Origin of the sequence: Vibrio sp. 1731 (assembly GCF_033339955.1) — a bacterium.
Taxonomy (GTDB): domain Bacteria; phylum Pseudomonadota; class Gammaproteobacteria; order Enterobacterales; family Vibrionaceae; genus Vibrio; species Vibrio alginolyticus.
On record NZ_JAWOVO010000001.1, the window covers coordinates 576,714 to 634,384 of the forward strand.

49 protein-coding genes, 2 tRNA genes and 1 pseudogene (2 of these 52 cut by a window edge) are annotated in these 57,671 nt (G+C 44.8%); 15 read left to right on the top strand and 37 right to left on the bottom strand.

Annotation, left to right across the window (positions count from 1 at the left end; genetic code table 11):
• Positions 1–651 carry the 5' portion of a tryptophan--tRNA ligase gene (gene trpS / locus R7035_RS02485; protein WP_025766897.1) on the bottom strand. The gene continues 372 nt to the left of window position 1, outside the view, so 651 of the gene's 1,023 nt are visible here — the first part of the coding sequence; it begins with the start codon at positions 649–651; the stop codon falls past the left edge of the window.
• Between the two features lie 601 nt (positions 652–1,252).
• Between trpS and R7035_RS02490 the strand changes: the two genes are divergently transcribed.
• A complete protein-coding gene (locus tag R7035_RS02490) occupies positions 1,253–2,209 on the top strand; it encodes an AEC family transporter (protein WP_025766898.1) in 957 nt (318 codons plus the stop codon).
• A 44-nt stretch (positions 2,210–2,253) separates the two neighbouring features.
• On the opposite strand, the gene R7035_RS02495 is transcribed toward R7035_RS02490, so the two are convergent.
• From R7035_RS02495 to R7035_RS02510, 4 genes and pseudogenes are all read right to left on the bottom strand, one after another.
• Entirely contained in the window at positions 2,254–2,709 is a 456-nt protein-coding gene (locus tag R7035_RS02495; protein WP_017635039.1) for a MarR family winged helix-turn-helix transcriptional regulator, read from the bottom strand.
• A gap of 187 nt (positions 2,710–2,896) precedes the next feature.
• Complete coding sequence (locus tag R7035_RS02500; protein ID WP_005378264.1) at positions 2,897–6,058, bottom strand: efflux RND transporter permease subunit; 3,162 nt, start codon at positions 6,056–6,058, stop codon at positions 2,897–2,899.
• A 2-nt stretch (positions 6,059–6,060) separates the two neighbouring features.
• Positions 6,061–7,200, bottom strand: coding sequence for an efflux RND transporter periplasmic adaptor subunit (locus tag R7035_RS02505; protein WP_086046620.1), 1,140 nt, complete (start codon positions 7,198–7,200; stop codon positions 6,061–6,063).
• 465 nt (positions 7,201–7,665) lie between these two features.
• Positions 7,666–9,302, bottom strand: a pseudogene (locus R7035_RS02510) (methyl-accepting chemotaxis protein).
• 774 nt (positions 9,303–10,076) lie between these two features.
• Between R7035_RS02510 and R7035_RS02515 the strand changes: the two are divergent.
• Entirely contained in the window at positions 10,077–11,066 is a 990-nt protein-coding gene (locus R7035_RS02515) for a Solitary outer membrane autotransporter beta-barrel domain (RefSeq protein WP_130546637.1), read from the top strand.
• 5 nt (positions 11,067–11,071) lie between these two features.
• Here R7035_RS02515 and R7035_RS02520 read toward each other — a convergent pair whose 3' ends face one another.
• Positions 11,072–11,320 carry a hypothetical protein gene (locus R7035_RS02520; RefSeq protein WP_005378271.1) on the bottom strand — a complete coding sequence of 83 codons (249 nt, stop codon included), beginning with the start codon at positions 11,318–11,320 and terminating at the stop codon, positions 11,072–11,074.
• A gap of 816 nt (positions 11,321–12,136) precedes the next feature.
• Here R7035_RS02520 and R7035_RS02525 point away from each other — a divergent pair.
• From R7035_RS02525 to R7035_RS02535, 3 genes are all read left to right on the top strand, one after another.
• The gene (locus R7035_RS02525) at positions 12,137–13,468 is read left to right on the top strand and encodes a cytochrome ubiquinol oxidase subunit I (RefSeq protein WP_318145946.1); all 1,332 of its coding nucleotides are present in this window, start codon (positions 12,137–12,139) and stop codon (positions 13,466–13,468) included.
• Between the two features lie 2 nt (positions 13,469–13,470).
• On the top strand, positions 13,471–14,463 hold the full coding sequence (locus R7035_RS02530; RefSeq protein ID WP_053307466.1) for a cytochrome d ubiquinol oxidase subunit II: 993 nt from the start codon (positions 13,471–13,473) through the stop codon (positions 14,461–14,463).
• Positions 14,464–14,813: 350 nt separating this feature from the next.
• Positions 14,814–14,942, top strand: coding sequence for a hypothetical protein (locus R7035_RS02535; RefSeq protein ID WP_017635045.1), 129 nt, complete (start codon positions 14,814–14,816; stop codon positions 14,940–14,942).
• A gap of 274 nt (positions 14,943–15,216) precedes the next feature.
• Here R7035_RS02535 and R7035_RS02540 read toward each other — a convergent pair.
• Together R7035_RS02540 and R7035_RS02545 are read right to left on the bottom strand one after the other, a co-directional pair.
• A tRNA-OTHER gene (locus R7035_RS02540) sits at positions 15,217–15,291 on the bottom strand.
• Between the two features lie 488 nt (positions 15,292–15,779).
• Positions 15,780–16,145: a hypothetical protein gene (locus R7035_RS02545; RefSeq protein WP_029848594.1), complete on the bottom strand. Its 366-nt coding sequence runs from the start codon at positions 16,143–16,145 to the stop codon at positions 15,780–15,782.
• 248 nt (positions 16,146–16,393) lie between these two features.
• Here R7035_RS02545 and R7035_RS02550 point away from each other — a divergent pair, with 248 nt between their 5' ends.
• Positions 16,394–16,948, top strand: a complete 555-nt coding sequence (locus R7035_RS02550) for a recombinase family protein (protein WP_031781197.1) — start codon at positions 16,394–16,396, stop codon at positions 16,946–16,948.
• A gap of 189 nt (positions 16,949–17,137) precedes the next feature.
• Positions 17,138–18,076 carry a hypothetical protein gene (locus R7035_RS02555; protein WP_240703677.1) on the top strand — a complete coding sequence of 313 codons (939 nt, stop codon included), beginning with the start codon at positions 17,138–17,140 and terminating at the stop codon, positions 18,074–18,076.
• Positions 18,077–18,203: 127 nt separating this feature from the next.
• Here the strand turns inward: R7035_RS02555 and R7035_RS02560 are convergent, their stop codons facing one another.
• The 4 genes from R7035_RS02560 to R7035_RS02575 all read right to left on the bottom strand — a co-directional run bounded on the left by R7035_RS02560 (position 18,204) and on the right by R7035_RS02575 (position 23,605).
• Positions 18,204–19,907, bottom strand: coding sequence for a site-specific integrase (locus R7035_RS02560; RefSeq protein WP_318145947.1), 1,704 nt, complete (start codon positions 19,905–19,907; stop codon positions 18,204–18,206).
• A gap of 93 nt (positions 19,908–20,000) precedes the next feature.
• Positions 20,001–20,088: transfer RNA gene (locus tag R7035_RS02565), tRNA-Ser, on the bottom strand.
• A gap of 144 nt (positions 20,089–20,232) precedes the next feature.
• Positions 20,233–20,682 (bottom strand): L-alanine exporter AlaE, encoded by a 450-nt coding sequence (locus R7035_RS02570; RefSeq protein ID WP_054575116.1) that lies wholly within the window; start codon positions 20,680–20,682, stop codon positions 20,233–20,235.
• Positions 20,683–21,184: 502 nt separating this feature from the next.
• Complete coding sequence (locus tag R7035_RS02575; RefSeq protein WP_318145950.1) at positions 21,185–23,605, bottom strand: hybrid sensor histidine kinase/response regulator; 2,421 nt, start codon at positions 23,603–23,605, stop codon at positions 21,185–21,187.
• A gap of 51 nt (positions 23,606–23,656) precedes the next feature.
• Here R7035_RS02575 and R7035_RS02580 point away from each other — a divergent pair, with 51 nt between their 5' ends.
• Entirely contained in the window at positions 23,657–24,268 is a 612-nt protein-coding gene (locus R7035_RS02580) for a YecA family protein (RefSeq protein WP_005378278.1), read from the top strand.
• Between the two features lie 73 nt (positions 24,269–24,341).
• Here the strand turns inward: R7035_RS02580 and R7035_RS02585 are convergent, their stop codons facing one another.
• From R7035_RS02585 to aspS, 21 genes are all read right to left on the bottom strand, one after another.
• The gene (locus tag R7035_RS02585) at positions 24,342–25,508 is read right to left on the bottom strand and encodes a glutathionylspermidine synthase family protein (RefSeq protein WP_042522104.1); all 1,167 of its coding nucleotides are present in this window, start codon (positions 25,506–25,508) and stop codon (positions 24,342–24,344) included.
• Positions 25,509–25,516: 8 nt separating this feature from the next.
• Entirely contained in the window at positions 25,517–26,086 is a 570-nt protein-coding gene (locus R7035_RS02590) for a DUF1190 domain-containing protein (RefSeq protein WP_213915689.1), read from the bottom strand.
• An 8-nt stretch (positions 26,087–26,094) separates the two neighbouring features.
• Positions 26,095–26,511: a DUF350 domain-containing protein gene (locus R7035_RS02595; protein ID WP_005378281.1), complete on the bottom strand. Its 417-nt coding sequence runs from the start codon at positions 26,509–26,511 to the stop codon at positions 26,095–26,097.
• Positions 26,511–27,554, bottom strand: a complete 1,044-nt coding sequence (locus R7035_RS02600; RefSeq protein ID WP_017635053.1) for a potassium channel protein — start codon at positions 27,552–27,554, stop codon at positions 26,511–26,513. The genes R7035_RS02595 and R7035_RS02600 overlap by 1 nt, the downstream gene beginning before the upstream one ends.
• Positions 27,555–27,672: 118 nt before the next feature.
• A complete protein-coding gene (nadA, locus tag R7035_RS02605) occupies positions 27,673–28,734 on the bottom strand; it encodes a quinolinate synthase NadA (RefSeq protein ID WP_064367997.1) in 1,062 nt (353 codons plus the stop codon).
• Positions 28,735–28,985: 251 nt separating this feature from the next.
• The gene (gene ybgF / locus R7035_RS02610) at positions 28,986–29,738 is read right to left on the bottom strand and encodes a tol-pal system protein YbgF (protein WP_005378285.1); all 753 of its coding nucleotides are present in this window, start codon (positions 29,736–29,738) and stop codon (positions 28,986–28,988) included.
• A 15-nt stretch (positions 29,739–29,753) separates the two neighbouring features.
• The gene (gene pal / locus R7035_RS02615) at positions 29,754–30,278 is read right to left on the bottom strand and encodes a peptidoglycan-associated lipoprotein Pal (protein WP_005378293.1); all 525 of its coding nucleotides are present in this window, start codon (positions 30,276–30,278) and stop codon (positions 29,754–29,756) included.
• 30 nt (positions 30,279–30,308) lie between these two features.
• On the bottom strand, positions 30,309–31,661 hold the full coding sequence (gene tolB / locus R7035_RS02620) for a Tol-Pal system beta propeller repeat protein TolB (protein WP_318145948.1): 1,353 nt from the start codon (positions 31,659–31,661) through the stop codon (positions 30,309–30,311).
• A gap of 12 nt (positions 31,662–31,673) precedes the next feature.
• A complete protein-coding gene (gene tolA, locus R7035_RS02625; RefSeq protein ID WP_054575111.1) occupies positions 31,674–32,741 on the bottom strand; it encodes a cell envelope integrity protein TolA in 1,068 nt (355 codons plus the stop codon).
• A 13-nt stretch (positions 32,742–32,754) separates the two neighbouring features.
• Positions 32,755–33,198 carry an ExbD/TolR family protein gene (locus tag R7035_RS02630; RefSeq protein ID WP_005378298.1) on the bottom strand — a complete coding sequence of 148 codons (444 nt, stop codon included), beginning with the start codon at positions 33,196–33,198 and terminating at the stop codon, positions 32,755–32,757.
• Between the two features lie 3 nt (positions 33,199–33,201).
• Entirely contained in the window at positions 33,202–33,900 is a 699-nt protein-coding gene (gene tolQ, locus R7035_RS02635; RefSeq protein ID WP_005378301.1) for a protein TolQ, read from the bottom strand.
• Positions 33,890–34,309 carry a tol-pal system-associated acyl-CoA thioesterase gene (gene ybgC, locus R7035_RS02640; protein ID WP_017820044.1) on the bottom strand — a complete coding sequence of 140 codons (420 nt, stop codon included), beginning with the start codon at positions 34,307–34,309 and terminating at the stop codon, positions 33,890–33,892. Before ybgC ends, tolQ begins: the two co-directional genes overlap by 11 nt.
• Positions 34,310–34,481: 172 nt before the next feature.
• On the bottom strand, positions 34,482–34,784 hold the full coding sequence (ybgE, locus tag R7035_RS02645; protein ID WP_213871542.1) for a cyd operon protein YbgE: 303 nt from the start codon (positions 34,782–34,784) through the stop codon (positions 34,482–34,484).
• Positions 34,777–34,884, bottom strand: a complete 108-nt coding sequence (gene cydX, locus R7035_RS02650; RefSeq protein ID WP_000270284.1) for a cytochrome bd-I oxidase subunit CydX — start codon at positions 34,882–34,884, stop codon at positions 34,777–34,779. The genes ybgE and cydX overlap by 8 nt, the downstream gene beginning before the upstream one ends.
• Before the next feature lie 12 nt (positions 34,885–34,896).
• Positions 34,897–36,033 (bottom strand): cytochrome d ubiquinol oxidase subunit II, encoded by a 1,137-nt coding sequence (gene cydB / locus R7035_RS02655; RefSeq protein WP_006742909.1) that lies wholly within the window; start codon positions 36,031–36,033, stop codon positions 34,897–34,899.
• Between the two features lie 17 nt (positions 36,034–36,050).
• Positions 36,051–37,637, bottom strand: coding sequence for a cytochrome ubiquinol oxidase subunit I (cydA, locus tag R7035_RS02660; protein WP_213915686.1), 1,587 nt, complete (start codon positions 37,635–37,637; stop codon positions 36,051–36,053).
• A gap of 461 nt (positions 37,638–38,098) precedes the next feature.
• Positions 38,099–39,103, bottom strand: coding sequence for a Holliday junction branch migration DNA helicase RuvB (ruvB, locus tag R7035_RS02665; protein WP_005378312.1), 1,005 nt, complete (start codon positions 39,101–39,103; stop codon positions 38,099–38,101).
• Positions 39,104–39,389: 286 nt separating this feature from the next.
• Complete coding sequence (ruvA, locus tag R7035_RS02670) at positions 39,390–40,001, bottom strand: Holliday junction branch migration protein RuvA (protein ID WP_005378313.1); 612 nt, start codon at positions 39,999–40,001, stop codon at positions 39,390–39,392.
• A 67-nt stretch (positions 40,002–40,068) separates the two neighbouring features.
• On the bottom strand, positions 40,069–40,590 hold the full coding sequence (ruvC, locus tag R7035_RS02675; RefSeq protein ID WP_005387909.1) for a crossover junction endodeoxyribonuclease RuvC: 522 nt from the start codon (positions 40,588–40,590) through the stop codon (positions 40,069–40,071).
• Positions 40,591–40,682: 92 nt separating this feature from the next.
• Positions 40,683–41,429: a YebC/PmpR family DNA-binding transcriptional regulator gene (locus R7035_RS02680; RefSeq protein WP_005378402.1), complete on the bottom strand. Its 747-nt coding sequence runs from the start codon at positions 41,427–41,429 to the stop codon at positions 40,683–40,685.
• A gap of 144 nt (positions 41,430–41,573) precedes the next feature.
• On the bottom strand, positions 41,574–43,352 hold the full coding sequence (gene aspS, locus R7035_RS02685; RefSeq protein ID WP_005378401.1) for an aspartate--tRNA ligase: 1,779 nt from the start codon (positions 43,350–43,352) through the stop codon (positions 41,574–41,576).
• Between the two features lie 273 nt (positions 43,353–43,625).
• Between aspS and R7035_RS02690 the strand changes: the two genes are divergently transcribed.
• From R7035_RS02690 to R7035_RS02720, 7 genes are all read left to right on the top strand, one after another.
• Positions 43,626–44,492, top strand: a complete 867-nt coding sequence (locus tag R7035_RS02690) for a DUF72 domain-containing protein (RefSeq protein WP_042522110.1) — start codon at positions 43,626–43,628, stop codon at positions 44,490–44,492.
• A gap of 93 nt (positions 44,493–44,585) precedes the next feature.
• The gene (gene cmoA, locus R7035_RS02695; protein WP_318145949.1) at positions 44,586–45,323 is read left to right on the top strand and encodes a carboxy-S-adenosyl-L-methionine synthase CmoA; all 738 of its coding nucleotides are present in this window, start codon (positions 44,586–44,588) and stop codon (positions 45,321–45,323) included.
• An 81-nt stretch (positions 45,324–45,404) separates the two neighbouring features.
• Positions 45,405–46,376, top strand: coding sequence for a tRNA 5-methoxyuridine(34)/uridine 5-oxyacetic acid(34) synthase CmoB (gene cmoB, locus R7035_RS02700; protein ID WP_005387902.1), 972 nt, complete (start codon positions 45,405–45,407; stop codon positions 46,374–46,376).
• A 276-nt stretch (positions 46,377–46,652) separates the two neighbouring features.
• Positions 46,653–47,399, top strand: a complete 747-nt coding sequence (locus R7035_RS02705; protein ID WP_005378391.1) for an ATP-dependent zinc protease — start codon at positions 46,653–46,655, stop codon at positions 47,397–47,399.
• Positions 47,400–47,410: 11 nt separating this feature from the next.
• A complete protein-coding gene (locus R7035_RS02710; protein ID WP_005378389.1) occupies positions 47,411–48,916 on the top strand; it encodes an inactive transglutaminase family protein in 1,506 nt (501 codons plus the stop codon).
• 3 nt (positions 48,917–48,919) lie between these two features.
• The gene (locus R7035_RS02715; RefSeq protein WP_005378387.1) at positions 48,920–49,888 is read left to right on the top strand and encodes an alpha-L-glutamate ligase-like protein; all 969 of its coding nucleotides are present in this window, start codon (positions 48,920–48,922) and stop codon (positions 49,886–49,888) included.
• A gap of 227 nt (positions 49,889–50,115) precedes the next feature.
• Positions 50,116–50,268, top strand: a complete 153-nt coding sequence (locus tag R7035_RS02720) for a hypothetical protein (RefSeq protein ID WP_005378381.1) — start codon at positions 50,116–50,118, stop codon at positions 50,266–50,268.
• 143 nt (positions 50,269–50,411) lie between these two features.
• On the opposite strand, the gene mukB is transcribed toward R7035_RS02720, so the two are convergent.
• The 4 genes in view from mukB to cmoM are tightly spaced (at most 2 nt apart) and all read right to left on the bottom strand, a layout consistent with a single transcriptional unit that may run on beyond the window.
• Complete coding sequence (gene mukB / locus R7035_RS02725; protein WP_262651854.1) at positions 50,412–54,875, bottom strand: chromosome partition protein MukB; 4,464 nt, start codon at positions 54,873–54,875, stop codon at positions 50,412–50,414.
• Between the two features lie 2 nt (positions 54,876–54,877).
• A complete protein-coding gene (gene mukE / locus R7035_RS02730) occupies positions 54,878–55,603 on the bottom strand; it encodes a chromosome partition protein MukE (RefSeq protein ID WP_262651829.1) in 726 nt (241 codons plus the stop codon).
• The gene (mukF, locus tag R7035_RS02735) at positions 55,584–56,921 is read right to left on the bottom strand and encodes a chromosome partition protein MukF (RefSeq protein WP_017634722.1); all 1,338 of its coding nucleotides are present in this window, start codon (positions 56,919–56,921) and stop codon (positions 55,584–55,586) included. The genes mukE and mukF overlap by 20 nt, the downstream gene beginning before the upstream one ends.
• 2 nt (positions 56,922–56,923) lie before the next feature.
• Positions 56,924–57,671 carry the 3' portion of a tRNA uridine 5-oxyacetic acid(34) methyltransferase CmoM gene (cmoM, locus tag R7035_RS02740; RefSeq protein WP_025998624.1) on the bottom strand. Its footprint extends 44 nt past the window's final position, so the window shows 748 of its 792 coding nt (coding positions 45–792); its start codon lies beyond the right edge, outside the window — the gene reads right to left on this strand; the stop codon is at positions 56,924–56,926.

A 57,671-nucleotide genomic window follows, 5' to 3' on the forward strand; every position in this document is an offset into this window, starting at 1 on the left:
GGCGCCTAAGTTGATTGCGTTCCCCATGCTTTTAGACATCTTATTTTTACCGTCAGTACTCGGCAAACGAGGTGCATCGCTAAGTAATGGACGGCATTCCCTAAGAACCTCTTTCCCACCCAGGTGGTTTATTTTTCTCACGATTTCATTAGTTTGCTCTAACATCGGCAGCTGGTCATCACCCACTGGTACTAGCGTCGCATGAAACCCCGTAATATCAGCAGCTTGAGAAATTGGATACGTTAAAAAGCCTGCGGGAATAGAGCGTTCAAAGCCTTTACTTTGAATCTCATTTTTAACCGTGGGGTTTCGCTCTAATCGTGCGATAGAAACAAGATTACTGTAATACATTGTCAACTCGGCTAATGCTGGAATTTGAGACTGCAACGTGATCGTAGTTTGAGCGGGGTTGATACCAACAGCCAAATAATCTGCAACGACATTGAGAATATTAGAGGATACCTTTGATGGGTTATGCGCGTTATCCGTCAGCCCTTGCATGTCCGCAACCAAGATCGTTTGCTCGTGCTCCGTTTGCAATTTGACTCGTTGTTGCAATGAACCAATATAGTGCCCGAGGTGTAATGGACCTGTTGCTCGATCTCCGGTAAGTATAATTTCACGCTGAGATGTATTTTTATGGCTATTCATATTTGTCTCCAAGTATTTAATAGATCGCTACTGGAGATAAAAAGATCAAACACTCTTAGCTACCATCCAGCAGCTTAAGAATGTAAGTATTCCGCGCCGCTCTATTTAGAGCGCCACCAAGAGAAGGTTGTTAATGAAGGGCGAACGTGTATTTTCATGTTTTTTAAACTAACAGCACACACCGCAGAACTCAATCTGTTTTGTACTGAATTAGTGTGAGTGTTCCAACAGCCAATTAAGAGGATTACATTGGTAAAGACATCGCAATGACCAAAACCGCACCAAATACCGAACCAGAGACAAACGCACACAGTACAGTTTTGTTGTGTTTCCTTTTCATTGATGAACTCCTATCCATAACTACGATGACCAGCCCTCACATCTAATACGCATGTGGATGCATCACGACAACGAGTTAACCAACATATCGCACGTAGGACCAGTACCGCTTTGTTAAATTGGGACCTCGTCCATAACTTGGAGTGTAAATGACTCCGGAACCTACAACAGAAGAAAATTTCATCACGTTACTATCCTACCCTCCGGGTTTGTGGCTTAATAGGCAACAGGAACACTTTTTTCTTTTGCTGCGGATACTTACATGGAAGCTGTTTTACATCAGTTGCAATTCTCTTTGTCGATAACCGGACCTATCTGTTTGATGTTGGTACTTGGCGTTCTTTTTAAGCGCTTTGGTCTAATCAACGATAATTTTATCGAAGTAGGCTCTAAACTGGTGTTTCAAGTTACCTTGCCTGCAATGTTATTTGTCAGCATTGTGGCTTCAGAACACGACTTTTCCGCGGCAAGTGGATTTGTCAATTTCGGCGTCATCGCTAGTATTTCGTTTTTCATTTTCACCTACCTTTCCGTCAAACTTCTGTTCAAAGCATCGCCTGACCAAGGCGTTCTTATCCAAGGTGGGTTCCGAGCAAATACAGGTATTATTGGCATCGCTTACGTTGCCAATGCGTATGGTTCTCAAGGTGTGGCGCTAGCAGCGCTCTATGTCGCGGTCACCACATTTATTTATAACGTCCAAGCGGTAATTTGCTTATCTCCCAAGGGGGCAACGTCTGCCTCGCAAGCAGCAAAGATGATGGGCCGAACACTGACTAGGAATCCGCTCATAATCTCCATTGTTCTAGGAATGGCTTTTTATTTACTCGCTATTCCAGTACCGAATGTGGTTATTGACGCAGGAGACTACTTGTCCAAAATGACATTGCCTTTGGCGCTGTTGTGTACGGGCGGCTCACTTGACTTTAGCTTGATGAGAAAAGAGAAAGGTCCATCTTGGTTTGCGAGCAGTTACAAGCTCATCGTAGCGCCAGTCATCATCACCATGGGAGCTTACTTAGTAGGGTTTCGAGGAATTGAGCTAGGTATTCTTTTCTTTATGAACGCCTCTCCAGTCGCTGCTGCCAGCTATGTCATGGCGCGTTCCATGGGAGGCAATGCCACGTTAGCTGCAAATATCATCGCACTCACTACGGTGCTTTCTACCGTGACCTGTACGTTGGGCATCCTATTTCTTAAGTTCTACAGCTTAATATAATTGGTCCGCGATAAAATAAAGACGCTAAACGGCATTGATGTCAGTTACTGGTCGTGATTCGCAAAAGTGAGCTTTCTTACCAGACGAAAAAATTCACTCGCTTCAGATTCCGACAAACAAGAAAAAAACTCTTTCTGTAAATTCGTCATGATTTGATGAACTTGCTTTAAAGCATTTGCTCCCTCTTTTGTCATGCTTAGCATTTTAAGGCGCTGATTCGATTTACTTTTAGAAACTTGAACAAACCCTCTCTTTTCCAGATTGTCCACCATCCGCTTTGCTACACTTCGCTCAGTTCGAACCGCATCAGCCAACGCTTGCTGGCTCATAGGTTGAAATTCTTCTAAAGCGGCCAGTGCACTTGCCATTTCTAGTGTCATCAAATTTTGCCGAGACAGCTCGGCTTGGGCACGATTGCGGTACATGCGCTGCATCACACCGCAGACAAACATAGGGCTTTGATCCAAAACGGAAATTGGGGAAATTTTCTGATCTTTCATCGTCGTTTTTCTTCTTTAGGCTTTCATTCGGCCGAAAAGGCTGTGCTGATACTGCACACAACACGCCGTCTTTCAGGCTCGCGTCATAGACGGTAACCACCAAGTGAAAACATAAAATAAAGAGCGCCGAAGCGCCCTTTAATCGTGTTTATTATCACTAGTATAACTCAGTTAAAACAAGCAAGTCCTACTCGCTTTGCTGAGTGGGTTTAGTGCTGGTCTCAGACAACTCTGCCTCCGACTCTTTTCTCGCACGTCGATCAAACAATCGCTCAACCACTACAAAGAAGATTGGGACGAAGAATATACCCAATATCGTGGCACTGATCATGCCACCAAGTACGCCGGTACCTACTGCGTTTTGACCTGCCGATCCCACACCTGAACTGATAGCAAGTGGTACCACACCCAAACCAAAAGCAAGCGATGTCATGATAATTGGGCGCAGACGAACGCGAACAGCATGTAAGGTTGCTTCGATAAGCCCAGCGCCTTTCTCATAGTAGTCCTTTGCAAACTCAACAATCAGAATGGCGTTTTTGGTTGCCAAGCCGACCGTCGTTAATAAGCTCACCTGGAAGAACACATCGTTGTCCATACTTCGCGTCATTACCGCGAGCACAGCACCAAGCACACCAAGAGGCACAACTAACACCACGGCGAAAGGTACTGACCAACTTTCATACAAAGCGGCGAGAACTAAGAATACGACGAGGATAGATAGCGCATATAGCATCGGCGCTTGGTTTCCGGAAAGGCGCTCTTCATACGAAATACCATTCCAGTTCACCGTGAAACCTTCTGGTAGCTTTTCTACCATTGCTTCAATTTCTTCCATGGCTTCACCAGTACTTACACCAGGAGCTGCACCGCCTTGAATATTCATTGCTGGCAAACCATCAAAGCGCTGCAAAAGAGGAGAACCATAGGTCCACTCGCCACTCGCAAAAGCAGAGAAAGGCACCATCTCTCCTTTAGCGTTGCGTACGTACCATGAATCGAAGTCTTTTGGCTGCATGCGGTATTCCGCATCACTTTGCACCATCACTTTCTTCACACGACCGCGGTCAATATAATCGTTAATGTAAGCCCCGCCCCATGCAGCTGACAGGATTTGGTTTACGTCATTGATACTGACATCCAAAGCACGAAGTTTGACGTGGTCAATGTTCACTTTGTACATTGGCGCATCTGCCTGACCGTTTGGACGAACACCGACAAGTTTCGGGTTTTGTGCTGCCATGCCCAGAAGTTGCCCTTGAGCCGCAACTAATGCATCGTGCCCTTTATTCAACGAGTCTTGGAGATAGAAATCGAAACCTGTCGAGTTACCTAGCTCTTGAATCGCTGGAGGGGCGAACGCAAATACCAAAGCTTCTTTAATGGTAGAGAAGTACCCCATCGCTCGGCCCGTAATGGAAGCCGCATCAGCGCCAGGCGCTTCACGCTCAGACCAATCTTTCAGGCCGATAAATGCCATCCCCATGTTTTGGCCTTGACCTGCGAAACTAAATCCAGCAACGGAGAAGACAGATTTTACATTGTCTTTTTCGTCTACTAGGTAAAAGTCACGCATTTTCTCAAGTGTTTTTTCCGTCTGTTCTTGTGTTGAGTTAGGCGGCAAAATAGCCATTGAGAATACTGTGCCTTGGTCTTCATCTGGCAAAAATGACGTTGGAAGGTTCATAAATAACCAGCCAGCACCTGCACTCATTGCTAAAAATACAACCAACATGCGACCTGTGCGTTTTAGAAGTTTGGCAACGCCGGTTTCATAGCCTGCTGTCATCGCATCAAACTTGCGGTTAAACCAGCCAAAGAAGCCTTTCTTCTCTAGAAGCTCAGCATCGCCTTTTTTCAGCAACGTAGCACACAATGCTGGAGTCAGAATTATCGCAACCAAAACGGAAAGCGTCATAGCCGCCACAATAGTTATTGAAAACTGACGGTAAATAACCCCGGTAGAACCAGACATAAACGCCATAGGGACGAATACCGCTGAAAGCGTCAAACCGACACCAATCAGGGCACCAGTAATCTGTCCCATCGATTTTTTGGTCGCTTCTTTGGGCTCTAAACCATCTTCATGCATCACACGCTCGACGTTTTCCACCACAACGATGGCATCATCCACCAGCAAACCGATAGCCAGAACCATCGCGAACATGGTTAACGTGTTTACGCTAAATCCAGTCGCGTACAAAATAGCGAAGGTTCCGAGCAATACGACAGGCACTGCGATCGTTGGAATGATCGTCGCACGGAAGTTCTGCAAGAACAGGTACATGATTAAGAACACAAGAAGAATGGCTTCTAATAGCGTTTTAACCACTTCTTGAATCGAGGCTTTGACGAATGGCGTTGTTTCAAATGGGTAAGCAATCTGCAACCCTTCTGGGAACGTTGCACTCAGTTGTTCTAAGCGCTCTTTTACCGCATTGGCTGTCTCAAGCGCGTTTGCGCCAGTACCTAATGAAATACCTAACCCCGATGCTGGGAAGCCATTATATTGGCCTCGAATATCATAACTTTCTGCACCACGCTCAACGCGAGCTACATCTTTCAAATAAACATTCGAACCACTGGCGTCGGACTTAAGAATGATGTCTTGGAACTCTTCTACACTGCTCAAACGACTTGCAGAAGAAATCGTAGCATTCAACAACTGACCCTCCTGCGCAGGTGCCGCACCAAGTTGACCTGAAGAAACTTGCGCGTTCTGTTCACTGATTGCATTTGCTACGTCGATCGCGGTCAAGTTGAACTGCGTAAGCTTAAAAGGGTCCAGCCAAACTCGCATTGCATACTGCGCACCAAACGCCTGCACTTGTCCTACGCCAGTTACACGACTTATCGGGTCTTGAATATTCGTTACAACAAAGTCGCCGATATCGTTTTCTGTAAAGTCAGGATCTTCAGAATAAACTGCGACAACCATGAGAAATGCCGTATTGGATTTATTGACGACAATACCTTGGTTTTGTACCTCCATCGGCAATGAAGTCAATGCCAATTGCAGTTTGTTCTGCACCTGTACTTGCGCGATATCAGGATCAGCTTCGCTATCAAACGTCAGGGTAATTGTCGCATTACCAAATGCATCACTGCTCGATGATAGGTAGCGAAGGTAATCTAATCCTGTCATGTTTTGCTCGATAACCTGCGTTACCGAGTCTTCAACGGTTTTTGCTGATGCACCTGGATAGCGAGCACTGATGGTGATCGTCGTCGGTGAAATCGTTGGGTATTGCGAGACGGGTAAATTGAATAATGACATTACCCCCGCCAACATCGTTAGAATCGCGAGAACCCAAGCAAATACCGGACGATCGATAAAAAATCGTGCCATGATTACTCCTGTTCACCGTTTTGGATAGTTACCGAACTGCCTGGCCCTACCTTTTGTAAACCGGCGGTAATGACTTTATCACCCGCGTTCAAACCATCAATAATGCGCCATTGGCTATTGATCGCTTCGGCAGTCTTCACTGGTTTCGCTTCCACTTTGTTCTCGCCATTAACCGTCATCACTGTCGCTTTACCTGTCGCATCACGAGATACCGTATTTTGTGGTATTAGAATCGCATCAGGGTCGACACCAGTAATGACCGTCGCACGAACAAACATTCCAGGTAGCAACAAACCGTCAGGGTTTGGGAATTCGGCACGAAGCGTCACGCTGCCCGTACTTTCGTTCACATTGACCTCAGTAAATTTCATTGTGCCTTTGTGTTCGTAAGTGCTGCCATCTTCAAGCATCAATGTAACTTGCGCAGAGTCATCTTCTTGCATATGGCCTTGGGAGAGTGATGCTTTCAAACGCAGCAGTTGCGCGGATGATTGCACAATATCAACATTGATAGGGTCAAGCTGCTGAATGGTTGCTAATTTGGCAGCTTGGTTAGCCGTAACCAACGCACCCGCTGTCACACTCGATTTACCGATCACCCCGCTAATCGGAGCTTTGACTTGCGTGTAATCTAAATTGATTTTTGCTGTGTTGATCTTGGCTTTTGCGACTAGGACCTGCGCTTTCGCTTCTTTGTATGCCGCTTCTGCTTCATCCAAGTCTTGTTGGCTGATGGATTTTTTGGTGATCAAGGTTCTGTAACGCTTCACCGTGGCATAGGTCGACTCTGCCGCAGCTTGCGCACGGATTAATTCCGCTTCAGCGCTCAGCAAATCCGCCTGAAATGATGAATCATCAATTTGATATAGCGACTGCCCTTGTTCAACAAGGCCACCTTCAACAAAATTTCGCTCCGAAATAATGCCAGTGACTTGCGGACGAACTTCTGCTTCTTTGAATGCTCGGCTACGACCCGGCAACTCTACTGTCAATGCTTGGCGCGTTGGCAGCACTGTTAACACTTCTACTTCGGTTGCGGGCGCAGGACCACCACCTTGGCTCGATCCTTCTTCGCTAGGTTGACATCCAACCACAAAAAGGCTCGACGCAATCAGCAGAGATAGCGTGGTTTTACGTCTCATGAATTTTTCTCTCTTATCTACCGACAAGCCTTCAAGATTCCTTATTAAAAGCTTCTAGAATGACTTAATAATGACTAACGGATGTATATCCAGAACAAATTAATTAGGATGATAAATACCCAGTGTTGTACATACAACAAAATTTACAGTTCTATACGCTTACGAAAAACGTTTATGGTAAAGGTGTTATGAAGTTCTCAAATTTGAAGATTTTGGGTTGGAAATCACATTTTCCTGTGAGCAATTACAATGGTTAAAAAGCAGCAAAAGTGATGATAAAAGCATCATCACGCTGTACAGAGTTTGTTACTGCTGTCTAGGGTTTTTGGCCACTCTGGTATACGAACTAAAGTGAGAAAGGATTGTAAATATAGTCGATATTTCACAAGTCAGGTTCGCCACTTATCTAAAAAATAACCCGCTAAGAAGCGGGTTATTTCATCAGTGAGACTGCTGTTCTCAAGCTTATACTTTGAACTGACTGACCTGATGATCTAAACGTTGAGTTTGCTCTGACAACATGGCTAAAGAAGCTTGCGCTTGGTTTACGATTTCCACAATTGAAGTGCTACTGTCTGCAATGCCTTGTACATTGCTATTTACTTCGTCACTTACTGTACTTTGCTGGCTCGCAGCCGTTGCAATGTGTGTATTCATCTGTTCATACGTGAAATCGCGTTCAAGATTTCAGAAAGGGATTCACTCGCTCGGCCAGCGGACTTGATCGTTTCATCACTGTTATTTTGGCTACCGCGCATCACTTCTACAGCTTGTCCTGCACCAGATTGTAGCTTTTCAATCATGGTTTGGATTTCTCCCGTACTCTGTTGCGTACGACTGGCTAAAGAACGAACCTCGTCCGCTACCACAGCAAAGCCTCGCCCTTGCTCTCCAGCGCGAGCCGCTTCAATGGCTGCGTTAAGCGCTAATAAGTTTGTTTGCTCGGCAATACCACGAATTACATCCAGTACGGACGCAATGTTACTCACATCATGATCCAATGTGTTAATGACGTGGCTTGCGCTTTCGATTTCACTTGCGAGGCTACGAATTGAGCTAACCGTTTGATCCAAAATAACATTGGTATTGGTAAGTTCATCATTCGCTGTTTGGCTCGCAACCGCAGCTTCGTTAGCGCTATCGCTTACATTTCTGCTGGTGACTTGCATTTCATGCACTGCCGCCGCTACCGCCTCGCTATCTTTTTGCTGAGAAACGGTCGAGTTCGCGATGGTCGTAGTCAACGAGCTAAGATTTGCCATTTCGTTACGTAAGGTATTTGAGCTTTCAATTACCTGAGCGACTGTCACTTGAATTTTAGACACAAACTGGTTAAATGCGTCTGCTAAATTGCCAATTTCGTCTTGTGTTTTTACATCGATTCGCTGACTTAGATCTCCTTCACCGGACGCAATTTCTGTCATCGCATTTTTAATATCATTGATAGGCTTCACAACCGTTTGTAACAACAAAAAAGCCATCGCGATAGCGGCAAAAATAACAATCACAATGCTAGCCTCAAGAATGAGTTCTGCTCTTGTTGCAGCCGCTGATATTTCGTCCTTCAATTGGCTTTGCTTTTCTTCTATTGCATCTTTTACAACGTTAAGCTGCGCTCTAACCTCGATAAATTGGTCTTCAAAGGTATGTTTGTGCTCGTTGTAGTAACCACGCCATTGAGATTGAGGTAAACGTAGCATCGCTTCATAACTTGCTAACCATTTTTCACCCAAAGAGACAAGCGTTCGAACTTCATTACCATGTGTAGAAGGCGTCACACCGGCTTGCGATAGCTCAATCATTTGTTCCATACGCGGCAGCGCTTTGTATGCGTTGTCTTTGTATTCACCGATGTGGTGATCAATATCGGTTTGAGTATCAGAAAGAGCAACACCTTGGATTGCAGATGTAGCTTGGTAAAGATCGCGGTAAGCATCCTCAATCGTTAACAAGTTCGGCACGATCTGTTCGTTGAGTGTCTCACTCAATTCAGATTGCTTCCAACTTGTCATAACGTTTAATACAGAGCTCACAATAAACAATCCAATAATCAATGACAGCGGAATCACTATCTTCTGCTTGATCGTTAAGTTCTGGAACATGAATAGACTCTCTTTATTTATGGTATACAAACTGCCGAAAATTATATCAAACAAATAGAGTATACTATTAGGTAAAATAGACTATTCAACATGAAATCTAATGACTTTTTGACAAGGGTTCTAATTTCAACAATTAGTTGATTTTATAGAAAATTTAACAAATAGATCTTTTCAAAATATGCAAATTAAAATGCTCTTTCAAAACGAAAAATATGTAACAGAAAGTGAATTAAAAGGGACCACATTTTGAAGAATAGATCGAATCAATGATTTACTGAGAACACATACAAAACACAGTTCTTGGATTGAGCACCACCGCGGAATATGCAAAGGTCCGAACATTTCTTCTAAAGCTCAAAAAAACCATTGTTTATCTGACGTATTTAAGGGTACTCCTTGATGATGTTAGTCGTGATGTTGGCAGACAGGATGCTTACAAGTTTTCGAAGTTAACCAGTAGCACAGTGAACGATTCAGATTTTCTTGAGCGCCAAGGCAATAAAAAAGTTTGCTATTTTCCTCTCAAGAGACGCATTAAAGAAAATAATGCAACCTAGTCACAAAGTCTTGCTACATCTTCAGAAAAGAATGATGTTGCTAAACAAATCTGGTGCAGCATACACATTGAAGCTAAACTCGTTTAAGGAACTTTTTCATATCAATATGAGAAAACATAGATTTCTCAAAGTTACACCGACCATTCAACGATTAAACTAATGTTAGCGTACCGGTACGTCCAAAAACTCCATGCATGAACCATTTGAAAGAGCCAAAATGTTCCAACCCAACTTCGCCTCAGTGGAGTGGCGAGTCGTTTCGCTCGCTCTCCTACTCTCTCTTCCTAACACAGCTCAATCGGATCCACTAGATAAGGAAATTAGCAACCTTCTCCAACAACGTTTTTCTATCGCGGTTTTGCTGTCCGACACTGACGCAATTGCGTTTGGTATTGGCGACTTTGATCCGAATGCATTATTTGATACCGCCAACCCAGAGTTCGGGACTGACGAGTCAATCAATGAACGTCGAAGCAAATCCGTATATGTTCTCCCTTACACGACTAACTTTGACATAGAGGGCAGCGAGGACTTACATGAGCTGTCGTTTAAGGCATTTACGATACAAACAGAGAATGATCTCAAACTATTCGGCACAAGTAAGGATCTTCTCAAGGAAAGGACATACGGTGCATCGATTGGTTATGGGTATCTATACAAAGCAAGTGAAAACGTCACCCTTAGCACCAGAACGACGACTCACCTTATGCGTTATGAAAACTCATTCTCTACCGATAATAAACTTTCCTCCATCATTGGAAGAATCCTAGACGGCCGTGCCGTTAACGTTTCAGCATGGGCGGCAATAGTTCAACCATCCATTAAAGCCAAATACACGTCTCCCACAAGTTGGGGGAAATGGCATGCCAGTTCGACATTGAATTCATTCATTGGGCACAGCTGGGGAAGCGCAAATAACGGCAATATAGGCAACCCTAAAGGTTGGTACCTATCTAATGAAATCACCGGTTACTACAATATTTATCACGGTGAGCAGGCTTTATTTACCGGGATTAAAAGAGTCGACCTTTCGCATGATTTAAGCGATGAACTGGGAAGCCCGCATTACTACGAAGCTTCTATAGGATGGCTATTTTATGCACCAAAGCCCTTTGATTGGTTGGACAATTTCGGCATAGGCGTTAACTTCAACTACGGCTCGACTCTCAGAGGTGGCAGCATTCAACTTTACTACAACAAACAATAACGCTGTCAGTACAGGAACCAGTTGGTAGCATATATAACAAGAAGAACGAGAAGACACAAAAGGAATGGCAGAGTTAGCGTCTTCGCAAACTTTTTCATGAGACTTGGGTTATCAAACACCACACCTTCCGCTTCTCTTACCCTTCGCTCTTCGTCAAAATGCCATTTAATGGCTAAGTAGGCTCCTATCCCTAATACAATAAGCTTAAAAGCTCCAGCAAAGTAAGGAAAGAAATTAGCCCAACTGTCGTTCATTATCCATCTCCATCAAATTCAATATCAGCTTTGCGGTGGCAGAATCCAAGATTCATGTAGAATGCCCCCCTCAAAGTCAGACTCTCTGGCTAGCGTCAGTCTACTGCTCGAGATAGCTGTCCACAACTCTCTTTACCATATCGGCATTTATTAATTATTTAATAAATAACAAGAAAGACACTAGCACACTTGCTGAAAAGTAAGTGTCAGTTTGGATTGAAACTCATCAGGAATCGAAAATGGTCCGCAGTCGACTTGTTGATTTAGTGAAAGCCGAATTACCTAGTGCTAAATCGTTCGCTAGTATAAAAATGTAGCCTATCGCACTTCTGGTCGAGTGCTAACGAACTTATGATGCATATGTCATTAACGGCGCAATTTTGAGTTTATCAATTAGCTAAAGTTTCCCACCTTAACTGTCAGTAAGCTTGCTGTGTTTGAGATGATCTCGACATGACTAGTGTATAAATAGTATGGAGGTTCAAAGTGAAGGCAAGGCAAATTTCCTTACTAAAAATATTGTTTCTGTAATTTTATTTCAGGATTATCGAAACCATCATAAGGATAATTCGAACTAATCTTAATCCATGCTCCTTCAGTTACATTTGCTTTCTTTTACTCACTTCTCGCGACTATTAGTGGCATTTTGAGACAATTTCCTACACTCCTTTCTTTGTCTTAGTTGATATAAATCATGGTTAGAAGAAAACAGAATCACCTGTATTTCTCGATACATGAATCCAAACTGCCCGACTTTTCGTAACTAAATTACAGATAGACACGATTTTTAGTATGGCACGTTTTTGAGGAACCAAGATGTTAGATACCCTCATGCTGTCGCGGATCCAGTTCGCGGCCAATATCAGCTTTCACATTCTCTTCCCGACCATCACCATTGCGTTGGCATGGATGTTGGTGTTTTTCAAGTGGCGATATAACCGCACACAAGCCCCCGTATGGCTCGATGTTTATTACTTCTGGGTCAAGATATTCGCTCTCACTTTCGCCTTGGGTGTGGTATCCGGCATTACGATGAGTTTCCAGTTTGGTACCAACTGGCCAGGCTTTATGGAACGAGTCGGAAACGTAGCTGGACCATTGCTCGGATACGAAGTGATGACCGCCTTCTTTATGGAAGCCACCTTCCTGGGTGTAATGCTTTTTGGACGAGGACGAGTACCGGAATGGGTTCATACTCTCGCCACCGTTCTGGTTGCTGTTGGGACAAGTATGTCCGCATTTTGGATTCTGGTGCTTAACAGCTGGATACACACACCAAGTGGCTATGAAGTGATTGACGGCATTGTTCATGTGACCAGTTGGAAAGAAGTCATTTTCAATCCTTCTTTACCGTACCGTCTTCTACACACGCTATTAGCATCGGCGCTGACTGCCAGCTTCTTGATTGCGGGTATCTCGGCTTATCAAATAATGAAAAAGCCAGATCATCGCTCAGCCAAACTTGGCCTAAAAGTCGCGTTGTTCGCGGCGGCTGGGTTCATCCCGGTACAAATCTTTGTCGGTGACCTTCACGGGTTAAACACGCTTGAACATCAACCTGCAAAAATTGCAGCGATGGAAGGTGTGTGGGAGACCGAGCAAGGCGCACCTCTTCTACTATTTGCGATGCCAAATGAAGAAACTCGCAGCAATGATTTTGAAGTGGGCATCCCTAAGTTGGCGAGTTTGATTCTTACGCATGACTTAGACGGGGAAATCCAGGGACTTAACGAGTTTGCGCCTGACCACCCGCCAGTGAAGCCCTTGTTCTTTGGTTTCCGCGTGATGGTTGGTGTAGGTGTCCTTATGCTGCTGGTTAGCTGGTATGGCGCGGTGAAGCTAGCACGCAAAAAAGCGCTACCTAAACCTTACCTGTACACAGTATTAGCCATGACGTTCTCTGGTTGGATAGCCACACTGGCGGGTTGGTATGTTACTGAGATTGGTCGACAACCTTGGTTGGTCAGCGGTGTATTGCGAACATCCGAAGCCGTCACCACGGTTACGAGCAGTAGCGTGATGACTTCGCTCATTATGTACTTAGCCATTTATGCTGCATTGCTGGTTGCGTACATCCATACCCTATTCTATTTGGCGCGCAAAGACGTTGCTGCCCATGAAGTCCCACTGACACAACAAGAGGCCTAATCATGCTCGACTATCTACCAGAAATTTATCTTCTGCTGCTTGGATTCTCAGTCTTTATGTATGCAGTGCTCGACGGCTACGACCTTGGTGTCGGTATCCTATTGCCAAGTGATAATGAAGCGCAACGTGATCGAATGATAGCGTCTATCGGCCCTTTCTGGGATGCGAATGAAACGTGGTTGGTGTTGGCCGTCGGTATTTTGTTGATTGCCTTTCCTACTGCTCATAGCTTGATCTTGACGGAGCTTTATATGCCTACTGCCATAATGCTTATCGCACTGATCATGCGTGGCGTAGCGTTCGACTTCCGAGCCAAAGCCAACTCGGATCATAAACCTCATTGGGATTGGTGCTTCCGAATTGGCTCGCTAATCACCGCACTAACTCAGGGTTACATGGTGGGTCGTTACATCATGGGATTTGAACAATCAACCGAAGCATTTGGCTTTGCTTGGTTAAGCGCACTTTGTGTAGCGGCGGCGTACGTTTACATCGGTGGCGCATGGTTAGTACTAAAAACGGAAGGTGATTTGCAAATACGCTCGGCCCGTTGGTCTCGCCGTGCTGGTTGGTTAGCGGCCTTAGGAATTTTGGTGGTTAGCGTTGTAAACCCGATTGTAAATCAACAAGTTGCCTTGCGTTGGTTCAGCTTCCCAGAAATCTTGTTGCTTGCCCCAGTTCCGTTAATTGTATTGGCAACCATCTTCCTAGTTGATCGCTATTTGCGTCAGGTTCCAATGGTGAATGATCTGGGTGTGCGCTGGCCTTTCTTTGGTGTCACTGTCATTTTCGCGTTGAGCTTTCTCGGGCTTGCGTATAGCTTCTTCCCAGAAGTTGTGCCGGGATTAATGACCGCACAAGAAGCCGCCTCCTCGCCTGCGACGTTAATAATCGTGGGCTACGGTGTGATGATTGTTATGCCGGTGATATTGCTTTACACCTTTGTGGTATACCGGATCTTCAAAGGCAAAGCGACAGAACTTAGCTACAAGTAGGAAAGGGAATTCCTCAACAAAGCGCCGCTGCTCATGCGGCGTTTTTTTTGCAGTACTCAACGACTAAAGTATCTACCCAAGGCGACTGAGTGGGAACGCTGAGAGAATGTAGCGGCAGCCAGTAGTTTGTTCCTAACTAGAACGAGATAACCGTTTCTCAACTATAGCGATACAGGCACAAAAACAGAAAGAATATTTGATGTTACAGAAGGTAGACCGCCACTTTAAAACGCTTTGAGTATTTTTTGCGCTCAATGAGGTGCAAGTATACTTATGCTTTTTATGACTTGTGAACACTCAATTGCATGTTATGTTGCTGTTGAAATCGTACATGAAATAAGGACAAGAACATGAAGATAAGATGCAAAACGACGCAAAGCATTGAAAAATTTAACCCTGATGACCTCAATCCAAACACAGATCTCTTTGGTATGATTGCTGTTGTATTCGTGTTCATGGCTGTTTTGCTTAGCATCTAGTAGTGCTACGTTCATTCTTATGGCCGTATTCATACCTCATGTGATATGGGTGCTAAATTCTAGATTAAAGCGGATAGGCTAACCCGCACCAATCAGATTATGGCTGCCTCTGTATAGCATCTTCAATTTTGGCGTTGTATCGAGGTGAGATGTGAATAGTTGGCTTGTAGATAGAATGGCGCTTGCACCTTGAGCACTCTTGTGTACTTTCAATGACGCATTACTTTAGTGTAGATACGAAAAAAGGCCTGATAAATCAGACCTTTTTAGAATGTGGCGGTGAGTGAGAGATTCGAACTCTCGATTGCTAGCTACCAAGTTTAAAACATTTAAAATCAACCACTTAAATATATACAACTTCCATTGTTTGTACCAGTTTTTTGTACCTTTTCCTAGACACTCTCAATCGTGATTCCAAACAGGAATACACTTGGTAAGTCGACTCCTACAGTAAACATGATGTGAGTGGGCAGCTACCAACCAACCACTACAATGATACTCAGACATACGTAACGCTGGTTATTGAATTTACAATTTAGAATTTTTTTTCATAGAGTTACAAAACTACAGAGAAATAAACAGGACAGTAAATTGCTCAGATAAGAAGTGGAATAATAATGCGTACCGGAAAGGCTATTCTGATAGAAGACTTCATCCTCACAGGAGTTTGGCGAAGCGGTATTAAGAACTATAAGAGCACACTCTGCTCTATGGTTGTGAAGTGGTTGAATCAATATGGGACGCGGAGAGAATCACCACGAGGGATTGGTTAAGCTAAGGTTCATTTACAAAAATATTGGGGAGTACTCAACACACTCCCCATGATATCGCAGCTAATTAACTACTCCAGTTCTCACAACCAGATTTAGACTTGTCGATCACTAAGTCTCCCTCAACCTTGTATGAGATGAAACCCACAAGGAATGAAAAGAACTCTGAATCAGCGGTAACGTCTGTTAGACCTACTGCACATGTATCATTTTCAATCGCTTTATCAGCAGCCTCTTTAACGCTAGGAACACCTAAAGGAACAATGATAATAGGCTTTGCATCCTCACCAGTTACACGAGGGCCTTTGACAAATTCACCGCCATTTAGGTCGACATTTTTGGTCGATGCCAGTGTGAAATCCGCAACACGCTGAGCACAACCCGTAGACAGCAGTGAACCGGCGATAGCAATAGACAATAGTACTTTTTTCATTTCCAGCCTCTGTTGTTATTAATTTTTTTTGGGGGGCGGATTATTACATATCATTTGAATTATGTAAGTAACCCACTGAACTGATTGAGTAATATCTAGACGCCTTGTGTGTATATTGCTCAACATACCCATTAGGTATACCCAAACGACTACGGTCAAACCTTGATCAAACAGTACCCAATAGGGTTGAATTTGCATTGTGACCACAATAAAATTTCTAACATCTTAGAGTTAAACGGGTACACCTAATGGCACACATAGCTTATCTGCGTGTTTCGACCACAGACCAAAATACAGACCGTCAACTTACAGATTCTGGTATCACCTTTGATAAGAGCTTTACAGATAAATGCAGTGGTGGCTCAACTAAACGACCAGCATTAGAAGCTCTTAAAGACTACGTTCGAGAAGGAGATACAATCCACGTTCATAGCATCGACCGCCTAGCTCGTAATTTGGTTGATTTGAAGCAACTAATAAACGACTGGACTAGCCAAGGTGTTAGCGTGAGATTCCACAAGGAAAACCTAAGCTTTAATGCTGGTGGAAGTGATCATATGTCTGAGCTCATGCTGAACATGCTAGGAGCTGTAGCTCAATTCGAGTTAGCAATGATTCAGGAAAGACGTCAGGAAGGCATTGAGAAAGCTAAAGCAGCAGGGAAATATAAAGGTAGACCAACTAACACAACTAACCACCAGCGTATCGCTGAGCTACGTTCACAAGGTTTTTCCTTGAGAAAGATTGCCTCCGAAATAGGAGTCTCCTTATCCACAGTCCAAAGAGCCTTAGCAAAGACTTAGTACACCGTAATTACCAAAAAATGAAGTTTTATAAATCCCGTTTTGTGTGTGCGTAACGGTACGCCGCAATCGTATTCGATATGTATTACTCCGAACCCTCCCCCTCCTAGGGTTCCAATCAAACCAAAAAGAGAAATATTAATAATTAATCATATACCTACAGGTACATAACACACTATGAACCAATTCATGGCAGATAGCAGATTTGCGTATTTAGACCCTCGAACTCTCATACTCGATCCCGCGATGCAAGCCCGTGACGTTGAACTCATAAAAGACAAACGAGAACGTTCAGCGCAAGAGATTAAGCAAGAGAGCCAAAGTAAGGAGATTCTTGAAGACCTTCGTAATGGACAGCCTATAAGGCAACCTATCACTGTTTTTGTGATTGATGACAAGTATTACGTAGTGGATGGTTTTCACCGCACTGGAGCTTGTCTGAAGTACCTTGAAGAAAAACCCGATGCTGAATTGATGATTAACTCGTTGATCATAGAAAACCGTACCTACGCTGAGGCATTCTCAGCAGCGCAAGATGTCAACCAAGCACATGGGGTTGGAGTTACTAAAGATGAAGCAACGCAAGCTAAGTTTCGCAAGCTAATTGTTAACCGAGAGTTTGACCTAAGCGTCTCTCAAATAGAGGAGCTTGTTGGGTGTAGCCGTGGTCAGGCTGGACACATCGCTAACGGCTTAAAAGCTTGCAAAGAAGCATTAGGGAATGACATCGAGATGAACGACTTAGAGAGCTTTGTTGAAAACCTCAAGTTTGGCTTGGAGTCACGTTATTACCTACCCCAAAGCTGTTGGGACTCTAAGGGTTTCCCGAAGATTAGACGACTCTCAGATGCTTTTAAGGGTAAGGAGTATGTGCCTGACAAAGATGATGAACAGTGGGAGCAAAAGCAAATTAAAGACGTCTCAAAGAGCATCAGCCGCCTCGTTGAGTTCTTTGGAGAGGACATCTTCAGGGAAGGCTTAAGGAAGTTCACTAGGGGCTCTCAACTAGGTATCTCGATATCTCAACGGAGTAAGTGGCTGGAAAAAGCTGGGACTATCGAAGGAAGTATTCAAGATAAAAATAGTGGAAATAAAGCCCCTAACGTAACAGAAAACTACGAGTTATAGAAATGACATTGTGAGCTCGTAAGCCTTATACCACAAGGCCTACGGGCTAATTCAAACCAAAGTGTACACGTGTGTACAGTGGGGAGACTTTAGGTGTACACAACAGTGTAAAGACATTAACGAAAAACTACCAAAGACGTGGGACAGCCAGCCTAGGCAAACAGTCTATTGCTTTCTTCTTAGCCTTCATATCAACCGTACCGTATGCTGCTCCGATATTAGCCGGAGCGTGACCAGTGATAGCATCACTAACAGAATCAACTACTCCTAGACCACGCAAAGCTGTTCTCAAAGAGTGCCTAAACGAGTGTGATGGCTGCTTGGTTATGCCTAACCTCTTGACCTGTTTACTCCACCACTTACCAATAGCACCAGACCTTTTACCGTGTTTGTTTGGCTTGTGCTCAGGGAATAGAAACTCTCCACAGGACGCCACATAATCCAAAAAACCTAAATCAATGAGATGATCATGAATCGGCACTTGTCGAACTGACTTAACGTTTTTTACGTTCTGCTCTTCACCCTCACGAACATAAATAAAGTGAATACCTTCGTCTGATCGTTGTATATCTGAACTTCTAAGTTGAACCATTTCTTCAATCCGAGAACCCGTATATCTGCATAGAAGAGGCACCCAATAACAAGCCATGCCATAAGGCTTACTAGCAGTAACATCAGTGAATATATCTAGCTTAAATAGCTGATTGATCTCGCTAGGCGTAAACCCTTTAGCTTCAGCTACCGCAGACTTATTCTGTACTTTAGGAAGTGTTACGCCTTTGTATGGGTTGACGTTTATCAAACCAAGCTCAACAGCATAGCCAAATACAGGAGAAGTCTTTCTGAGAATAGTCTTAACGGTTGAAGGAGCGATTGTTTCAAGCCCTTTTGTTTTAACAAGCTCAAGCTGCTCAGGTACTGATTTGTTTCTAATCTCTTTGGCTTTAGACTTAGGCAATTGTAACAGGGTATCTTTGTATTTTGAGATATGACCTCTCGTTACATCAGCAACGTCTAGATCCCCTATTATCTCTATAAGACGCTCTATCTGACACTCAACCTCTGCCAAGGATTGAGAAGCTTTGCCATTAATAGATGCAGACTCAAGGTAACGCTTCAATAGGCTCGAAATGGAGTCCTGAGATGGTTTCAAAACCCTAGACGGTATCTTATCAGGCTTAGACACTGAAAGGGGCTCACTAGCGATTGGAGTGGTCACTGGCTCATACCCAAAGTCTCGCTTGTGACGAGCAAAACAGAGAGACTCAACTCGACGGGCGTAATCGTAAAAAGCGTAAACCAAACGTCTATATGAAGCGCTTGTCTCACATACAACTAAACCTTCTATGTTTAGCTGTTCTTCAATGAAATCTTTCAAGCCTTCCAAAAGCTCTTGATATTCCTCTTCAGTAGCTTTTGACGCATCTAGACCACTAAACTCAAATGTGTCAGATAAGCCGAATACGTGGAGACGCTTATCGCCCTCAACGCCATACCATTCATATCGAAGATAGCAATCATAGTTACCATTACCATCAACCTCATCTTTGACACGCAGATACCAACGCTCGGCAATGATCGCGCAATCACGGACATTAAGCTCAATATCAGATGAATTAGATAGCTTTAAATTAGCGAAGTCGATTTGCTTGAGCGCATCATCAAGATGCTGAGGAAATCGCTGCTTTGCTTCAGAAAGGTTTTTCGTTTGAAGAGATTTCTTGAAGACTGTCTTACCGATTATAGGAACCAGCTTTTTTGGGACAGCCATTCTAAAGTAGTAAACACCAGTCTGAGGATGCTTATAAGGACTTGCCATGATGTTCGACATTGTACCTACTCTTTGTACCAGTAGGCAGCTTACATTAAAACACCAAACCCCTGTATTATAAGAAGTTCTTACACTACAAGGGCTTATAGAATGTGGCGGTGAGTGAGAGATTCGAACTCTCGATACGTTGCCGTATACACACTTTCCAGGCGTGCTCCTTCAGCCACTCGGACAACTCACCGAATCAAATTTTGGTTAGCATCATTGGCTAACGAGGCGCTAATTTAATGATTATGTGCCTGATGGTCAAGGCTAAACATAAAAAAAAGCGCCCTTTTCGAATCGATTGCTCACTAAGTAACTAAATTGAGCAAAACTAGGGCATTTAGATGCTTTGAGAATAACCGGGAACACGGAACCAACGGCGGCACATGTCCAAGAAGTACCCATACAACACACCCATGCCACAAGAAATAACAGCGTTACTTGCCACTGCGGTCACAATTTGATCTGTAGACGCGCCAACTGCGAATAAAATACCCGCATAAACTGGAGATTGAAATAGTACATAAGCGACCAGATCAGAGATGTTCTTCATAAAGGAAGACGGCGACACCTTACTACCTTGATGCAGCACCCAATCACGAAAAACCCCATACGGCCAAGCAATGGCGATATTCACTGGAATCGATAGCGTACGCGATGCTAGAGATTGCTCAAATGTCATCCCTGAAATCAAAATCTCGACAATCATCCCTGTGATAAAGCAAAAAACAACCATAGCAAAGGTATCCGCTGCGGCGTGACGAATACAAAATGGTCCACGAGACTTCATTTACAAAACCCTTAAAATCAAACACTGCAATTAATGAAAATAATAAAACTATTAACCACCCAAAAGACATCAAGCCAGTTAATGATGCAATTAGAACACACAAAAACTAGCTTATGGTTCTGTATTTAAAATTAAGTTGTAAATTTATAACCAACTTTTAAAGTAAAAGTAGTTTTTTTCACCAATGGCGAGTAAAAACGCCTAAAATCACGTAAAAATGGTACAAAAACACGGATTTCACTTACATAAAAAGGGGTTACGATAATTATTTTGACGTAAAGTTAGAACAAAACTCGGACCGAAAACAGTCACTCCTATAGCTTATACTACCAAGCTGCGAAAATTCAGAGTATTACCGATATAATCACAGTAGAAGGTCTTGCTGTTTTACTCGTAAAAGTAAAACTGTAAGCCTGTTCATTGCGGGTTAGAAGAGTTTGTCACGAAGCTGGATGACGTATGAATAGTAAGAACAATTCACAGTTGCGCCATATTGATTAAATTATGGTGAGGCCAGCAAAATCGTTAATGTATCGATATCATCTTGGTCTGGGGATTGCTGACGCTTTAAGTTACTTCTTATCCGTTCGGCGACTGAAGAAACGTCGCCACTGAGTTCAAGGGGAGCCTCCGCAATGATCGCTGAAATAGCCTCAAGTGCTTCATTAAGATGTCCATTATCTAGAGCGACATAGAAGTTGAGTAACCACTTTTCAGCATTAAAGCTATCTGCTGCATTTCCATCAAAGTCCGATTGGTACTGATATAACTGTGTCGCATGAAGATACAGTGCATCATTTAATTCAGACTCCACTATTGGTTTCGCTATTATGTGATCTGCTCCTACATTAATCATACGCTCTTGTGTTTCTTTGAACACATCCGCTGTACAGCCAAAAATCAGTACCGACTTAGCAGGTGAACTCATTGCTCGAATGGCTGATATGGCCCCAACGCCATCTAGAACAGGCATATGATTATCCATCAGTATCAAATCAAATGGTTTGATCGCAACCTCATCGACTGCAAGCTGACCATTTTCGACACTTGTGCACTCAAAGCCCTTGGCTCGGAGGAAAGTTTCCATAATGATCGCATTTGTTCGGTTGTCTTCAACAATGAGTGCTTTCAACCCTTTACAGTTCAATTTATGTGTATTGATTGACTCTACTTTACCTGGCTTGCAAGGTGTAAGGGCAATTTCGAGAGTAAAAGTCGTTCCAGCGTCCTCCTGACTCTCTACAACCACTTGCCCACCCATATGTTCCGCGATTTCTTTGACTATTGCTAAACCAAGCCCTGTACCACCAAACCGCCTAGTCGTTGATGACTCCGCTTGCTCAAAAGGACGAAAAATGCGTTTTTGTGCCTCTTTTGAAATACCAATTCCTGTATCTTTTACCTTTAGTATCAGCTTGGTGCCTGCCTTACTCGATTTCTCGGCTAGCTCTACCTCTACGATGCCACGATCGGTGAACTTAACAGCGTTATTGAGTAGATTGAACAGTACTTGACGCAAACGGGCTTTGTCATTGTTGTACCAACGACCCGTTGGTAAATGCGAGACTACTCTAAAGCGAAGACCTTTTTCTGCACACAGCGTTTGATAAACACTCTTGATACTGCCGATAATCGACTCAATTGGGAAAGGCTTATGTTCAAACTCAACATGCCCTTGTTCAATTTTTGAGTAATCTAAAATCTCATTGAGTAATGTCATCATGTGATCACCTGAATCATAAAGGGTTCTCAGGTGCTTACGCTGCTCATCGGTAAGTGGTGTTTTTAACAGTATCTGGGCAGTTCCAAGTACACCGTTCATTGGTGTGCGAATCTCGTGGGACAATGTGGCTAAGAATGCCGTTTTAGCGTTTGTCGAAGCCTGAGCTTTTATTCTCTCCTGCTCTAAATAGATCGTCTTTTCATTGAACTTCTCGATAAGCTGTCCGATTTCGTCATCGCTATCGTAGTCAATATCTATGATCCCACCAGTTTTCGAGTCATCAATCTTAGCGGCAATGCGAACAATTGGTTCAACAATATAGCGATTCAGTAAGTAGTAACCGACCAAGACACACAAGAGCAAAAATGGAATGATCCTCCCCTCAACGCTCATCACTTGTTCAAACACTTGATCGGCGACTTTAGCTTTTGCGTTGACAACTTCCATGCGCCAGTCGAACTCTCCGAAATCAAGCTCGCTGACATAAATTTCGTCCGTCAGTTGAAAGTTGTGTTCAATAATCACGTTTGAGTCAGCATCGCGAACCACTACCCCCAAAGAATGCTGGTTCGTGTGCTCTCGAATAAACTGAAAAAGTGCATCTAGTGATAGGTCTACCGTTACAACTCCAGCGAATCGACCGTTTTGGTAGTACGGAGAAGACGCGGTAATCATCTGGACCTGAGTAAAGGTATCGATGTAAACCGTAGACCAACTAACAGAACCTACCGGAGCATCGGCGGCAGCGACATACCAGGGTTCATTATCATAACCGCCAGATTCGGGGTTATTGTAGGAGTGAATTTGGTCAATACCACTATCACTGTTTTTATTGAAGAATAGACTTTTATATCTCCATTGTTCTGCTTTGAGTTCGGGTTTAGGCCATACACCACCACTAACAAGCATCTTGTCACTCAATTGAAGAATATGTGGAATTATTGTGTTGAGAGATTGAATATTTTCAGTCCCTTGGGCTAGCCCTACTAAGCTGCTCAATACACCTGTAGAACTGAGGAGGGGCTCTTTTATCTCAAGAGCCAGGAGTTGGGTACGTAACTCTAGGTTTTGCTCTAGCTTTTGTCTAACCGGTGGCTCAACAACCAAATAGGCGACAGAACCGATAGTGGCGATAAAGAAGCACAGGTAAAGTGTTAGGGCGAGAATGCTTTTTTTTCTAAGTGATGAGCGAATTTCCATAGATGTGTGAATCATTCCCTAATATCGATTTATCACTAATTGATTGGTAAGATGAGCGCAATCAACCAGCCCATTAACAAATGGTATTCTATTTTGAAACTACAAGACATCCTTTCTCTCCCAGAACTTGACGGTAAACTACTAAACCTGGCAAAAACTCAAGGCTTTGTAACAGCGATGGCTGCAGCGCCAAACGTATTAATGCCTCAAGAGTGGTTGCCATTCTTATGGGGTGGAGAAGAAACAGCGCCATTTACTGACGGTGAACAACTAGAGCAGTACATTGACGAGATTGTACAAATGTGGAACCAAACTCGTCCCGCTCTCCTAGAAGGCACTTGGCAGTGGCCTGCAGGGTGCGCGCTAGATGAGCAAGACATTGTAACAAGTCAGGCTCGCGATTTCTGTGAAGGTGTATTACAAGGCTGGCAACTTGCGCGTGATGACTGGGAAACGTTGATGCCTGAGGATAGCGAAGATAATGCCCTACTCGGTGGTGTTTTACTTTCTCTTACTATGCTTTACGACCCAGAAACGACCATTGAAACATTGGCCGAACAAGGTATGGAAGGCTTAGAGCAGTTTGAGGAAATCTTCAATGCAATGCCAGTGATGTTATGTGGTCTTACCCAGCGCGGTGTTGCATTAGCTGAAGAACAATAGACGCAACGCTGTCGACCATCAAGATTGAACGGCTGAATAGACAAAAAGCTCTCCAAATGGAGAGCTTTTTTGATCATGTTAAAATTACATGTGGAATATACCGCGCCATATCTTGAGTCACTAAGCTACTGTCTTCCCTAATCGAAATACCGGCAGCTCTATCATTGACCAACCAACTGCCAATTAACGTATGGTTGTGCCCAAACTTAGGTAGTGGATGGTATTGCTGGACGATATTGAATTTAGATTCATAAGGCCCTGACGTTTTAACAAAACGTTTTCCATCGATGACGATCTCGATGTTCGCGCCCTCTCGAGAAAATAGTGGCTTGATGACATAATCTCTCATAGTGTTCGCTTTTGAATCGTTAGCAAAATAAGCGGGCAAAAGGTTCGGGTGATTAGGAAAGCGCTCCCACAATAACGGTAAAAGTGCTTTATTGGATAGAATCGACTTCCACATCGGTTCTAACCAGTTTACGTTCGCAGTCGCTAAGTACTTCGCATATTCCTCTTCAAACATAAACTCCCAAGGGTAAAGCTTAAACATCCAACGAATCGCTCTGTCGTCAGCATCCACAAACAGACCATCTTCCGTCACTCCAATATCTTCGACATGCACGAATGCCGTTGCTAACCCTGCCTCTCGCGCGCAATCCTCTAAATACTGGACAGTCCCTTTATCTTCTTCAGTGTACTTGCAGCAGCTAAAGTGAAGTGTTTGTCCTGGTTGGTATTTTGCTATTTCGGCAAAGCGCTCGATCAAAAAGTCTTGAAGAATATTGAATTGATCCGCGCTCTGGTGAACTCGACCTTTATTTACAACATCTTCTAGCCACACCCACTGCCAAAAGCCAGTTTCAAACAAGCTGGTTGGCGTATCCGCATTGTTTTCCAGTAATTTTGCTGGCGAGGTCCCGTTGTACGCGAAATCCAGCCGCGAATAAAGCGAAGGTTCGCTTCGTCTCCATGAAGAAGCGACCTGCTCCCACATAGATTCAGGGATCGCACATTGCGTCAGCAACCGCTCACTCCGAACGACTTCATCCACAATAGCCAGGCACATCTGATGCAGCTCTTCAGTGGGCGCTTCTATATCGCGCTCAATTTGCTCCAGCGTGAATTGATAGTAAGCACTCTCATCCCAATACGGTTGGTCATACATGGTATGGAAACCAAAACCAAACTGGCGTGCTAATTCACGCCAGTTTTCGCGCTCTTGTATTTCTCGTCGAAACATAGTGCTTTTTAACCGCCTCGACTGACCGACACCACTTTACCAAACCCGCCTCGAGACATCGCCCTGCCAATGGTGCCGCCACCACGTTTATTAAGGCTATTCGTCGCAACTTTGGTCGGCTGATTTCGGTAGGAGCCAAAGAATTGCCCTGCTCCATTATAGAATTTGGATTTATAACGGTACATCGGCTCTGAGTAATAGCTCTTGTTATAACCTTTCAACCCGCTTAATGAGCGACTGTAAAAAAAACCGCCAAAGTTAGGTACATAAGCTCGGGAACTGGAACTGTAGTAACAATCATCCTCGTAGAAATCATTCTCGCATTCGAACTCGCTGCGGTAGCGAGGGGCATTTTGTTCGGCACGAGCTAAAGCTTCTTGGTATGCAATGTCACACTGTTCACTAAACTCAGGCGAGTTAGATTTACACTCATCAGCATCAGAAAAAATGTACCCTTCTGTTTTTGACTCGTACGTAGCAAAGAAGAAAATACCACCAAAGGCAGCAAAGGGAAGAATTTTCCCAAGCTTTAAGCTTTTGTCCATGGAAGAACGTTTAACGTTAGAACTCCGCTTCATCGTTCCTCCTAGTAAGTCATGCAAGCGGCATTCAATACGCCGACCGAAACAGAAACTGCGGCTAATACAATACCGGCTGGCAGTTCATCTTTTTCGATACGCTCTGCCACTTTCGGAAGTAAAATAAAGCGTACAATTGCAAATGCGATAATTTGAGCAAGCATTGCAACAACGCCCCACACCATAAAATCGACGATATTGACCGAGTTTTTTGCCGCCCCCGAAATCGCGAGACAATAACCAAGGAAGGCCCCACTTAGCGCAATCGCTGCTGCTGTATTTTGTTTTTCTTTGATCAGATGCCACTCATCGTATGGCGTCAACTTGACGTAGATGAACTTAAACGCCAATACAAAAATAATAGAAACAGAGAAATAGAGTAAAAAGTTTGGGAAGCCTGCTAACAGGCCGGCAATCATGTGCATTATTGTTCCTTGTTCATTTCTTTCCAGGCAAAATCTTCAATACGTTCATCTGCAATGTAAAACAGCTTGGTACTCGCGGGTACTTCAGCATCTAAATCTGGGTTGAGTTGAATACCATCGCCAATATCAAAAGCAATCAGCGTGGCATGATGGCGTCTTTTGAGAAAAACGAAGAGATTCTCAATAGTGGTGGCAGACTGACCCTCGGGATAAATAACTGAGTATTGCGTCATACCTCGTGTTGAAGCCAAAAGCTCCTGATGAAGCGCACTTGAGCCCGGGTCAACCGCCGCTTTTGCCAACATTTCTGCGCCAACAGCAGGTATGCATTCCGCTTTCGGGCAATGCTGACTTAGAAGTCGGCCTAGCGCTTCATCTTTAAAGTAAGCGACCAAATGAGCGGAAGGGTTTACAGATGCGCAGTATAGAGCGGCTGACAAGGTAATGTCGTCCGAGAGATTATCCACAATAATGCAAGCGGCTTCGGCAATATTGGCGTTTTTCATTTCTTGCGAATCGGTATAACTGGTCACTTTGATAAAACTGATTTCGCCAGGTAACGGGTTCTCTATTTCTGAACGGCTGCATAAAACAATCGGACGCTTTCCCTCTTCTTCATGTTGTAACATGCGAATAAGGTGCATCGTCCTCGATCCATTCCAGCCCAACAATACAATATGGTTTTCCACTCTTACTCTCCGTTTTCCTAAAATACCCGCTCGCCAATAGTCCATCGCGGCTCCAGCGACACGCCCCAATAATGCGGCGAATAAGCTCAAACCGCCGGGGATTACAAATAGTACGACAACCCATTTACCCAAATCTGTTACTGGAGAATGGTCGCCATAACCCACCGTACTCGCCGTAACCATGAGGTAATAGATAAAGTTAGCGAAACTGTCTGTTAATGCGGTTTCACCAGCGAGAACCAGCAGCCACCATGAAAGGCTCACATATAAGCCACTAAAGATGAGAAGGCTTCGGTTGCTCAATTTAAAAAGGTGGGAACTAAGCCACTTTTTAACTACTAACCACACCGCCATAAATTTATGACCTCGATATTCATTGATTGCATCAATAGTAACTCATTGATAGTAAGACACAAAAAAACCAGCCATATTCGGCTGGTTTTTGAGATTTACTTTCAGTTACGCCTACTTTTTAAGCATTACCTTTCACTTGCATATTTAGCTGCTCAGCAAAATCTAGCATGCGGTTAAGCGGTATAAGGGATTTAACACGCAGTTCTTCGTCAACAAAAATCTCGTGCTCTTCACCACCTTCACTAAGCGCTTTCTCAATTGCTTTCAAACCGTTCATTGCCATCCAGGGACAGTGTGCACAGCTGCGACATGTTGCGCCTGCACCTGCGGTTGGCGCTTCGATAAGTTCTTTCTCTGGCACAAGTTGCTGCATTTTAAAGAAAATGCCTTTGTCTGTCGCAACGATCATTTGTTTGTGAGGAAGCTCTTTCGCTGCTTTGATCAGCTGACTCGTTGATCCAACGGCATCGGCAAGTTCTACGACGCTTGCTGGTGACTCAGGGTGAACCAAAATAGCCGCATCTGGATACACGCTCTTCATTTTTCGTAGCGCATCAGCAGAGAACTCATCATGAACCACACACTCACCCTGCCAAAGCAGCATATCTGCGCCAGTTTTGTTAGCGATGTACGATCCTAGGTGACGGTCTGGTCCCCAAATAATTGGCTTATCTTCAGCGTCTAAGTGTTCCACGATTTCAAGCGCAATACTCGATGTAACGACCCAGTCGGCACGGGCTTTAACCGCTGCTGAGGTGTTTGCGTAAACTACAACCGTATGATCAGGGTGAGCATCACAAAACTCGCTGAACTTATCCGCAGGACAGCCAAGGTCGAGCGAACATTCCGCTTCCAACGTTGGCATTAGAATGCGCTTTTCTGGTGTCAGAATTTTGGCCGACTCGCCCATAAAGCGAACACCACCAATAATCAATGTACTTGCAGGGTGACGATTACCAAACTTCGCCATTTCCAACGAGTCACCAACAAACCCGCCAGTGTCTTCAGCTAGGGCTTGAATCTCAGGGTCGGTATAGTAGTGCGCGATAAGTACCGCATCTTTTTCTTTGAGTAACTTTTTAATACGCTCAATGTAAGATGCTTTTTCTTCTTCGCTTAATGGAACTGGTTTCGGTGGGAATGGGTAAACAGTGTCGATTTTATCTAATATATGGCTCATTGCTCTTGCTCTACGCAACTTCCTTTAATCCGAGTATTGTAACCTCGTTAATTTTCAAAAACCAACTTGTCGCGGGGATTTCTAGCGGTCTAGCCGTATATCTTTGTTACAGGTAGCATTTCCGAGTAGCGAAATTCGGTGCAACATAAGGTCAGAGGCTCTGCATCATTGCTATCGACTTAGCCGTTCTGTACCAACAGAAAATGGAAAAGAAAAAGGAAGCCGAAGCTTCCTTTTTAAAACATAACGTCTTACAGCTTAGAGCTGGCAAGTTTTGCAGATGCACTACCTGGGTATTCATCAACCACTTGTTGGTAGTACTTTTTCGCTTGAGCTGCATTGTTATTACGCTCAGCGATTTCGCCTAACTTAAGCAACGCATCGGCTCGCTTATTGGAGTCTTTATAAGACACCACAGCGGCAAAACTTTTCACTGCATCCTCATCCTGCTTTTTAGCGAAGTACAACTGACCTAACCAGTAGTGAGAATTCGCTGAATATGTAGAATCAGGATAATCTTTCTGGAACTGCTGGAACGCTGCAATTGCACCAGTGTAATCACGCTTTTTGAGAATCAGGTCAACTGCATTCTGATATGCCGTTTGCTCATCAACATTTGGAGTGTACTGGCCACCTGTTTTCACAGGTTGTGCTTCTTGTGCAGGTGTGGATTTTATCTCTCCACGAACACGATCCAGCTCGACAAACAACTCACGTTGACGTTGCAACATTTGTTTCATTTCGTAGCTATTTCGCTCTAGTTGACCACGCAATTCACTGATCTCTTGCGACATTTGGTCAATTTGCTGTTGCATTTGGAGCTGAACGCGATTGCGGTTTTGGAGCAAACGTTCTAGACGCTCTACTTCCGTTTCAGATGAACGGCTCTTAGAGACGGATGATGTGCTGTTGAGATCAGATACTGGAGCTGGTGCAGCGAACGCAAAGTTCGCTGCACTTGCCAGTAACGTAAGCGCAACAGCGCGCTTAGTGTTACTGAACATGAGGATTACCTCGAATTAGTATACTAGAACCGCGCGACGGTTCTTAGCGTAAACTTCATCTGATTGACCTAGAAGAAGTGGCTTCTCTTCACCGTAGCTAACGATTGAGATTTGGTCAGCTTGAACACCTAGTGCTTGTAGGTAGTTCGCTACTGCTTGTGCACGACGCTCACCTAGAGCAATGTTGTACTCAGGTGTACCGCGCTCATCAGCGTGACCTTCGATAGTTACGTTAAGTGCTGGGTTCTTGCTTAGGTAAGAAGCGTGAGCCGCTAGCATCTCTTCGTAATCTGCTGCAATTGTTGAGTTGTCAAAAGCAAAGTAGATTGTTTGAGTTTCACGTAGCGCTTGCTCTTTTAGCTCTTGCTCTGTCAACTGACCGCTTTGATCAATTGGCGTAGCTACTGTTGTTTCCACTGCGCCATTGTTGTTTGTTGCTGCACCAGTGTTAGAAGCAGCGTCGTCGCTTGAACTACACGCTGTAACAGCCATTACAGGAAGCGCGATTAGTAGCCCTTTTAGAACCTTGTTCAGTTGCATCTTATTTTCCTTTATTAATCAAACTTATTACTACAAAAACGGTGACCATGCAGGCGCTCGAACACGCCCATTTGTTGCCGGTAATCTAGCTTTGAATCGACCATCAATTGACACCATCGATAGTACGTTTTTCTTGTTGTAAATCGAGCTATACACAACCATGCCACCGTTTGGGGCAATACTAGGAGACTCATCAAGCAAGGTCTTAGTTAAGACTTGAAGAGCACCAGTTTCCAAATCTTGTTTCGCCAAATTAAATCCTGCGTTGCTGCGGTTCACCATAACTAGGAATCGCCCATCAGGAGTAATCTGACCACCCAAATTTTGGCTGCCTTGCCAAGTCAAACGGTCAATAGAACCGCTGCCCAAATTTACTTGATAAATCTGTGGTTTACCACCCCTATCCGATGTGAAAATCAACGATTTTCCATCCGGATGCCAGAACGGTTCCGTATTATTTGATCTGCCACGCGTAATTTGCGTCAGTTTACGAGTGTTAAGGTCAAACGTATAAACATGAAGCGAGCCTGTTTTAGAAAGAACAATCGCTAACTTATTGCCATCAGGCGAAAATCTTGGTGCACCATTGTGACGTGGGTATGAAGTAATTTTCTCACGTTCACCGGTGTAGATGTTCATTATGAAGATTTCTGCTTGGCCATTTTGGAAGCTAACATACGCAAGCTTTTTACCATCTGGTGACCACGCTGGTGACATTAATGGTTGCTTAGAGCGTAAAACCATACGCTCATTGTAGCCATCGTAATCAGCGACTCGAAGTTGGTAAGGGAAACGGTCTTTATCGTTCACTACCACATATGCGATACGAGTCATGAAAGCGCCACGGTCGCCAGTCAACTGCTCATACACCAAATCAGAGATACGGTGAGCGTACTCACGCATACGAGGCCCTTGAACAGTGGCTACTTTATTGAACAGCACATGATCTTTTGACAGAACCAATTCACCGTCACTACCAAGCGCCTTACTCTTCCCACCCGTTAACTGACCACGCACAATATCAACAAGTTGATAGTTGATAACGTAGTCACCTTGGTCGTTTTGCTTGATTGAACCAGTCAATAGCGCATCCACGCCTAAATTGGTCCAAGCATCAAAATTAACTTCTGATTCACTGAACGGTGTTTGTGGCATTTTGCTCGTTGGAACTGGGCTAAATTTACCACTACGTTGTAAATCCGAGGCGATAACAGCAGAAACATCCGTTGGAAGCGCTTGTGTGCCCTCCCACTTAAACGGAACAACAGCAATTGGTCGTGCTGAATCAATACCATCGGTAATGACCAACTCTAATGCGGCATTCGCCACATTTGTCATACTGCTAAACAGTACAAACATTCCTAGTAAAAGGCGTCTAATCACGTCTTATTCCTTTTAGTCCAAAGCAACAGTTATGTTGATGTCTTTTAGTCTTTCATTGACCGCTGATTCTGAAGATTTAGGGAACGTCCCTACCTGAGCTATTGCTCGCTTCGCCGCAGCACATACTCGAGCATCACCACTCAAAACGGTAACACCAGAGACCATCATATCAGTTCCTGTCGGAATCAATTTGATGTTTACCCTACACTCCTTTCCCAGCAAGTAGTCATCCTTAATCAGCTTTTGCTGAATATTTTGAGTATAGATGGATGACATACGAGAAAGTTCGTCGTCAATAAATTGATTGCGCGCAGCACTGTTTTTACTGACCTCATCCTCGAGCCCCGCAAAAATATCATCTAACGCGGCTTCTTGAGCTTTACGCTCACGCTCGGCACGCTCAGCTGCTTCTCTCGCTTTACGCTCTCGCTCCGCTGCCTCTTTTGCCGCTTTCTCTTTTGCGATGCGCTCTTGTTCAGCTTTTTCAGCTGCTTCACGCTCACGACGTGCTTTTTCTTCCGCTTCTTTTGCTGCTTTTTCACGAGCTAAACGTTCTTGCTCAGCTTTTGCGATAGCCGCCTCTTTTGCTAAACGCTGCTGTTCAGCTTTACGCACGGCTTCTTCTTTTTCCTTGCGCTCTTTTTCTAGCTTAGCAGCTCGCTCTTTTTCTTTGCGAACACGTTCTTCTTCCTGCTTGCGCTCTTGCTCTTTTTTCTTACGCGCAGCTTCTGCTTCTCGTGCCGCTTGAGCATCTTTCGCTTGCTGCTCTTTCAACTTGCGAATTTGCTCTTCTTCAGCTTTGCGGTTTTTTTCTAGCTGCTCTGCTTCGCGTCTCAGTTTATCAAGACGCTCTTGTTCTTTTTTCGCTGCCTTTTCGCGTTGCTGGCGAATTTCTTTCGCTTGTTGCTGCACAAGTTTTGGATCGATGACAACAGCTTGAACCATTTGCCCTGTAGGCTCTGGTTTAGACATATTGAAGTCCGTCCCCCAAAGCAGGGCTGCAACTAGAATTGCATGCAAACCAACCGATATTGCTATCGGTTTGGTGTATTGGTTGGGTTTCTTCTTGTGATCTTTCATAGATAATTGATGTCTATTCCCTGATATCGGTCATTAGACCTACCTTAGGGATACCAGCTCGACTTAGTTCATCCAGCAATAGAACAACATCGGCATATGGTGTTGCCGCGTCGCCACCTACCGCAACTGGTGAATCCGGCTTAACCTCTCGCTCCGCTTTCACTCGCACAATAACATCTTGCAACGACAAACCTCGCTGAACTTCTTCATCATTGACGCTTAGGCCTAAATTACCCTCGCTATCAATTTCGATGATAATAAAGCTACTGTCAGTCTCGCCAGCAAGGTCTTGCATAGATTCTGCAGTCGATGTTTTCGGAAGATCAACGTCGACGCCTTGAGTCACAAATGGAGCGGTCGCCATAAAAATGATCAACAGTACGAGCATTACGTCGATATACGGAACAACGTTGATCTCCGCTGTCATTTTTCGCTTTTTAGGTTGATAACCCGCCATGCTTTATTCCTTATCCGCGCTGTCTCGGCCAGCCATCGCTTGACGATGAAGGATGCTGTGGAATTCTTCAGAAAATGTTGCGTAAGTGTGCTCTAGTTTACTCACTTTATTGCTTAGGCGGTTGTACGCCATTACTGCCGGAATAGCCGCAAATAGACCCATCGCTGTCGCGATAAGTGCCTCGGCGATACCCGGTGCAACCATAGACAACGTAGCTTGCTTTACTTCACCCAGCGCAATAAAGGCGTGCATGATGCCCCAAACGGTACCAAATAGGCCGATATAAGGGCTTATAGAACCGACTGTTGCCAAAAACGGTAAGCTTGTTTCTAGCTCATCAACTTCACGAGAAACAGCAACGCGCATTGCGCGGCCAGTGCCTTCCATGATGTAAGCTGGTGAATTTGCGTTGCTCTTACGTAGGCGAGCAAACTCTGTAAAACCTGCGTAGAAGATTTCTTCTGTGCCTTCAATTTCGTCTTTACGCGCTTTTACTTTTTGGTAAAGCTGAGAAAGATCAGTACCCGACCAAAATTTGTCTTCAAACTGCTCTGCATTTTTTGATGCTTGAGAAAGCACTTTGCTGCGCTTGATGATCATTGCCCATGACACAATTGACATGCCAAGCAACGTCAGCATCACAAGCTTTACCAACAGACTGGCCTGAAGAAAGAGATCTAAAATGGAAATATCAGCAGTCACTATTTGTTAGCTCCGAATTTATAAAGGTTGGAATAGCTATTGGTTTCATTTTCTTATTATCGATACATGCTACCTTAACCGAGGCCTTGCACAATATCTTGCCTTGATCATTGACCAACTCTTGACAGAATTGCAGAGAAGCACGTTTTATTTCTGACACTCGGGTTACGACTGTCAGATGCTCGTCCAGCCTAGCCCCTTGGTTGAAATCGATATCCATGTGTCGGACAACAAAGCCGATATTTTGTTCCAGTAACACATGTTGAGAAATGCCTTTAGCACGTAACATCTCTGTCCGTGCGCGCTCAAAGAATTTTAGATAATTAGAATGATATACAACACCGCCCGCATCAGTGTCTTCATAGTACACGGTGATCGGCCAGTGAAAGAGATTTGATGTGCCTTGCAAGGGAGTACCAATATATTCAATTCTTTAAAGTAATTACTATAACTGAAGCGACAGCAATTGGTACCGAGCTAAGGAAATATTTTTGAAATTTGTAGAAAAAATAAAAGCTAGGCGAGATACCTAGCTTTTATTCGATGATTTAGTAACCGACTTTATTACAGCATATTTCAGCCTAAATGAAATAAAGTGCCGTTAGATAAATTAAGATAGCTAACGAGAAATAAGGACTAAACAAAACTTGCCAGTACCAGTTTCTTGGCTTGAAGCCCACCCCATACACCATGCTTGAACATACAGACCAAATCAGTGCTGGTGCGATGATTGAGTTAAAACCACCAATTGCTTGATGGTAAGCTTCAGGGTCCCACATCACCAATCCTACGTGCATAAAGCCAAGGATGAGAGATAAGACTCGTAGCAGAGTCTTATCCATTGGTGCGTGAAGTTTCGCTACCTTATCAGCGAAGTTACTCACTGTCTTTATCCATCATTTCTGAGTGCTCTAGCCAAAGAGCGTTGATGATACCGAATGCACAAGCAAGTAGTACACCTAGAATCCATGCGAAATACCACATAGTAAATGCTCCTTAGTAAAGTGAGTTTTTGTTGTCTTCAATGTACTGGTCATCAAGGCGACCAAACATCTTGTAGTAAGTCCAAGATGTGTAGCCAAGGATGATTGGCACCATAACAAACGCAACGCCTGTCATCAGGTTCAGAGTCAGCTCAGATGACGTTGCATCCCACATTGTTAAGCTGTGGCTTGGCATTAAGTCTGAAGGCATGATGAATGGGAACATCGCAAAACCTGCAGTAAAGATAACACCAGCAACACCCAAACTTGAAGTAATGAACGAAATCGCACATTTTTCAAGACGAGATGCCAATACAGCGAGAAGCGGCATTGCAACACCTAATACAGGAGCAGCCCATAGTAGTGGGTAGTTTTCAAAGTTCTTCATCCACGCACCAGCTTCACGGATAACCTCTTTGTTTAGAGGGTTAGAAGCAGCGTTAGTGTCGATACCGCCAACAATGACGTAACCATCGATATTTTGGATCCAGAAACCAGCCGCTACAAACGCAGCAACCGTCAGTAAACCAGCCAACTGAGCAACGTTGCGCGCACGCACATGCACTTCGCCTGTTGTTTTCATTTGTAGCCAAGTAGAACCTTGCATCAAAATCATGAACAAGCTTACTAGACCACACAACAGTGCAAATGGATTTAGTAGACCAAAGAATGAGCCATGGTATGTTGGCATCAAGAACTCACTCAATTGGAATGGTACACCTTGTAGAAGGTTACCAAACGCCACACCAAAGATGATTGGCGGAACAAAACCACTGATTGAGATACAGATATCCCAGGTATTGCGCCATTTTGGATCTTCGATTTTAGAGCGGTAGTCTAGGCCCAGAGGACGAAGCCATAGCGCTGCTAGTGTCAAAATCATCGCTAAGTAGAAGCCTGAAAATGACGTTGCGTAAACCAAAGGCCAAGCTGCGAACAGTGCACCACCAGCAGTGATAAGCCAAACTTGGTTACCATCCCAGTGAGGAGCAATTGAGTTAATCATGACACGGCGTTGCGTGTCGTTTTTACCGATGATAGGTACAAGCGCGCCTACACCCATATCGAAGCCGTCTGTTACTGCAAAACCAACTAGTAGAACACCGATTAGTACCCACCAGATGAGTCGCAAGATTTCGTAATCAAACATCTTGTTATCTCCTTACCTTACGCTTCTACTTGGCGACTAACTTTGTCTTCAACAGAGTCAGCATTTTGCTCGAAGTGGTAGCGACCCGTTTTCAGGCTACTTGGGCCTTTACGAGCGAATTTCAACATTAGGTAAACTTCTGCAATCAGGAATACCGTGTATAGCGCCAGAATTGCGAAGAGTGAAGTCCAGATTTCACCTGCAGTTAGTGCAGAAGCTGCAACATGTACTGGTAAAATTTCACCTACAGCCCAAGGTTGACGGCCGTACTCAGCGACGAACCAACCCGCTTCAATTGCAATCCAAGGTAGTGGAATGCTAAATAGTGCAGCTTTTAGAATCCATTGTTTCTGCTCAATCTTCTGACGACACGTTTGGATAAACGCCGCACCAAAGACAAACAACATGATGAAGCCACAAGCAACCATGATACGGAATGACCAGAATAGCGGCCATACTGTTGGGATTGAGTCGTCCGCAGCAGCTTGGATTTGCTCTTCTGTTGCATCAACAACATTGTCTGTGTAGCGTTTTAGAAGTAGACCGTAACCTAGGTCACCTTTCACTTCATCAAACGCAGTCATGTTTTCTTCTGACTTATCGCCCGCACGAAGCTTCTCTAGAAGTTCATAAGCGTACATGCCGTCACGAATACGATCGACGTGTTCATCACGTAAATCACGAAGACCTGTTACTTGCTCATCAAAAGAACGTGTCGCGATAACACCCATTACGTAAGGGATCTTAATTGCGTAATCGGTATGCATCGTTTCCTGGTTAGGAACACCAAATAACGTAAATGCGGCAGGTGCAGGTTCAGTGTGCCACTCTGCTTCAATTGCAGCGAGTTTCACTTTTTGAACTTCACCAAGCTCGTAGCCAGATTCGTCACCAAGAACGATGGTAGATAAGATAGCTGCAATACCGAAAGAAGCAGCAATAGCAAACGAACGACGAGCAAACGCAATGTCACGACCTTTTAATAGGTAGTATGAACTGATGCCTAGAATAAACATTGCGCCACAAGTGTAACCAGAAGCAACCGTATGCACGAACTTAACCTGAGCAACTGGGTTTAGTACAACCTCAGAGAAGCTCACCATTTCCATTCGCATGGTTTCGAAGTTGAAATCTGCGCCTACTGGGTTTTGCATCCAGCCGTTTGCGATAAGAATCCAAAGAGCAGAGAAGTTAGAGCCTAGTGCCACAAGCCAGGTAACCGCTAAGTGTTGGCGTTTAGATAGACGATCCCACCCGAAGAAGAATAGACCAACAAAAGTTGACTCCAGGAAGAATGCGACAAGTGCTTCGATCGCTAGCGGTGCACCGAAGATATCACCTACATAGTGGGAGTAGTAAGACCAGTTCGTACCAAACTGGAACTCCATGGTAAGGCCTGTCGCCACACCAAGTGCAAAGTTAATACCGAATAGCTTACCCCAGAACTTGGTCATGTCCTTATAGATTTGCTTGTTCGTCATTACGTACATCGATTCCATAATGGCCAGAAGGAAGGCCATACCAAGGGTCAATGGTACGAATAGGAAGTGATACATCGCTGTCAGTGCAAACTGCAACCGCGATAGATCAACTACGTCAATCATGGTAACTCCTATGTGTCGGCTGAATGACACTCTCTACATATTGCAATCCATATTCAGGTGTTATTTACACTTGAAAAATGTTGAATTATCACAACTCATTGTTGCAAAAATGTGCTTCATTGGTTAGTTAATTGTTAAGCATCAGCTAATATAGCTGGGGCTAATATTACTTGTAAAAACAGATTGTTTCAAAAGGTTTATAGCCGTAACGCGCTTTGATATACATCAATGTTTATGCGCGGAATTTGCACAAAAATCCATCACATTGATCTAGATCAACCAGTATTGGATACGGATGTTAAGAGAGAGTAATCAGGAGAGAAATTAACCAGTTGCAAGCAAACATCGAGTTAACAATCAATGCTTTTTACTTACTAAACCAGTATGAGAAAAAATTCAAAAAATGTGAGTTTGGTCAACTTTAATGAAGCGCTGGGCAACAAAGGCCCAGCGAGGGAATCTTATTTTTCAATTCCGAAATGCAAATACGCACGATCTGTCGCGATTCTTCCACGCGGAGTGCGTTGTAAATAACCTTGCTGAATAAGATAAGGCTCAAGAACGTCTTCAATAGTGTCCTTTTCTTCACCTATCGCCGCTGCCATGTTGTCGAGCCCGACCGGACCACCACCAAATTTTTCCATAATCGCGAGTAGTAGCTTACGGTCCATGTAATCGAAGCCTTCGGCGTCCACATCAAGCATATTCAACGCCTTATCGGCAACATCGGCACAAATGTGACCATTGCCTTTTACTTCCGCATAATCACGAACACGGCGTAGCAAACGGTTAGCAATACGTGGTGTGCCACGCGCACGTCTTGCCACTTCCAATGCACCTTCAGGTTCCATTGATAAACCTAAACAATCCGCGCTTCGCTGCACGATATCTTGGAGGTCTTTTATCTTATAAAACTCAAGGCGCTGAGTAATACCAAAGCGGTCGCGCAATGGTGACGTTAAAGAGCCCGCTCGGGTCGTCGCACCAATTAACGTAAACGGTGGTAAATCGATCTTAATAGAACGAGCGGCCGGACCTTCACCGATCATAATATCCAGTTGATAATCTTCCATCGCCGGATACAGCACCTCTTCAACCATCGGACTCAAGCGGTGAATCTCATCGATGAACAACACATCGTTTTCTTCAAGGTTGGTTAACAGCGCGGCCAAATCGCCTGCTTTCTCAAGTACAGGGCCTGAAGTAGTGCGAATGTTCACTTCCATTTCATTGGCAACGATATTCGCAAGTGTGGTTTTACCCAAACCTGGGGGACCAAAAATCAAAAGGTGATCAAGTGCTTCGCTACGTAACTGAGCAGCTTTAATGAAGATCTCCATTTGGTCACGGACATGGTCCTGACCTTGGTAATCCGCTAATTTTTTTGGCCGAATAGCACGATCAATGACATCTTCATCACGAAAGGCAGGGTTTTCTGGCGCGATTAAACGATCGGCTTCAATCATCTTTTTACCTTGAAAAATGGTTACCTGAGAGAATAATGCCGCTCGTTTAACAGCAAGTGGCATATTTCTATATCTCGTCATCCTGTACAGCGACGAAGGAGCGTGATACAGGATCTTCTATCCGAGCGATTTATGGTCAAATTGTTTCATTAACCGCTCAGCGTGCTGCTATTAGATTCCCAGTCTCGCCAGGCTCGCTGGAATGACACAAAAAACATCGTTAAGCGATTGGCATTAACCTTAGAGAATGAGTTATCTTGAACAAATGTTCACTGTGCAACCAGCGTTACACCATTGATTTTAGAGCTTCACGGATCATTTGCTCACTGCTCATGTCCGGTTTAGCGATCTGAGATACCACTTTCGACGCTTGAGTCGGCTTGTAACCTAGAGCTAGAAGCGCACTGATTGCCTCTTCTTCTGCGTTGTTGGATGTTGCACCAGAATCCGCAGGAGCAGCATCCGTAAATGGCGTAAATAGATCGCCAGCGCCCCACCCTTTCAAGCGGTCTTTCATTTCAACAACCAATCGCTCTGCGGTTTTCTTGCCAACGCCAGGAAGCTTAACCAGCGTAGAAACGTCTTCATGTTCCACACAAGTAACAAATTGCGTTGCTGTCATACCAGAGAGAATACCAAGACCGAGTTTAGGACCAACGCCATTGGCTTTGATCACTTCACGGAAAAGTGCTCGTTCTTTTACTGTGTTGAAACCGTATAGCAATTGCGCATCCTCACGGACAACAAAGTGAGTATAAATAATGGCTTCTTCGCCAACATTTGGCAGTTCGTAAAAACAGCTCATTGGCATCTGGACTTCATAACCAATGCCATTAACTTCAATTAATACTTCAGGTGGTTGTTTTTCAATCAGTATGCCACGAAGACGTCCAATCACTATAAATACTCTTTGGAAATGAATTTGCGACAGGATAATAAAGAACTGGATAGACATCCAGTTAATTTTAACGGTAGCGCCCTTTTCTGGCACTGGTTGCTTTGCCCGCTAACGCAACGAGAGTCTTGTTAGTATTGGCATGACAAATCGCCACACCTAAAGCATCGGCTGCATCCGCTTGAGGCTTGGCGGGCAATTTAAGCATCTGCTGAACCATATGCTGAACTTGCGCTTTGTCCGCGCCACCAGTGCCGACGACAGCTTGCTTAATAAGACGAGCCGCGTATTCAAATACCGGCAACTCCGCATTCACCGCAGCAACAATTGCACTGCCACGAGCTTGGCCAAGTTTTAGCGCTGAATCCGCGTTTTTGGCCATAAACACTTGCTCGATCGCGAAAACGTCCGGTTGAAACTGGGTAATGATTTCCGTGACGCCTGCATAAATCTGTTTAAGCCGACCCGGAAGTTCTTTTTCTGAAGTACGAATGCAGCCACTACCAAGGTATTGCAAGTGGCGTCCATTTTGACGAATGACCCCATAGCCGGTAATGCGCGAACCTGGGTCAATGCCCAAAATAATTGACATGAATGTTCCTAAAAATGAGGCCTAATTCGGCCTCTGTCTTTTTATTATTACTTGCTAACTTCGGAGCAAATACCGCTCCCGACACCTTGAGTTTAATCTAGCGTAGCCGCAACGTCGTCAGAGATATCACCATTGTGATAAACCTCTTGAACGTCGTCCAGATCTTCCAAAGCGTCAATCAAACGAAGTAGTTTTGGCGCAGTATCCGCGTCCAAATCTGCTTTCGTAGATGGGATCAGCGACACCTCCGCGTTCTCTGCCTCAAACCCTGCGGCATCAAGAGCATCTTTTACGAGTCCAAAATCGCCTGGGGCCGTGTAGACATCAATCGAGCCATCTTCTGCCGTTTCAATGTCATCAGCACCACTTTCTAATGCTACTTCCATTACCGCATCCTCATCTAAACCTGGGCCATATGAAATCACGCCTTTCTTGTCGAAAAGATAGTTGACGCTACCATCCGTCCCCAGATTACCGCCTGACTTTGAGAATGCATGGCGCACGCCAGATACCGTACGATTTCGGTTATCCGTCATACATTCGACCATGACCGCCGTACCACCTGGACCATAACCTTCATAGATCACGGTTTCCATGTTGTCGTCGCCTTCACCACCAGCACCTCGGCTGACAGCGCGGTTGACAGTGTCACGTGTCATGTTGTTAGACAGTGCTTTATCAATTGCTGCTCGCAAACGTGGGTTATTTTCTGGCTCACCGCCCCCCTCTTTTGCCGCAACAACGATTTCACGAATTAATTTAGTAAAGATTTTGCCGCGCTTCGCATCTTGCGCTGCTTTACGGTGACGAATATTCGCCCATTTACTATGACCAGCCATAATTCACCTTTTAATGTATTTTGACGCTTAATAACAAAAACATGTTCTAAAAAGCGTTGCTTGGGAAATTGCTTTGGAAGTTTCTTGGGTTTATTTAAACAAAAACTCCCGCAGTTGCGGGAGTTTTCTTCAAATGTTGTGCGCTTATTCTGCGTCTTTTTCTTTCGCTGCAGTTACTGCGATTGCTAGCTCTTCTAGCGCTGCTGGGTTCGCAATACTTGGTGCGTCTGTTAGTAGACACGCCGCTGCTGTTGTTTTAGGGAACGCGATAACATCACGGATATTCTCTGTGCCACATAGCAGCATTACTAGACGGTCTAGACCAAATGCAAGACCAGCATGTGGAGGCGTACCGAATTTCAGCGCATCAAGCAGGAAGCCGAACTTAAGCTGTTGCTCTTCAGGTGTGATACCTAGAATATCAAATACGGCTTCTTGCATATCTGCGTTGTGGATACGAACAGAGCCGCCGCCCACTTCGTAGCCATTTAGAACCATATCGTAAGCGTTAGAATTTGCCGCAGCAGGGTTTGCTTTTAGCTCTTCTGCAGTCACACCTAGAGGCGATGTGAATGGGTGGTGCATCGCGTGTAGGTTGCCTTCGTCATCTTCTTCGAACATTGGGAAGTCAACAACCCATAGTGGAGCCCATGCAGACTCATCCGTTAGCTCTAGGTCTTTACCTAGTTTCAAACGTAGCGCACCCATTGCTTCTGCAACGATACCCGCTTTATCAGCGCCAAATAGGATAATGTCACCAGATTCCGCTTGAGTACGATCTAGAATGCCGTTGATCACGTCTTCATTTAGGAACTTAGCGACTGGAGATTGGATACCTTCCATGCCCGCTGCACGGTCATTAACCTTCATCCAAGCTAGACCTTTCGCACCGTAGATGCCAACGAATTCACCGTAGCCATCAATTTGCTTACGAGTCAGAGAAGCGCCACCTGGAACGCGAATAACGGCAACGCGGCCTTTTTCATCGTTTGCTGGACCTGAGAATACTTTGAACTCAACGTCTTTCACTAGGTCAGCAACGTCTACTAGTTCCAGTGGGTTACGTAGGTCTGGCTTGTCAGAACCGAAACGACGAATCGCTTCGCTGAACGGCATTACTGGGAATTCACCTAGGTCAACGTTTAGTAGCTCTTGCCACATTTCACGAACCATTTTCTCAGTCGTTGCACGAACTTGGTCAGCCGTCATGAATGACGTTTCGATATCGATCTGAGTGAATTCTGGTTGACGGTCAGCACGCAAGTCTTCATCACGGAAACACTTAACGATTTGGTAGTAACGGTCAAAACCAGACATCATTAGAAGTTGTTTGAATAGCTGTGGAGACTGAGGAAGCGCGTAGAAGCTGCCTTTGTGAACACGGCTAGGTACTAGGTAGTCACGAGCGCCTTCTGGAGTCGCTTTTGTTAGGACTGGTGTTTCGATGTCTAGGAAACCGTTGTCATCTAGGAAACGACGAACAAAGCTAGACGCTTTAGCTCGTAGCTTGATGCGGTCGCTCATTTCTGGACGACGTAGATCTAGGTAACGGTACTTCAGGCGCTGCTCTTCAGAGTTCTTTTGGTTGAAGTCTAGAGGCAGAACATCAGAACGGTTGATGATTTCAAGACCTTTCGCAAGGATCTCAACTTCACCTGTTGCCATGTCTTTGTTTGCTTGGCTCTCTGGGCGAACGCGCACTTCACCCGTTAGTTTGATACAGAATTCATTACGAAGTGTGTTCGCCACTTCATACGCATCCGCCATATCTGGATCAACAACTACCTGAACGATACCTTCGCGATCTCGCATATCAATAAAAATAAGACCGCCTAAATCACGACGACGGTTAACCCAGCCGCAAAGTTCTACAGTTTGTCCTGCAAGGGACTTGTTCAGGTGACCACAGTAATGGGTACGCATAATGAAATTCCCAATCTCTCAAATGTTGTTAACTACGCTCTGTCAGCCTCATTGCTAAGCAGAGTAAAGATTCAGTTATACGCTGAATGTCCACGAAAATCGACTACTCAACATACAATTACGTGTGTTTTATCATTCACTGGTGCTTTTTAGTACAACAAATGTTCAAAAGCGCACCAAAGCGAAAAAATTGGGGAGGATTATAGCGTGAAATTACCTATTTCAGCAAAACTCTCGTAAAGTATTCACACGAGTAGCAAGCAGTAAAGAATAATGGATAACTTACCTCTTCGACTTGGATTGACGATGTGGTCGCACAATCAATGGCAACAAAGTTTTTACGGCAGCGGGACAAAGCCCGCTGAACGTTTAGAAAGGTATGCGCAAGTGTTTCATACCGTGGAAGGCAACACGACATTTTATGCCACACCGACGCTCAATACAGTGCAAAACTGGAGAGCCGCAACCCACGATGATTTTCGCTTTACTTTCAAACTTCCTAAAGCCATCACTCATGAGCAAATGCTAAGAGGTTGCAGCGAACAACTGAGAGACTTCATGAAAGTCATGGAGCCTTTGCATGACCGTGTGGGCCAATGGACAATTCAATTACCAGCCGCATTTGGTCCTGAGCACCTTGATCGGCTGAAAAAGTTCTGTGCGAACTTTCCACCTAACTTCCCTCTCGGTGTTGAGGTTCGCCATATGGCATTTTTCTCCAAAGGCGAAGAAGAGCGAGCACTTAACCAATGGTTAGTAGAGAATAATATTGACCGCATTATTATGGATAGCCGCCCAGTCTTTGCCGCTAAGCCCGACAATGAGGCGATTATTGATGCACAAATGAAAAAACCACGAGTCCCTGTTCACGCCATTGCTACCGCTTCACACCCTTTGATTCGCTTTATTGGTCATCCAGAAGAACAGCAAAATTACGAGTTTTTTAAACCATGGCTCAACAAGTTGCCACAATGGATTGCCGAAGGTAAACAGCCATATGTCATGATCCATACCGCAGACAATATAATTGCGCCAGAGTTGGCCGCAAACCTATATAAAGACATACAAAAGCGTATCACACTCCCTGAGTTATCACCTTTCCCAGCTGACGATGGCAACTCGCAGTTACAGATGTTCTAACGCAACACATGACAGAGGCGCGAAATTCCCATAAAATACGCGCCTTTTTTGGTGCCTGACATTTTCAGGCGGCTTGTATGCAGAGACTTAGTTATGAACCCTAAGAGCAATCCAGATACTATTTTTTCGGCTCCAATCGATAAAATTGGGGATTTCACGTTCGATGAACGCGTAGCGGAAGTATTTCCTGACATGATTCAACGATCGGTACCGGGTTACAGCAATATCATTTCTGCAATCGGTATGCTGGCAGAGCGTTTTGTAAAACCTCACTCAAACATCTATGACCTTGGCTGTTCTTTGGGTGCTGCAACATTGTCTATGCGTCGCCATATCAAACAAGAAGGTTGCCAAATCATCGCAGTGGACAACTCTCCTGCGATGGTTGAGCGTTGTAAACTTCACGTCAACGCTTACCGCAGTGACACTCCTGTGGATGTAGTAAAAGCAGACATTCGCAATATCGAAATTGAAAACGCGTCAGTGGTGGTGTTGAACTTCACTTTGCAATTCCTCTCTCCAGAAGATCGTTACTCCTTGCTCGAGAAAATTTACGCAGGCCTGCGTCCAGGCGGCATTTTGATTCTATCGGAGAAGTTCGTCTTCGAAGATGAAGTTTCGAACGAACTGTTAATTGACCTTCACCACGACTTTAAACGTGCGAATGGTTATAGCGAACTAGAAATCAGCCAAAAGCGCAGCGCGATAGAAAACGTAATGCGCCCAGATTCAAAGAAAGAACATAAAGAGCGTTTCGCTAAAATTGGCTTTTCTAGCTACGATGTTTGGTTCCAATGCTTTAACTTCGGCTCCATGTTCGCGATTAAATAGACCGTGCATACAAAGCCTGAACCATACCGATTTCGGCTTTTGTTAATAATTTATACCCATCAACTCAGCGATTAACTAACTATGTTTAACTTTGCAAATTTCTACCAATTGATTGCCCAAGACACCCGTCTTCAACCTTGGCTTAATGTGCTTCCGCAACAGCTAACGGATTGGCAAAATGCAGAGCACGGTGACTTTGGTCGCTGGTTGAAAGCCCTGAACAAAATCCCAGCGGGTAGACCGGACAACATCGACATTGTTGATTCTGTCACGATTTCAAACAATGAGCCGATGCCTCAAGGGGAACTTAAAAAGCTAGAAAGCTTACTTCGTACATTCCATCCTTGGCGCAAAGGCCCATACCACGTACACGGCATCCATATTGATACTGAGTGGCGCAGTGATTGGAAATGGGACCGCGTGCTTCCGCATATTTCACCATTAAAGAATCGCAGCGTACTCGATGTAGGTTGTGGTAACGGCTACCACATGTGGCGCATGCTAGGCGAAGGTGCACGCTTAACTGTCGGTATCGATCCATCTCACCTGTTCCTGATTCAGTTCGAAGCAATTCGTAAACTAATGGGCGATGACCAACGTGCACACTTATTGCCATTGGGCATTGAACAACTACCTAAGTTAGAAGCGTTCGATACGGTATTCAGCATGGGCGTGCTTTACCATCGCCGCTCGCCTCTCGATCATTTAGTGCAACTAAAAGATCAATTAGTATCTGGTGGTGAACTCGTATTGGAAACACTCGTGATTGAAGGTGATGAGAATGCAGTACTGGTCCCGACTTCTCGTTACGCGCAAATGCGTAATGTCTATTTCTTCCCTTCAGCAAAAGCCCTAAAAGTGTGGCTAGAATTGGTCGGTTTTGAAGATGTTCGTATCGTTGATGAAAACATCACGTCCGTAGACGAACAACGTACCACAGATTGGATGACGCATAACTCTCTACCTGACTACTTAGATCCGAACGACCCAAGCAAAACTGTAGAAGGCTATCCTGCCCCTCGCCGCGCGGTTCTTGTCGCTCGCAAATCATAATTCGCTGAGATTCCTGACATTGTCTTAACTCATTTTACGAGTTAAGACATTACCCTCTTTCCTCGTAATGAGCGAGTTTGTTTTTTGAATCCATTTGTCACGTCAAAATATAAGCACGCTCTAAATAAGGATGCGCTTTTATGTCCTTGATTTTTGGCTTTTCATCACTATTCCTCAAACAATAAGTAATAGAGAAACATTCTTACTTGTGAGGCTTTATCGATATAAGCTAAACTCCTAAAAAATAAACAACTTAATCCAATCCCAAGGTTTTCAATGTTATTACGATTGACCCCGATTGTTGCCATCGCCTTACTATCTGGATGCTCACTAACCAAAGGCGAACAGTACCACCAAGAAACGTTAGCGGCGATTCAAAATTCAGAAGCGAATGTCAATAATCGCATTACCAACCTAGAGCTGCAGCTCAGCAACCAATCGGACTATATCGACAGCCTTGAAGAACAAGTCGATAAACTACAGGTTGAACTTCTTACATTTCGCGATGAAGCAATGGCAGAAGTAAAAAAACCGAAAGAGCCGATTATTGTCCAATCTCCCGCTCCTGTGGAACCAACCCCAACTCACGATATTGTCCTTGGCTCTATCGAAAAGGTCACTGTAGAGTCGATTAAGCAAACTTTTGATGCACGTATCGACACTGGTGCCGCGACGTCGTCTTTAAATGCCGTTGATATTGAAGAGTTCGAAAGAAATGGCAAAAAATGGGTCCGATTCCACTTAGCAGACACCAGTAAATCCGAAGAAGAGAAAAGTACTTGGATCGAAGCTCCTGTCATTCGCTACGTCAAAATCCGCCAGGTTACCAGTGAAGAGTTAGAACGCCGCGCTGTGGTAGAACTTTGGGTGCGCGTTGGAAAAATTCATGAAAAAGCGCAATTTACGTTGGCAGATCGCTCACATATGAACCATCCTATTTTACTGGGTAGAGAATTTATGCGCGACATAGCACTTGTCGATGTAAGTCGTACCTATATCCAAACGGACGAAGATAAAAAATAATAAGGTAGATTATGACGTCAAAAATACCGTTTTACCTTTCTATCATCTTATTGGTGATTGCGGGCATTGCTCTGAGTGTTTTCAGACATGAAAACTACGGCGTGCCTTGGACGCCAGGCGAAACTCGCCAGGTATGGGATGTAGAAGCTCGTATTGAGTTCAATGCTAACGGCAACGAAGTAAAAGCGTCACTTGCAGCACCTCATACACAAAGTGGTTACACACTTATCGGTGAATCTGCTTCCTCATCAGGTTATGGCGTTTCCTACATCAATGACGATTCAGGCCGTCGTGCAGAATGGTCAATTCGCCAAGCTCAAGGGCCACAAACCATATACTACAAAGCCCAGTTCTTAGTAGACCCTCAGGCTAAAGTCACTCCTTTACCGCCAACGGAAGACATTACGCCACCAACGCTATCAGCACCACAAGCAGCAGCGGCAAATGCCCTTATCGAACGTGCGATGAGTCGCTCAGCCGATAATGTGACGTTTACTCGTGAGCTTATCAAAGCGCTTAATGACCCAGATAGCCAAAACTCGTCGCTACTACTGAACGATTTCAGCCGTACTGATGCACTGCATAACATTTTGCTTACCGCAGGTATACAGAGCAAAACCGTCGGTGTTATCGAACTAGAAGATGGTCGTCGACGCCAAACAATTCAACCAATGGTTCAGGTTTGGTCAGGTAAAGATTGGGTACTGTTTTCGCCAAAATCCGAACAAAAAGCAGTGAAACCCAACTTGTTAGTGTGGGATGAATCAAACGTATCCTTACTTGACCTTGTTGGTGGTAAAAATAGCCAAGTGCATTTCTCGATGATTAAGCAAGAAATGACACCACAACAAGCTACAAACAACAAAATAGAAGCAGATGGATTACTGAATATTTCAATTCATAGCCTACCTTTGGAAGAGCAAGCGATGTTCAAAACCATCATGCTCATCCCTATTGGTGCTCTGATCGTTGTGTTCTTGCGTGTGATTATCGGCCTGAAAACATCCGGTACCTTCATGCCTGTGTTGATTGCCGTTGCTTTTGTTCAAACTCAACTATTAACGGGTATTGTCGGTTTCTTGCTAATTGTAGGTACAGGCCTGATTATTCGAAGCTATTTGTCTAGGTTGAACTTATTGCTGGTAGCAAGGATATCTGCGGTCATTATTACCGTTATTATGATCATCTCGGTGTTCACCGTTGTTGCGTTTAAAATGGGCTTAACAGAAGGCCTAACAATTACCTTCTTCCCTATGATCATCTTGTCTTGGACGATTGAACGTATGTCAATCCTATGGGAAGAAGAAGGTGCGAAGGAAGTTGCTCTGCAAGGTGGTGGTTCATTGCTGACAGCGGTATTAGTTTACCTTGCAATGACGAACTCATACATTCAACACTTAACCTTTAACTTCATTGGTCTACAGTTGATTGTTCTGGCCGGTATTCTATTACTAGGTACTTACACAGGTTACCGCCTCACTGAGCTACGACGCTTCAAACCACTAGCGGAGGACTAAACGATGTTCGAAAGTTTTACTTCGCCGTCTAAGCTTCGCCATAAAGGCATTATGGGGATGAACAAGCGTAACCACAGCTATATTGGCCGTTACAATGATCGTTCTAAATACCCACTTGTCGATGACAAGCTAAAGACCAAAATTATTGCACAGGCAGCAGGAGCAACCGTTCCTGCCCTGATCGGTGTCATTCACAACCAAGCTGAAGTTAAGACTATCCACAAAATGGTTGAGAACTGGCCTGGTTTTGTAATCAAACCTGCACAAGGTAGTGGCGGTAAAGGCATTCTGGTTGTTACGTCTCACAAAAACGGGGTATATACCAAACCCTCCGGCTCTACAATTGGTAGGGATGAGGTCGAGCGTCACATTAGTAATGCGCTTGCTGGCCTTTTCTCTCTTGGTGGTAAAAATGACGTTGCTGTGGTTGAAAACTTAATCAAGTTTGATGACTGTTTTGATGGCTTCAGTTATGAAGGCGTACCAGATGTTCGGATCATCGTATTTAAAGGTTATCCAGTTATGGCGATGATGCGCTGTTCTACAGCGGCTTCCGACGGCAAAGCAAACCTTCACCAAGGTGCCGTAGGAGTAGGCATTGACATCGCGACAGGTAAAGCCGTCAGAGCGGTGCAGTTCGATCATCCAGTTACTCATCACCCTGATACAGGTAAAGACCTTTCGACCCTTCAAGTACCGCATTGGGAGCGCTTGCTGGAGCTTGCGTCAAGTGCCTGGGAAATGACAGGTTTGGGATACATGGGTACGGATATGGTGCTGGATAAAGATGAAGGACCTATGGTTTTAGAGCTTAACGCTCGCCCTGGTCTGGCAATCCAAATCGCTAATGGTGCAGGCTTGCTTCCTCGTTTGAAACACATAGAGAGCCTTGGCACACCTGCTGAGTATCCAAAACCGATTGAACGCGTCGCTTACGCGGCAGAGCAGTTCGGTGTGAAGCCGTTGTTCTAACCCTCCGACATAATGTTCGTTATTACTCGCCAGTAATTGTCATGATTACTGGCGTTTTTGTTCCCGCATCCAAAAACCTTGCAGTTGCTCTCCTTATTAAACACATCCTTCTCATATATAAGTTGAATCAATGATCGAGCTAACAAAATCAACATAGATCGTTTCTTTTCTACTTTGCCTTTTGAGTATGATGAGAGCTCCCCTTACTCAACTTGAGAGGTTGGGAAATGCTAATAAAAGAAACAAATAATGATGAACCAGAGCTTGAAGAACAAGAGAGCTTAGACCAACACCTACAACGCTTGTCTGAGCTTTCTGTCCAAGCACTTGAAGAGCTTGCTGAAATGATCGAAGTCAGGGACGATATTCCAGAGGAATAAACGTCGCTTCCTCATTAAGTTCCGTTAATAAGCCGAGACTGCCGTCCTACAGTCTCGGCTTATCTTATGTATTTCGAAGCCTGCCTCGTAAACAGATACAAAAACGCCCGCGTTCATTGCGGGCGTTTTGTTAGATTCGAAGTTTACGATTCAAACTCTTCAATCATCTCTTGTGCTTCGGTCTTAGGCTTATCCGTTTGACCAAAACCGCGCAGACCCACTACGTGTACGTGTTCGTGGTCTTTAAACACCTTACGCACCAGTTTGTAGGTCGTACCTTTCTCTGGGCTGATGTTTTCTGGTGCCGCGATAAGAAGCTGCATATCCAGACGGTCACACAATTCGAACAATGTCGCGATCGATTTCGCATCCAGACGCGCTGCTTCATCTAAGAACAGCAGACGACAAGGCACAATGTCTTTACTGCGCAGGCGGCGTGATTCTTCTTCCCAGCTTTGAACAACCATCAGTAGGATTGACTGACCAGTACCGATCGCCTCACCTGTTGATAGCGCGCCAGACTCAGCCTGTAGCCAACCATCTGTACCACGGTTCACTTCTACACTTAGCTCTAGGTAGTTACGGTAATCCAGTAGCTCTTCACCCAAAACCTGAGGAGAACGTTGACCCATATCGATATGTGGGTTCACACGTTGGAACAGCTTCGCCATTGCTTCGGAGAAAGTAAAGCGAGTCGATTCAAACAGGTCTTTGTGCTGCTCTTGTTGTGTCGCTAGACCGTTCAGTAGCACTTCGTGACTTTCGCGGATCTTCACGTTTAGACGTACGCCCTTCACCTGACCAAACGAAATGTTCGACAAGCCTTGATTCAGCATACGAATACGGTTTTGCTCACGCTGAATCGTCTTCTTGATGATGCTCGCTACCGACTCAGAGCTGATCGCTAGACGGTTTTCACGTTGCGTTAGCTCTTCCGTTAGACGCGCCAGCTCGACTTCCATCTCTTCGATTGCTTCAACTGGGTCATCAGTACGGATGATATCCTGACGAATACGCTCACGAAGGTGTTGGTATACAGCAATATAGAACAGAACTTTACGCTCTGGGCGAGCGTTGTCTTCTGATAGACGCAGCGCATCACGCAGGTCGTCATTGTTCGCAACCGCTAGACGCAGCGCACCCAGTGATTTATCCGACATCGAACGCAGTTCATCCGCTGACATGTAAGCCAGTTCACGCTTGTGTAGACGACGTTCAACATCGTTCTCGCGCGCCAGACGAAGTACAGAGCACCAGCCAGCTTTCGCTGCAACCACAAAGGTACGTAGCTCAACGTATTCTTTCTGAACTTTCTTCAGACGTTTCGCCAAGCCTTTCATCTCTAGTTCAGTAGAGGTGATTGTGCGCTCGTATTCGCTCTTACGGCTACGAGACGTGTGTAGACGCTCATGCAATTCATCACGACGACGCATTGCACGTTCTTCAGCACCTTCGTCCGCGTTCACGCCAAACTCTTGAAGCTCTTGTTTGAACTCTTGAACCGTTTCCAGTTTCGCTTGGTGTGAACTCTTCAATGAAGCTAATACTTGGTTGTATTGGTTCATTTGACCTTGCGATTGCTTCAACTCTTCACGAGAGCGAGTACGCATTTTTTCAGCTTGAACCAGTTTAGCTTTTAGCTGCTCACTCAGTTCGCTACTCTTGTTCAGTAGGTCTACTGAATCAGAGTAAGCGAAGTAGTGACGACGTTCAACGAGATCCGAGAGTGCAAAGATTTGCTTCTTAAGATCTTGTAGCCGCACGTCTGCCGCTTTGTATTCTGCTTCTAGTGCATCGAATTGCTCTGGGTCAGCATCAAGTGCAGACACAATATTCTCTAATTGCGCGACGGCTTTTGCATGGTTGCTTAAGAAGTTTTTTGCCTCTGCAAGCTGAGCGATTTTCTCTTCTAGCTCATCAAAACGCGCTTGCAATGACTCATCTTCAACAAGCACCATGTGTGACGCTAGCTTGTCCAGAGAAGACAACGCTTGCTTGCTGGTTTGAAGCTGAGAACGTTGTTGTTGCTCTTTCGCATCTAGATCCGCCAGCACGCGAGCAATTTGGTTACGCTTATCACGAATAGTTGCCAGTGCTTGTTCTGGATCGGCGTCAAAAGCAACCTGAATGTGGTTAGACACAAATAGGTTAAACGCTTGGTACAAGCGCTGCATTTTCTGAGAATCAAACGCCGCTTTTGCGTGCTTCTCTACCACTTCTTCTCGTTCGTTACGCAGCAACTCTAGACGCTGCTCACGTGCCGCACGGCCAAACAATGGGATCTCAGGCAAGCGAGAGTAACGCATTTGGCGATCGTTCATACGAACGCAAACCGCGCCCTCTAACTCTTCTGCATCGAACGAGCTGTCATCAAAGGCATCGATGTCACCTTCAATGATGTACAAGTCTTCTGGACAGTCGTCTAGCTCTACCAGTTTCTCTTCGATGCCTGACAAGTCAGAAACAACGATAGCGTGACGAGCCGGACCGTACATCGCACTGAAGTAAGGCGCGTCATCAATCGTGATGTCATCGTAGATCTCAGACAGCAATACACCGCCCAGCGTATCTGCCAAACCTTTCAGGCGAGGGTCATTTGAACCACCAGGAGAAGCAAGACGCTCAATCTCAGCGTCTAGCTGGCTACGGCGCTCAGCAAGCTTATCTTTAGCTAAAGACAGCTCCCTTTCTTGTTCAAGGACAACTTGCATGTGGTTCATTACCGCATGGCGATCCTCAAGCTCTTCACCGCTCTGCTCTCTCAGTTTCTCTAGCGCATCGTTCGCCGCAATCCAAGCTGGTGCTATTGCTTCAAGCTTACTGATTTCTGCCGCCGCGTTTTGCTCTAGACGGCGCTGTTCACCACGCTGATCACGAACTTCTTCTTGAGCTATCTCTAGTGATTCGATTTGCGTCGCATGACGTTCACGTTCTTGTTCAAACGTAACCTCATCGGTTAGTTCAACGTGATATTGCTTTTTGTATTCAGCAACCAGTTCACGTGCTTGACGCTGCTGGTTAAGGCTGCGTTCGAGATCACGGTGTTGTGCTCGCCATTGCTGTTCGTTTTGTGCGATTTGTTGTGACTCACGCGCTTTCGCGATTGCAGTTTTCGCATGTTCAGACGCGTCTTTGCGCTCAACTTGACCAACGATGCTTTGTACCAGTTTAAGCGCGGTTTCAAACTGCTCTGCCGCTGCAGAAGACATGTCCAGCTTGTGCTTAACCGATAGCAACGCATTGGTGTTTTCTGATTCTTTGCTCTTAAGCTCAGAGACAAGCGCTTGAGCCGATTCCGCCGTTAGGCTGTCATCGCCAAGTAGCTGCTTCGCTTTCTCCAGAGCTTGAACCGCTTGTTGATATTGAAGGGCACGAGTTTGCTGAACGTCAAGAGCTTGCTGGTAATCAGCAAGTTGCGTCTTAAGGCTATCCACCTCTTCTTCTGCAACGGTAGCTTGCTCTTCAGCCATCATCACGCGTTCTTGCGCTTCTTCGACTACCATCATTTGTTCTTCAAGACGCTCGCTCAGCTCTTCAAGATCTTCTTGGTAGCGTTCGATCTTCTCTTGCTGACGCAGCGCGTTTTGCACCAGTTGCAAGTGATCAGAAGCCGCTTGGTAGTCTTGCTCTAAAGAAGATTCTGACTCGATCAGCAGTTCCAGCTCTTCTTGAACGCGGTTAAGCAGATTGTTTTGCTCAATCAAGGTCTCGCGAGAACCAAATAACTCTGAACGCAAAGACAATGTCTGTTCTAGTTTTTTACGGCGCTCGTTGGCATGGCGCATATAGTCCGCGGCCACGTAGTTGGTCGACTCTGTAATCAAGTGTTTGAACAAGTCACGATCTGCTTGCGTGGTTTTGATCGCTTCTAGCGTCATGCGGTTTTCACGCAGTGCCGATTCCATATCTTGGAACGCTTTTTTCACGCCGCCGTTTTGTGGCAAAAGGTAGTCACGTAGCGAGCGCGTAATCGCACTTGAGATACCACCGTAAAGCGATGCTTCGATCAGGCGGTAGAATTTAGAACGGTCACCAGAGTTACGCAGTTTCTTCGGAATCACACCGAATTCAAACATTTGTGCGTGGTAATCCACGATAGAAGAGAACGCTTTGAACTGAACGCCTTCAAATTCCGCGATCGATTCTTTTACTTCGTTGATTTGACGTACACGAGCTTGAGTCGCAGATACGCTTTCAACCAAGATATCTGTTGGTTTCACATGGCTTGGAAGACCTTGGATAACAAACGGTTTGATGTCTACTTTCTTATCACGACCTGCAACTTGCTGCAGTTTTACTGCGAACAATAGGCGTTGGTTACGTGAGTTAACCACGTCAAGCGCCGCATAACACGCGCCCGGCTGTAGCTTACCGTACAGACCTTTGTCGCGAGACGATTGGCTGCTGCCTGCTTCTGTCGTGTTACGGAAGTGCAGCAGCGTTTGGTCAGGAATCAATGCGGTGATGAACGCCGCCATTGTGGTTGATTTACCTGCACCGTTACCACCTGATAGCGTGGTGACCAGACCATCGATGTCAAACGTACGGGCAAAGAAGCCGTTCCAGTTGACCATGGTCAGCGATTGGTATTTACCGCGTTCAATCATGCTCATGCTTCACCCTCTTCTATTGTTTCTTCTTGGGCTTGGTCGTCTTGATCTTCTTCAGACAATAAGCTGCCTTGGCTTGGCTCTTTGGTGTGCACTACCGCTTCACCATCACGGATCAGACGCAGCTGCGCTTCACGCATGTCATCGCCAATACGTACATCGGCACCAAAGCGGAATACCGCTTCACTGATGCTGAACTTACCGGTTTCACCGATGTTGATGATCATGCCTAGGCGACGCAGACGACGAAGTGACGTACGTACTTTTTCAAACAGCTTTTCTTTATCAAGGTCAGAACCGGTAGCACGGTTCGTCACTAGCTTCATCAGCTTATTTTCATCTGCTAGAGCAAGCAGTTCGTCGTACAGCTCTTGGTTAGTGAAGATGCCTTCGTGCGCAAGACGCTCTGGGCTTAGGTAAAGGAAACACAGTACCTTACCCACCAGCATATCCAGTTCAGAAAGAACACTACGGCCAATCAGAGACGTTGAACGAGGACGAAGATAGAAGAAACCTTCTGGCGCTTTCACCAATTCGGTGTTGTAGCGTTGGTAGAAAGAAGAAAGCTCAAGTTCGAAATCCGACAGCAACGCGTGGTTGTCTAGATCTTCACTTGAGATATGACGCCCTGCTCGAAGCATGCTGTCTAGCGCTGGGAACAGAGGGTTAGAAATTGCTTTTGCCAGATTCTCTGACATGTATTCATTAGTATCGGTCGATGACATTCGCTTGTACCTTTGCCCCAAATTCGTTGATTGCTTTCCAGTCTGGTTGAATCGCTTGGTAATCCGATTCTGAATACCCTAGACGTACAGCTTGATCGACGATAATGCGAGCTAAATCAAAATGATGAGTGTAAGGGTGCTGTGCAAGGTAATCTCGCAGTACCACACTCAAGTCGATTGGCGTGCCTTGATCTTTATGCGCTTTTAGCATGTCACCAATTCGTTCAGACAGCTCATCATTGACTTGTTGAAACTCTTCGTATTCTACTTCCATCGGAACTTGACCCGTGACCTCGTCATCACGCAGTACTAGGGCCTCATCACGAAGGTCAGAAAGCCTCTCCGCATCTGCATAAGTCAGATACCAAGGCGCATCGAAGTAATCTTTGACGGATTGACGCAGACGCGAGCTAAACGCACGGTTCTTATCCATATCGATTGCAGTACGGATAAACTTGTGCACGTGTCGGTCGTAACCAATCCAAAGGTCGATAGCTTGCTGGCCCCAGCTTGTGATTCGGTCCAGCTTCATTTGCAGACCAAACAAGGCTTCTTCGATAAACTCCAGCTCAGGGTCACCGTAAACAATTTCTTGAATATCGAGGATCTGAGTTTGCAGTTCATCACTGGCGGCTTGCAGCGTATCTTGAAGTTCACGCAACGTGCTTGATGTTTCTGACAGAAGTGCTTCACAGTTGTTGATCGCTTCACGCCAGTCTTTGTTAAGCAGGTCAGCAATCTGTTGTTTCACTGACTGTTGCTGCTCATCCATAACACGTTGGTTGAGGTCAATTTGATCGAAAATTTCGCCTACAGAATATTTTAAAACACCGTATACGTTTTTCTTCCAGTGACCCGGTGTGCCACCTTTTTGTGCTGCCTCAATCGCTTTCGCCATTTCATCCGCTACCATGGATAGCTGGATAGATAGACGCAGTTTTGAGAACTCACGATGACGCACGTAGTAGTCGGTTATTCCTATCGCTAATGGCGACAAGCGGTAAATGCTCGCTCCGTCAGTAATCTCACTGACAAAACGGCTCATAAGACGCTGCTTAACCATCTCGTTGATCGCATTGTTCGCACGAAAAGCGGAGGCTTCGCCGGTCTCATCAAATAGTCGAGTGACGATGGCAAATGCATCATGCAGTTCACCTTCACCCAGTTCTTCATCGAACCTTTCATTACTCAGTACGGCAATGGCTATCAAAAATGCCAATCGCTCTGTGGTCAGGTTCAACGAGAAATCGTGCTGCTTAACCCAGCCAACCAGCTCATCGATTGGTTGCTCTGCAGCATTGAGAGTCATCTCACTCATTGTTATTCCTGTTTATCGTTCTTTTTAGCCCACACATGAATGTAGCGGCCTAATGAGAGGTATGGCTCTTGTCGACAAAGTTGTTTTTCTAGCGCCAACACATCTTCAAACTCGTAATCACCCATGTATTCCATATTGCCTATGTAATCACTAAATGAGCGAATACCAGATTTGCCACAAATATTAAAACCTGAATTTTCTATCCACTGGTAGACTTCTTCAGGTTTTAAGCCTTTTTGCGGCTGTAGTTTAAATCTTTTTCGGTGAGGCATGCCGTCTAATATATGAGGAATGTTGCCACAAACCACGTTTTTATAGACTAAACCGTGGTGGTTGTAGAACATGACTGATGCGATGCCTCCCGGTTTTACTTGTTCTAGAACTGTTTCAAGTGCGGCCTTAGGATCAACCAGCCACTCCATCACAGCGTGGAACATAACCAGATCGACCTGTACATCCATATGTTCACCGATGGATTGGACAGGCGAATGAATCAGGCGATACTGCTCAAGCAAACCGTTTTTTTCAATATCCTGCTTAGCCAACTGCAGCATTTCCGAAGATAGATCACATAAAGCGATTCGATGTCCGAGCTTAGCAAGCTTTTGCGACATTTGTGCCAAACCACCACCAGCGTCTAACACTTCTAGGGGTTGCTGGTCAGCATCTAATTCACTTAGAATCTGTAGAAAATCTTCCCACACAATGATTTGGCGGATCTCCCCTTTATCGGAGCCGTAAATATTTTTT

Bases quoted from the DNA above. Each gene is read 5' to 3' on its own strand.
- R7035_RS02490 (WP_025766898.1), top strand. From the start codon at position 1,253: ATGGAAGCTGTTTTACATCAGTTGCAATTCTCTTTGTCGATAACCGGA.
- R7035_RS02495 (WP_017635039.1), bottom strand. From the start codon at position 2,709: ATGAAAGATCAGAAAATTTCCCCAATTTCCGTTTTGGATCAAAGCCCT.
- R7035_RS02500 (WP_005378264.1), bottom strand. From the start codon at position 6,058: ATGGCACGATTTTTTATCGATCGTCCGGTATTTGCTTGGGTTCTCGCG.
- R7035_RS02505 (WP_086046620.1), bottom strand. From the start codon at position 7,200: ATGAGACGTAAAACCACGCTATCTCTGCTGATTGCGTCGAGCCTTTTT.
- R7035_RS02515 (WP_130546637.1), top strand. From the start codon at position 10,077: ATGTTCCAACCCAACTTCGCCTCAGTGGAGTGGCGAGTCGTTTCGCTC.
- R7035_RS02520 (WP_005378271.1), bottom strand. From the start codon at position 11,320: ATGAACGACAGTTGGGCTAATTTCTTTCCTTACTTTGCTGGAGCTTTT.
- R7035_RS02525 (WP_318145946.1), top strand. From the start codon at position 12,137: ATGTTAGATACCCTCATGCTGTCGCGGATCCAGTTCGCGGCCAATATC.
- R7035_RS02530 (WP_053307466.1), top strand. From the start codon at position 13,471: ATGCTCGACTATCTACCAGAAATTTATCTTCTGCTGCTTGGATTCTCA.
- R7035_RS02535 (WP_017635045.1), top strand. From the start codon at position 14,814: ATGAAGATAAGATGCAAAACGACGCAAAGCATTGAAAAATTTAACCCT.
- R7035_RS02545 (WP_029848594.1), bottom strand. From the start codon at position 16,145: ATGAAAAAAGTACTATTGTCTATTGCTATCGCCGGTTCACTGCTGTCT.
- R7035_RS02550 (WP_031781197.1), top strand. From the start codon at position 16,394: ATGGCACACATAGCTTATCTGCGTGTTTCGACCACAGACCAAAATACA.
- R7035_RS02555 (WP_240703677.1), top strand. From the start codon at position 17,138: ATGGCAGATAGCAGATTTGCGTATTTAGACCCTCGAACTCTCATACTC.
- R7035_RS02560 (WP_318145947.1), bottom strand. From the start codon at position 19,907: ATGTCGAACATCATGGCAAGTCCTTATAAGCATCCTCAGACTGGTGTT.
- R7035_RS02570 (WP_054575116.1), bottom strand. From the start codon at position 20,682: ATGAAGTCTCGTGGACCATTTTGTATTCGTCACGCCGCAGCGGATACC.
- R7035_RS02575 (WP_318145950.1), bottom strand. From the start codon at position 23,605: ATGGAAATTCGCTCATCACTTAGAAAAAAAAGCATTCTCGCCCTAACA.
- R7035_RS02580 (WP_005378278.1), top strand. From the start codon at position 23,657: ATGAGCGCAATCAACCAGCCCATTAACAAATGGTATTCTATTTTGAAA.
- R7035_RS02585 (WP_042522104.1), bottom strand. From the start codon at position 25,508: ATGTTTCGACGAGAAATACAAGAGCGCGAAAACTGGCGTGAATTAGCA.
- R7035_RS02590 (WP_213915689.1), bottom strand. From the start codon at position 26,086: ATGAAGCGGAGTTCTAACGTTAAACGTTCTTCCATGGACAAAAGCTTA.
- R7035_RS02595 (WP_005378281.1), bottom strand. From the start codon at position 26,511: ATGCACATGATTGCCGGCCTGTTAGCAGGCTTCCCAAACTTTTTACTC.
- R7035_RS02600 (WP_017635053.1), bottom strand. From the start codon at position 27,554: ATGGCGGTGTGGTTAGTAGTTAAAAAGTGGCTTAGTTCCCACCTTTTT.
- nadA (WP_064367997.1), bottom strand. From the start codon at position 28,734: ATGAGCCATATATTAGATAAAATCGACACTGTTTACCCATTCCCACCG.
- ybgF (WP_005378285.1), bottom strand. From the start codon at position 29,738: ATGTTCAGTAACACTAAGCGCGCTGTTGCGCTTACGTTACTGGCAAGT.
- pal (WP_005378293.1), bottom strand. From the start codon at position 30,278: ATGCAACTGAACAAGGTTCTAAAAGGGCTACTAATCGCGCTTCCTGTA.
- tolA (WP_054575111.1), bottom strand. From the start codon at position 32,741: ATGAAAGATCACAAGAAGAAACCCAACCAATACACCAAACCGATAGCA.
- R7035_RS02630 (WP_005378298.1), bottom strand. From the start codon at position 33,198: ATGGCGGGTTATCAACCTAAAAAGCGAAAAATGACAGCGGAGATCAAC.
- cydX (WP_000270284.1), bottom strand. From the start codon at position 34,884: ATGTGGTATTTCGCATGGATTCTAGGTGTACTACTTGCTTGTGCATTC.
- cydB (WP_006742909.1), bottom strand. From the start codon at position 36,033: ATGTTTGATTACGAAATCTTGCGACTCATCTGGTGGGTACTAATCGGT.
- cydA (WP_213915686.1), bottom strand. From the start codon at position 37,637: ATGATTGACGTAGTTGATCTATCGCGGTTGCAGTTTGCACTGACAGCG.
- ruvB (WP_005378312.1), bottom strand. From the start codon at position 39,103: ATGATTGAAGCCGATCGTTTAATCGCGCCAGAAAACCCTGCCTTTCGT.
- ruvC (WP_005387909.1), bottom strand. From the start codon at position 40,590: ATGTCAATTATTTTGGGCATTGACCCAGGTTCGCGCATTACCGGCTAT.
- R7035_RS02680 (WP_005378402.1), bottom strand. From the start codon at position 41,429: ATGGCTGGTCATAGTAAATGGGCGAATATTCGTCACCGTAAAGCAGCG.
- aspS (WP_005378401.1), bottom strand. From the start codon at position 43,352: ATGCGTACCCATTACTGTGGTCACCTGAACAAGTCCCTTGCAGGACAA.
- R7035_RS02690 (WP_042522110.1), top strand. From the start codon at position 43,626: ATGGATAACTTACCTCTTCGACTTGGATTGACGATGTGGTCGCACAAT.
- cmoA (WP_318145949.1), top strand. From the start codon at position 44,586: ATGAACCCTAAGAGCAATCCAGATACTATTTTTTCGGCTCCAATCGAT.
- cmoB (WP_005387902.1), top strand. From the start codon at position 45,405: ATGTTTAACTTTGCAAATTTCTACCAATTGATTGCCCAAGACACCCGT.
- R7035_RS02705 (WP_005378391.1), top strand. From the start codon at position 46,653: ATGTTATTACGATTGACCCCGATTGTTGCCATCGCCTTACTATCTGGA.
- R7035_RS02710 (WP_005378389.1), top strand. From the start codon at position 47,411: ATGACGTCAAAAATACCGTTTTACCTTTCTATCATCTTATTGGTGATT.
- R7035_RS02715 (WP_005378387.1), top strand. From the start codon at position 48,920: ATGTTCGAAAGTTTTACTTCGCCGTCTAAGCTTCGCCATAAAGGCATT.
- R7035_RS02720 (WP_005378381.1), top strand. From the start codon at position 50,116: ATGCTAATAAAAGAAACAAATAATGATGAACCAGAGCTTGAAGAACAA.
- mukB (WP_262651854.1), bottom strand. From the start codon at position 54,875: ATGATTGAACGCGGTAAATACCAATCGCTGACCATGGTCAACTGGAAC.
- mukE (WP_262651829.1), bottom strand. From the start codon at position 55,603: ATGTCATCGACCGATACTAATGAATACATGTCAGAGAATCTGGCAAAA.
- mukF (WP_017634722.1), bottom strand. From the start codon at position 56,921: ATGAGTGAGATGACTCTCAATGCTGCAGAGCAACCAATCGATGAGCTG.